The sequence below is a fragment of the Hafnia alvei genome, from assembly GCF_964063325.1.
GTDB lineage: Bacteria > Pseudomonadota > Gammaproteobacteria > Enterobacterales > Enterobacteriaceae > Hafnia > Hafnia alvei_B.
In genome coordinates this window covers 1,378,408-1,436,078 of the sequence record NZ_OZ061315.1, presented here as the reverse complement: position 1 = coordinate 1,436,078, position 57,671 = coordinate 1,378,408, and the positions used below count along the sequence as shown (strand labels likewise).

Below are 57,671 nucleotides of genomic sequence, written 5' to 3'. Positions count from 1 at the left end.
ATTGCTGCCGCCGATGGGCAATCTGCGTTTCGTGAGGATAACTGGCAGCGCGAGGCCGGTGGTGGCGGACGCAGCCGGGTACTGACTCAGGGTGCCGTATTTGAGCAGGCCGGCGTCAATTTCTCCCACGTTACCGGCGGGCAACTCCCGGCCTCAGCCACCGCACACCGTCCTGAATTAGCCGGACGCAGTTTCGAAGCGATGGGCGTATCGTTAGTGATCCATCCGCTCAATCCTTATGTGCCCACCAGCCATGCTAACGTGCGTTTTTTTATCGCTGAAAAAGAGGGCGAAGAGCCCGTATGGTGGTTTGGCGGCGGTTTCGATCTCACCCCGTTTTATCCTTTCAAAGAAGACGTACTGCATTGGCACCGCACCGCACGCAATCTGTGTCAGCCGTTTGGCGAAGAGGTTTATCCGCGCTATAAAAAGTGGTGCGATGAATATTTCTTTATCAAACATCGTCAAGAATCACGCGGCGTGGGTGGCCTGTTCTTTGACGATTTAAATACCCCTGATTTCGATCGCTGCTTTGATTTCATGCAGGCCGTGGGAAACGGTTTTAACGCCGCCTATCTGCCTATTGTGGCCAAACGCAAAGACACCCCCTTCGATGAACGCGAACGTCAATTCCAGCTGTATCGTCGTGGCCGCTATGTTGAATTCAATTTGGTATGGGATCGCGGTACGCTGTTTGGCCTGCAAACTGGGGGAAGAACCGAGTCTATTTTAATGTCGATGCCGCCGCTGGTTCGCTGGGAATATGATTTCCACCCTGAGCCAAATTCACCAGAGGCCGCGCTTGAGCGTGATTTTTTGCCGGTTCAAGACTGGCTAAAGGAAGAGTAATGTCAGAAGCAAAACAAATTTGGGTCGATGCCGATGCCTGCCCAAACGTGATCAAAGAGGTATTGTTTCGCGCCGCCGATCGCGTCGGGATTTTTGTCACGCTGGTCGCAAACCAAACCATCCGCACCCCGCCATCGCGCTTTATTCGCAGCCTGCGCGTTGAAGCCGGTTTTGACGTTGCGGATAACGAAATTGTGCGCCGCGTCAATCCCGGTGACCTAGTCATCACCGCAGATATTCCTTTGGCAGCCGAAGTGTTGGAAAAAGGCGGCGTGGCGTTAAATCCTCGCGGCGAGCTTTATACCGAAGCCAACATCAAAGAACGCCTAAACATGCGTGATTTTATGGATACCATGCGCGCCAGCGGTGTACAAACCGGCGGCCCTGCCACGCTGCATCAGCGCGATAGACAAGAATTCGCTAACCAGCTCGATCGCTGGCTGCAAAAACGCTAAGTTCGCAAAAGATATTACAGCCGCGTCACGCCTAGCGCGGCTGCCCGCAGTTTCATATCGGTACAACGCTGATATTCATGCAGGGATATTGGGCTAAAGCCGCTAATCAATAAACGCGATCGCACCGCCGCCATCGACGGATCTTCCACCATTTTTTTCAGCGCACGGCGCAAACGCAGCAAACGCGTTTCATTTCCCGCCGCGGTAATTAACGGCAAACCGGGTGCCGGTGGCGTTTCGCCAATAATCTTCAAACCACTCATACATTGCGGCTCTGCTTTTTGCAGCAGCGCCAGCGTCACGCAGTCAATGGCGGCAATATCGGCGTCGCCCTGTTTAATCGCCAACAGAGAGGCACGGTGCGATCCGGTCTGTAACGTGCTGGCAAAAAAGCGTCCATGATGCGCCAAGGGTGCAATCACCGAGCGCAACGCATTGTAGCCGGACTGGGAATCCTCGCTGTTATACGCCGCTTTACGGCCTAAAAACGAACCAATATCGGCACCGGCGTCCTGTTTTCTCGCCACTAAAAAACTACGATAATCGTTACCTTCACACCCTGGGGCGCGATAGCGGAAAACGCCCACCACATCGACTTTTGCACTCAATGTTTCCTGTAGCGGATAGCCGCAGGTTTGGCTGAGCAATAAATCAGGCTGCTGCCAATGCGCATAGAGATCGTCCGGCCAGCACAAATGGGGCGGCAAATCATCTTCGCCCTCCTGCGCCAACCAGCGAGAAAGCCCCTGCCAGAGCAGCTCTACATCATCGCGATTGATTCCATACATCGGCAACGAAACCCGCATGTTTATCATCCCTCTGTCGACGGTGGCACCTGTCGCCAACGTGTTAAATAATTTACCCAGCGCTCGAACGCCGCGTCGGTAATCATCGCCAATAGCGCCACCAGCAATGCGCCCTGAATAACGTAAGCGGTGTTAAAACCACTTAGCCCAATAATAATAGGCGAACCTAGCGTTTTTACCCCAACCGTTGAAGCAATGGCTGCCGTACCGATATTGATAATGACGGAGGTGCGCACACCGGCCAAAATCACCGGCGCGGCTAAGGGAATTTCCGCTCGCCACAGGATCTGCCAAGGATTCATTCCCGCCCCTCGGGCCGTCTCTCGTACCGCGGCGGGCACCGATTCAATCCCGCTAATGGTTCCCTGCAAAATAGGCAACAAACCATACAGCACCAAGGCAATCACCGCAGGCTCTGGGCTGAAGCCCATCAGCGGCACCGCCACCGCCAGCACCGCCACAGGCGGAAATGTTTGCCCCACCGCCGTAATAGTTTCCACCATTGAGCGAAACTCGCGTCCGCCACGGTGAGTAACCAGTAAGCCCGCACTCACGCCAATCGCTACGGCAATCAAACTGGAAATCGCCACTAACGAAACATGTGCCAGCGTGAGCGACCAAAAGCTGTCTTGCTGATAAACCGGCCGTGAAAGCTCCGGAAATAAGGCACTAAATAACTGCCCCATATGCGCCATTCCGCTATTGAGCCCAATGAGCAGCACGATCCCCCACAGCAAAGGATCGAAGTACCAGCGCCGGGCTATCGAATGATATTGCCCCTGCATCATGCCTCCGTTTTCTTTACCAAATCGGCAAAATAGAGCACACCAACCGGCTGCCCTGCTTCATCAATAACGGGTAAACGGTCAACCTGACGGTAAATAAAGACCGACATCGCATCACGTAAATTAAGATCGCAACGAATTGGCTCACCGTAAAGAAGCTCGCCGCGACGCACGCGGGAGGCCACCACGTCTAATCCCAACAGCTTGATCCCAACGTCGCTATGGCCAAAGAATTGACGCACAAAATCATTCACCGGCTGATTCAGCAACGCCTGCGGTGTTCCCTGCTGAACCACTTTTCCTGCGTCCATCAGCACAATACGGTCGGCAAGGCTCAGCGCCTCATCAATATCGTGTGTCACCAAAACAATGGTGCGGCCGAGCAAGGTATGAATGCGGGCGATTTCCTGCTGCAAGGTGGTGCGAGTAACGGGATCGAGCGCGCCAAATGGCTCATCCATCAACAAAACTTCCGGATCGGCAGCCAAGGCTCGCGCCACACCAACGCGCTGCTGTTGCCCGCCAGAAAGCTGATGCGGATAACGATGGCGAAACTCGGCCACATCCAAACTCAGCATTTCCATCAGCTCCGTCACACGCTGGCGAATACGCGCTGCGGGCCACTTTAACAGCTGTGGCACGGTGGCAATGTTTTGCTCCACCGTCCAGTGTGGAAATAATCCAATCGATTGAATGGCATATCCCATACGCCGGCGTAAAGCCTCAGGCTTAAAATGACTGATATCCTGTCCAGCGAAGGTCAGTTCACCGCTGTCATGATCGATTAAGCGATTGATCATTTTCAGCGTGGTCGATTTCCCCGAGCCAGAGGTGCCAATCAGCACGGTAAATTCCCCCTCGGCAATATGCAAAGAGAGGTCTTCTACCGCCGGACGTCCGGCAAAAAATTTATTAACATGCTTGAAATGAATCATTGTCGCGTCGCTTCAATTCGAGAAACTAAAAATTTAAACAAGGTATCCACGGTAACCGCCATCACAACCACCGGAATAACCCCCAACAATACCAAGTCCAACGCGCTGCTGAGTAAGCCTTGGAAAACGATGGCACCAAATCCTCCCGCGCCAATCAGCGCGGCGATGACCGCCATTCCCACGGTTTGAACCGCCACAATTCGCACACCGCTGAGCACAACGGGCAGCGCCAGAGGCAATTCAACCTTACGTAGGATCTGACCCGGCGTCATACCCACGCCGCGCGCGGCCTCAATCACGGGCTGCGGAACCTGTTCAATGCCGGCCACCACGCTACGCACCAGCGGTAGCAGCGCATACAGCACCAAGGCAATCAGCGCCGGCGCAGCACCAATTCCGCTAATCCCCAGCTTTCCCAACCATGGCCATGCCTGAGCCAAACCCGCAAGGGGCGCGATCAACAAGCCAAATAACGCAATTGAGGGAATAGTCTGAATAATATTCAGCGCTGAAAACATCGGTTTGCGCAGTCCTTCACAGCGCGCAGCAACAATGCCGAGCGGCACACCGATAAGTAACGCCATCGCGAGCGTGCTAAACAGCAACGTGAGATGTTGCCCCAGCGCCTGATTAAAAACATCGTCGCGGTTGGCGTATTCTTTCATCAGCGAAAGGGTATCCAGCGCACCGCTGAGTAATAAGATCGGTATCGGAGCCAAAATCAGCAGCGCTGCCAAAATGCGTATTCCACTGCGTTGGGTTAAGCGGCTCACGGCGTCGGCACCGCTCAGCAAACTTAACGCGCCGATAAACCAAAATCCGCCACCTAAAGAAACCCGCACTAGGCTATCTTCATCGCCGGCTAGCCGATGTGCTTGCCATGCAATCAAGAGCAGCAAACCCGCAAACAATGCGCCGCTGACGAGATAAATCAGCCATAGCGAAAAGCGGTTTTGTGGGCAGAAGCAGAGGATAAGCAAGACAGGAAACGGCAGGATCAAAATCCATGCAAAGCCATGAATAATGTCCCTTAGCGGCATACCAGTACCAGACACCAAGCGGTTTGCCGCCTGCGTCAGCAGCGGCATTTGCCAGAGCGCTAACATCATCAGCAGCCAGAGTGTGAGCACGACTCTGTTTTTTACCAAAATTTCTGTCCCTTATAATAGTTTTGATGTGTTACGAACGCCTATCGCATCCTCTATACATTCAATTCCCTGCTGGCGTTCATGTCAGGGGGCTCACCGCCGCCCCCTGACAACCCGGCTCGGCACCGTTATCCAGCCCGCAAAGCGGGTCCCCTCAATCAAAACTCTGTGTTTTAACGCACCACCGTAGAGGTGCTCCAAGCACCCTACGGTTCTCGCCGTTTTTCCTTCGGCTGGAAAACAACGTGCCATCAATATGTGTCTGCAACTCTAGGCAAACACTTTAGCCTTTCACAAATCCCTTATCTTTCAGGTATTTTGCTGCGACTTTCTTCGCGTCTTGCCCATCAACGGCAATTTTGGCGTTCAGTTTTTGCAGCGTTGGGCCATCAAGAGATTCAAATACCGGTTTCAGCACGGTCGCAATTTCGGGATGCGCTTTCAGCGTAGCCTCGCGCACGATTGGCGTTGGTGCATAGATTGGCTGCACGCCTTTAGGATCGCTGAGCGTTTTCAAACCTAATGCGGCAACGGGGCCATCAGTGCCGTAGGCCATCGCGCCGTTAACGCCTGAAGTTTGTTCCGCAGCGGCTTTAATCGTTACCGCGGTATCTCCACCGGCTAATGACAGCAGCTGATCTTGGTCCAATTTGAAGCCATAGGCCGTTTCAAAGGCCGGTAACGCATCAGGACGCTCAATAAACTCAGCCGACGCTGCCAGCTTAAATTTACCGCCCTGCTTCAGCCACTTACCTAAATCTTCTAACGATTCCAGATGGTTTTGCTGCGCGACGTCGTTGCGCACCGCGATACTCCAAGTATTGTTAGCCGGCGCTGGCGTCAGCCAAACAATCTGATTTTTGGCTAAATCTAGCTGCTTCACTTTTTCATAGCCTTGCTGGGCATTTTTCCATGCGGGATCTTTTTCATCAGCGAAGAAGAAAGCCCCGTTGCCGGTATATTCTGGGTAAATATCAATTTCTCCCGCAGCGATCGCACCACGTAAAACTTTGGTGGTGCCAAGCTGGGTTTTGTTCACCGTTTTGATGCCGTTTGCATCCAAAGTTTGCACAATGAGATTGCCCAACAGTGAACCTTCGGTATCAATTTTGGAACCCACCGTAACTGCATCGGCTGCCTGCGCGGTGCACATGGCAGCCCCCATTAACGCCAAAGATGCCAGAATCTTACGTCCCACAAATACATGTCCTGCCATAACGGTTCCTCATCATTGTTATTGTGTTTATTAGTACCTGAAAACTCGGTTAACTCCTGCGCCTCTCGCCCCATTAGGGGATGCTGAGTCACTTCAACAGAGCGCCACGCATAATTTCTCCACCACTGCGAATAGCCTTGCACCACAAATCCGTGATTGCGCAGCTGATACTCGATGCGGTCTGCCAGATAGGCTTTACGTAATCCATACCAAGGTAGCCCAGGCAAATCATGATGAACAAGGTGATAGTTCAAATTCAGAAAAAGCAGCCGCCAAGGCCATGCGGCTTCATTAATAATAGAACGGGCTGAGGGTTCGTCCACCGCTCGGTGCTCGTAAAACGAGCGAACCATGGCCAGTCCTAAGGCCGGATAGCTCACCGCCAGCAGATACCACCACGCTGAAATCCCCGCGAGTTGGGCGATCCAGAGCACTAACGCCAGCAACGAAAGATGAATCAACCACATAGCAACTTTTTTACCATTGCCGCGAATTATTTCCGTTAACTCATTTTTGAGCAGCGCGCCAATGCCCAGCGCAGGGCCCAGCAAAACTCTCCCCCAAAAGGTATTTCGACACGCAATGACGCCACGCCACAGCGCCGATGAGTGCAGCCAACGTGACTCGGCAAAGTAGTAAGACTCGGGATCTTCCAGCGGATGCGTTAAAGAGTCATCGTTGTGATGGGCTAAATGAGAGTCTCGATAAATTCCATAGGGATACCAGACCGCCAGCGGCAGCAGGCCAAGCAGCTGATTCACACGCGGCCAGCGCGTTGGATGCCCATGGATAAGCTCATGCTGTAATGACATATACCAGCACACGATAAGTATCAGCAGAGGCGTTGCCACCGCTTTGCCAAGCGTCTGCCAGTGGTAAACCACCAGCGCCCATCCGCCATACACGGCGATCAGCACGCACCACGTTGGAAGTTCACTGCGCCACAGCCATTGACGCTGCCATAAACGAATACGGTTTTTCTGCTCGGCATGCAGATAGTGCGATGTTCGCGTTTTGCTGGTCGCTGATGTCATCTATAAACCACTCCATAAATCCAATGTGGCTCAGTATTCCTGAAACCTTAAATTCCACTAAATACTAAAAAATTAGTTTTTATTACAATAATGAATATATGAGTCATCAGAAAAGTGACTTGAATGTTACAAAATGGTTAGAGGCAAAGGCTGCTGCGGGGTATAATCGGCGCAATTGTATTTAGGAGAATAATCATGCTGAAAAAAGCAATCATCGCAGGAATGGCACTGTTAACACTGGGCGGCGTTGGCGGAGTGATTCTGGCCGGAATTATTATCTACGTTCGCTCATAATTTCTGCCAAAGATTGGCCTGAGCCGCGACTTCGCCTACTATAGGGAAATATCCCTCAGTCTTGTTAAGGTTTGTCCCCGATGGCCATTATCCCTAAGAACTACGCCCGTTTAGAAACTGGCTACCGTGAAAAAGCGCTTAAAATCTATCCGTGGGTGTGCGGTCGCTGCTCGCGCGAATTTGTGTACTCCAATCTGCGTGAATTAACGGTGCATCATATCGATCACGATCACACCAATAACCCAGAAGACGGCAGCAACTGGGAACTTCTGTGTTTATATTGCCACGATCACGAACACTCAAAATACACCGAAGCCGATCAATACGGTTCAACCGTGATTGCGGGCGAAGATGCGCAAAAAGACGTGGGTGAAGCCACCTATAATCCGTTTGCCGATCTTAAAGCGATGCTGAATAAGAAATAAGCGGCTGCGCTCTATTTTCCTTAATCGTTTAAATCGCCGTTCTGCGGCTTGAAATATGATCAGGAAAAAGAAAAGGCGCTGAAGATAAACTTCAGCGCCTGCTAGGTGGATATTAACAAAACAATTTTCACTTCTACTGCGTTGAACACCGCAGGGCTAGAAAATATGCGAACCATAGCCCCACATGATAACGGTAATCCCTAATAACAGCTCGAGTACCAAAACGCCTATTGCAAAGGTGGAGCCAGAAAATATAAACCCCTGACCTTCAGTGATACCGAGGAAATTCGGAATACCGCGATACAACAAATACCCGCTATAACATACACCAACAATAACAGCGAGCATGCACAGCCATACCATCGGATATATTGATACGATACTGCTAATAAACATGGGCGTACCGACATAGCCCGCAAACACAATACATTGATTTAAACTCGGGCAGTTTTCATATTCCCGAGCCATCCAGCGAATGACCATACCAACAAAACCAACCGCGGCGAGCATTAAGCCGTAAAACACAACTGCAATGGCTAACGCCGTCATCGGCATTACTTTAAAAACGCGGTCTCCGCCGAAATCCCAGCCAAACTGGGTGGTGCCGATAAAAGAGCAGATGACAGGAATAGCAGCCATCAGCAGCACATGGTGAGTATAGATATGCGATACCGACTCATTTTCCTGCCGTATTTGCCGGAACTCCTGTGCCGGATGCGATAACAGTCCCCAAACATGGTTACTCATGACACACCCCCTGACGCCTATCGAGGGAATAACTATCACTCACATTTTCCCCTCACTTTCAGTATAGAACCCCCTCACAAAAATACAGAAAAAAATAGGAATTTTTTTATCTCTATAAGCCCCGCCCTCATTGGGCTCAGCCTAAATTTACTTTAATTTTTCTAACCTGTCTTTTTGCCAAACATAAATTCCTTATTTTGCTAAAGTATTCCCTAATATTAGTATGATTGTTATGCGGCGGAATCATGATTGACAGCGAAATAACTCTGCGAAAATTAGAAATCTTTTTAGCCTTCATGGAAAAAGAAAATATCACCCGCGCGGCAGAATCCCTAGGGTTAAGCAGTGTGAGCGTGCATAGGGCGTTACACACGCTGGAAGAAGGATTTCGCTGCCCGTTATTTGTGCATAAAGGCCGTAATTTACTGCCGCTTCCCGCCGCGCACACGCTGGCTGAATATGCCCGCGATCTGGTGGAACTTGCCCAGAAAGGCATTGAAGAAACCCGCATCGCCGCTGGGTTTGGTCAGCAGCGGATGAAAATTGGCACCATGTATTCGCTGACGCTGGAAACCATTCCTAAGCTCATCATGGGCGTTAAACTGCGCCGCCCTGAAGTGGAAATCAGCCTCACCATGGGCTCGAATCAGGATTTATTACAGCAGCTAGAAAATCAGCAGCTCGACGCCATTCTGATTTCTATTTCCGATAGCCAAGTGAACGAACAGTTATTCGAAACCGTGCCGCTGTTTCAAGATGATATTTTTCTCGCGGCACCCGCTTCATCGGCGCTGATAAAACCGGGCTTGGCGGATTTACGTGATTATCGTGACGAGAAATTTGTTGCGCTTGCGGAAGGATTTGCCACTTATCATGGCTTTAGCGAGGCATTTCAAATTGCCGGTTTCGAGCCTGACATCGTTACCCGAGTCAACGATATTTTCTCGATGCTCAGTCTGGTTCAGGCTGGCGTGGGCTATACGCTGATACCAGGTAGAATGAAAAACGTGTATGAAAGCAGCGTGAAACTGCTACCGCTGTGCAGTGAATATCAGATGCGACAGACCATTGCCTTGGTATTTGCACGCAGCCGAGAACAAGACCCTAACCTGCTCGCACTCACCGCAGAAGGACGCATGTACGCACGCGCCCATCGCGCACTCAATTAAGCCTGTTTCTGATAGTGAGCCACTATATCAGTGACCGATTTCAAACCAAGCTGACAGCGTGAAAGCGCTTCCCCTTGCTCCATCACTTTTCGGGTTAACCCCGTGAGTACGGCACCGGGCGGCATTTCAATCGCCAAACGAACTTCTCGCTCATAGGCCGCAACCATGGCTTCATGCCAGCACACGGTGCGCGACATATTGAATGCCAAATCGTCGGCAATACGTTCAGGCTGCCATAACACCCGCCCCGTGCTGCCGCTGAGATAGGCAATATTTGGTCGTTGCACTGCCACGTTTTGCATCGCCTGCGCCAGCTGATGTGCAGGCTCCAGCAACAGCGCGCAGTGTGAAGGAACGCTGACCGCCAGACGCTGGGTTTTATGTGCGCCTTTGGCCCGCGCCAGCGTCATAACCTTCTGCATGGCGGCTTCGCTACCGGCAATCACAAACTGTTCTTCCGCGTTGATGTTGGCTAAATAAACCGGCAAATCCGGTGAATTGACCTCGGCAATCAACGGCTCTAGCTGATTTAAATTCAGGCCGACAATAGCAGAAAGACCGAAACCATCGGGATAGGCATTTTCCATCAGTTCGCCGCGCAGGGCGACTAAACGCACGGCGTCCGAAAAGTCTAACGCCCCTGCGACCACCGCAGCGGGGAAAGCACCAATAGACAGACCGCTCACAAAATCAGCCTGAACGCCTGCCGTCTGAAGCTCTCTGGCATAGGCAACGCCCGCGATCAGTAAACATAGCTGAACTGCACGCGTTCTTTGCAACGCTGAGGCGCTATCTAGCGCCAACACGTCTTCGTTTAACGCGGTATTGGCCTGTTCAATCAGCGAACGTGAAATAGCATTATCAGGCAAATCGTGCAGCATTGCGGGACGCTGCGGCCCTTGACCGGGAAAAGTAAATAAGACTTTCATTATGCCTCCTCTGACGGCGACCACGGATCGCGGGTTAGCACCGGTCCGGTTGCCGTTTTCAGCATGACGCGCTTATCGCGTAGCCATTCTGTCAGAGCAAAAGCCCCGAGTGGGGTTTCAACCTGAACGTCGGTTCGGCACGGGAGCTGAACCTGAGCAATGCGCTCGGCAAAGTCTGCCAGCTCTTCCGCGCTAATTTTTTGCGGACAGCGCACCACTAAATCGAGATCGCTATCGGTGTGCATCACCGGAATATCCGTCGCTAAAGCGTAACCGCAGCTTCCTGTTACTCCCCATACCCACGGCCACGGCGTTTGCATCAGCATAATCAGCACCTGAACCGGCGGTAGGGAAACAAAAGAAGATTGCAGCAACGCGATAGGATCGGCGATTAACGATTCCGGCGTGACGCATCGCACCACGCTTTGTTCATCGACCCAAGCCGCCGCGCGCTGGCTGCGCTTCATGCCACGGATCCCGACTGGAATACGCCCGCCGTCTTGAACATCGCGTCGCACCACTAATGGCAATGACGTGCGCCACTGCTGTGCCACCCACTCCGGCATGGTGTCTTGCGTGGTGAGTGAGGTTACGTTGTTAATCCAGATCAAGTCATGCGGGCGTAACATACTGATTCCTTACTTAAATTCCTGCGGTCAGCGTAATAAACAGCGGCAGCGTGATGATACACAGCACGGAGCTTATCAGCAGCGTAGCTTCAGCATCAGGAGACTGCACGCCGAAACGGTTGCCGAATACGATACCGAAGAAGCCCGCAGAAAGCGCGATCATCAGAATTGCCGTGACGGCAACATCACCATGCAAGCCCATCGCCAACACGATACCCCACGCAATGAAGGGCTGAATCAGCAGCTTGGTGACGCTCGACAGCACCACGCAGGTATTGATTTTCAGTTTACGCGCAGACAGGATCACACCGGTCAGGAACAGCGCCGAAGCCGTAGCAGACAGGCCCAACGGTTTGATCGAAGCCAGTACCATTTCAGGCATGTGAATACCGATGGCTGACAATACAACCCCCAGCAACGGCCCCCACACGATAGGTTTTTTCACCGAGCGCCACATTAGAACCGGCAGCATCGTGAGAGTTGAGCCCTGAATCGCACCCGACTCACGCGCTTTTTCACGTTCGAGGATCAGCAGGCAGAACGGCGTCATCAGCACAGAACCACAGGCGATAGCCACCGCAACCGACAGCGACGTAGAAGAGCTTTCGCCCAGCACGCTGCCTAAGATCGGTAAACCCAGCGCGGCGTAGTTAGGTAACGCTACGGTTAGCGTCAGAACCGCTGCATCCTGTGGCGTTTTCTTGAAGACTTTGGTGCAGATAAAGTAAATCGCGGCATAGGTTACCCACATGCCTAATACCAGCACCACAATCAGCGGAGACTGCTGAACAATGCCGCTCCATGGGGTTTGCACCGTGGCGCTAAACAACGCGGCTGGCAGGGCAAAGTCCATCACGAAGATATTGAGCAGAGAAACATTCTTGTTATCGACCATCTTGGCTTTACCGGCATAAAAGCCGAGCAGCATGATGACGAAGATCGGTGCGAGGGCGTGAATAATTACATATGTCATAAATCACCTTGTATAAAAACAAAAAGCGTTACAGAAAAATTCAGTTAAAACGTTATTTTCTTTTTATAAAACAGTCGTTAGCGGGCAGGTGAGGACTCGCTGGGTGCGATACATTTACATCGTTCCCAGCGTTATAATTAAAACTAACGGTCGGTCTTAGTGTGTTTAAAGCATTACCACTCGGCGCGCATACGGGTGCGAACCAGAGAAGAACTTTGGCGATTGTGCGCGCCTAAGCGGTTGCTGAGATCAACACCCTGCTGGCGAGCATCCACAACGGCTTCACGCAATACGGTGGTCACGCGGGCCAGATCGTCTGCGCTGGCATTAAGCGGATCGTTGATGTCCAGCAGTTGGTCTAATAAGCCCAGCGTGCTGTAATTTTTAATGTCATAGGCCATCGGCGGTATGGTCGCGGCTAATTTCTCCAGCGACTCGACGGAGCGCAGCGTGATGCGCGCCGCAGACTCTTTCCCCATCGCATGAATCATTACGCCCGCGTCATTAAACGCAATCAGACGGTTAGCCTGATAGCCGTGCGCTAAGAAAGCACCCGACATCGCTTTACCCACGATTAAGCCAATCACCGGGTGACCCGCCAAACGCGCGTTAGCGTAAGCACCCGCAGCACCGGCTAACGCCTGATGAATACCAAACGCCTCTTCACGACGGCCATAGGCCTGACTTGGCACATCGATCACGGCCACGATGGCGCGTTTCTGGGATTTGTTTTTGTCTGCTTCGACGACTTCGCTCACCAACTGTGCCAGCGTCCAGCCTTCAAGCAGACCGACTTCGCCGTTGACCGCGCGCGGATAGTGATTATTTGCATCTGGAACCACCGCGATAAAACGTGCGGCCTGTCCATCGATTTCACCATCGGCGGCTTTAACCGATTCGCATTGCCCTTGACGCTGAGTCGCGCCCTGAGTCAGTAAGGAAAACCAATAACGGCCACGGCTGGCGGTTTGTGCTGTTGAGGTGCTCATGCGCGATCCTCCTGTGAACGGTTTTTAGCAGAGAGATGATTCTGAGAGAAAAGTTCGGCAGCCAGGTCCGCCGTTACCTGTTGGCGGGTATCAAACCCATTGAGCGCGGTGAGATACTGGGCGAATTTATCTGAACGATGCTGCGCAGGAACGCCACGAGCAATACACTGATTCATCGCCTGTTTTACCGCGTTCAAGCCATCAGGGACTTCGGCATCAACAAAACCATTGCGATAACGAACGTCGCCACCGGTCATGCTCCAGATGAATGGGCGGTCGCGTGAGTCATACTCTTCAATCCCCGCTTCCTGCTCAATCACCTGCGGGCCGTTGAGGCCTAAGCGCGCTTCACGGGTTACGATCAAATAGCTGCACAGCGCGGCCGCAATCGACATACCACCGAAGCAGCCAACGGTACCGGCAACAATGCCTACTACCGGCGTATAGCGACGCAAATCGACAATCGCAGCATGAATATCCGCAATGGCCGCTAAACCAAGATTGGCCTCTTGCAAGCGCACGCCGCCGGTCTCTAGCAGCAAAACAGCCTGCGTTGGGATACCGTTGCGGTTATCCTCCGCGGCCAGCTCTAACGCTGAGGCCATTTTGGCGCCGGACACTTCGCCCATGCTGCCGCCTTGGAAAGCGCCCTCAACCGCAACCACGACCGCGGGTTTACCCTCGATGGTGCCTTTAGCCACCACCATGCCGTCGTCGGCCTGCGTCACAATGCCCTGAGGTTCTAACCACGGCGATGTGATGTGCTCGAAGGGGCCTAATAATTCACGAAAAGTACCGGCATCCAGTAAACGACGCGCGCGTTCACGGGCGCTAAGTTCGATAAAGCTGAGATCGTTACGCATGAGTTGCCTCCTCAAAGACTTGTTCGATACGTAGGCGAGCCACACCCGGCGTTGCACCGAAATCATTAATCTCTAAACGCCCCGCGGGCAAAGTACGTAGGCTAGCCAAGCGCTCAAACAGGTGTTGCCAACGCAGACCACTGCCGTCCACCGACGTTTTAATCACCACGGACAGCGTGCCTGCGCTCTGTTCAGGCGCAAACAGAACTTCCATATCGCCGGAACCGACGACGCCGCTTAATGCTTTGTTCGGCAGCGTTTCGCTTGCCGGATAGCTCAGTTCAATACGTTCCATAACGTCCTCTTTATTCGTTGTCTAACAGCCGACGCGCATCTTTACGCCCCGCCTAATGGCGGCAGGTTCTATCTAAAAACAGCGCGGCTGCCAGTAAATCTGCGGCTCCACCGGGAGAAACATGGTCGGCCAACATGCGGACTTCCAAATTAGCCAGCGCTAAGCGACCTGCTGGCGTTTGATATCCACCGTTAGCCAGCACCTCGGCGGCACCCTGTTGCATCGCGGTCAATGCTGATAAGCCGCCGCGAGAAAGTACGCAGGTATCGCTAAGCGAAGTCATGATGGCCATCAGCGCATCAATCCGGGCTTCTTGTTCCGTTGCCCCTTGCTGACGGCTGTGCCACAGCTGCGGTAAAGCCAGCGTTATCACGTGCGGGAAGCCTTGCTGTGCCTCTTCACGTGCGCCGGGAACCTGATAACGTTGAGTCGCTCGCAGCCCTTTACTGAATACTTTTGGGCTTGCGTGGTCGGGCAAACGTGCGACCTGCGCGGCCAGAGTGAGCGTTGAGTGCACGTCGCCCTTCGCCCCTTGCATGGCGACGGCGCTCACCAATAACCCCAGCGCCCAAATAGCACCACGGTGGGTATTCACGCCCTGCGTCGCCAGCATCATGCAGCGCTCACCGTCCCGCCCTATTCTTCCAATCTCCTGACGCAGCGCGCTGTCTACCGGACGCTGCCAACTTGCGATGGCGAGCTGCTGAAATGCCGGCGTTAAGCTGTGTGCCGAGCGTTCCATCAAATCCAGCGTTAAATCCTGATGCGCGCCAGAACCACGGCTATCAACCAAGCCAGGTTTAGGAGACAGACGAGCTTCGTCCAGCAGCGCTTGCGTAGCCTGTTTCGCGAGTAAACTTGCCGCATCATCGGCGTCAGAATGGAGTGAATAGGGTTGGATTTTCATTACCAGCTCCGGAATTTAGCGGGTGGGTTGTATAAACCGTCAGACCACTCAACCAGATCGGATACGCTACCCGCCGCCAGCAACGAGCGCGTTGCATCGGTACGGCGGATCCCCATATCTTCAGGGAAGACCACTTTGCCTTCACGACGCAGATCGGCCACGCGTTTAGCGTCAACGCCCAAACCGATATCGGTGATCCCCGCAACCGCCGCGACCATGGCACGACGCTCTTCTAACGAGCGAGCGCGGTAGAGATAGGCAATCCCTTCTTCAGTCAGTACGTGGGTCACGTCATCGCCATAAATCATGACCGGAGCCAGCGGCATGCCGGACTCTTTCGCCACGTCAATCGCATCCAGTTTTTCAACGAAGGTTGGCTTCGCGCCGGCTTGGAAGGTTTCAACCATCTGTACTACCAGCTTGCGACCCCGCGCTAACGGATCCGGCTCTTCGATCATATCGAGCCAGGCTGGCGTCGCGTGACGGCGGCCGTGCGGATCGTGTCCCATATTTGGCGCGCCGCCGAAACCAGACAGGCGACCACGGGTGACCGTTGAAGAGTGCGCCATGCCGTCAATTTGCAGGGTGGAACCGATAAACATATCCACCGCGTACTGCCCTGCCATCTGGCAGAAAGCACGGTTTGAACGCATAGAGCCGTCATTGCCGGTGAAGAAAATATCTGGGCGTGCCGCGATGTAATCTTCCATCCCCAGTTCGCCGCCGAAGCAGTGAACAGTTTCAACCCAGCCGCTTTCAATGGCAGGGATCAGCGTTGGATGCGGATTCAGTGTCCAGTGCTTACAGATTTTGCCCTTCAGTCCTAATTGCTCACCGTAGGTTGGCAGCAGCAATTCAATCGCAGCAGTATTGAAACCAATCCCGTGGTTGAGGGACTGCACCTGATGCTTGGCATAAATACCTTTAATCGCCATCATACCCATCAGAACATGTACGGGTTTAATCAAACGAGGATCGCGGGTAAATAGAGGTTCAATAAAGAATGGCTTATCGGCCACCACCACGAAGTCAATCCAAGAACCCGGAATATCAACGCGTGGCAGGTCGGTTTCATCATCGACCAGCTCATTAACCTGTGCGATGACTAAACCATTTTTAAACGCCGCAGCTTCAACCAGCGCTGGCGTATCTTCGGTGCTTGGGCCGGTATACAAATTGCCGTGACGGTCCGCTTTAAAACCGGCGACCAGCGCCACGTTAGGCACCAGATCCACATAAAGGCGTGAATACAGTTCGATGTAGGTATGGATGGCGCCAATTTCTAGCTGACCATCTTCAAGCAGCTGTGAAATGCGCAGGCTCTGGGTGCCGGAGAAAGCGAAGTCCAGCTTGCGAGCAATCCCTTTTTCAAAGATATCCAGATGTTCTGCACGACCTACGCTTGGCATGATCATATGCAAATCGTGGACTTTAGCCGGATCAACCTCGGCCAAACTGCGCGATAAGAAATCAGCCTGCTTTTGGTTGTTACCTTCCATAACAACGCGGTCGCCAGAGACAATCAGTTTTTCGAGAATTGCGGTTAAATCATCGGTCGGAATCACTTTTCCGTTTATAAGCCCCTGCACGCTTTCGACGCGACGTCTTTTTTCCTGACGGCGGGTATCCCATACGCGAGTGGGTGTTTGATGAAGCGACATACCTAAACCTCCCCGGTTTAATTCATTAGCGCATCATGCGAGTAAGAATTTTTGCAGTGAGGCCAGCATAAAATTCCTAAAGTCGTCTATCAATTAACCAACTCACGTAATCGTTAGCCAAAGAGTAATGATTGAGGCGGCTTATAAAACAGGCATTTACTTTGTTAAGTGGGCCGTATAGGCAGCATGATGAAAAATAATCAGCATACAAACGCAGGTGAAAAAGCGATGCTGAAAAGACGTCAAAATAACCTTTCGGCAGAAGCGTTAACGTCGGCAAAAGCCATCAAGCGGAAGGTTTAGAAAAGCGATTAATATTGGCGTTGCACCTTTCTCACCCCATTGAAAAACATAAGGACGGTACTCATGAAATCTGCGTTTAACGCAACGCTATTCGTTGCGCTATTTAGCACTGCTGCATTGCTCTCTGGTTGTGATCAAAAAAGCGATCAGGCTCATCATATAAAAGTGGGCGTGATTAACGGGGCTGAACAGGATGTGGCTGAAGTGGCTCAGAAAGTAGCAAAAGAAAAATATGGCCTCGACGTGGAGCTGGTTGGATTTAGTGGTTCACTGCTGCCTAACGACGCCACCGATAAAGGCGAACTCGATGCTAACGTTTTCCAACATCGCCCTTATCTCGCCGAACAAAATCAGGCGCACGGCTATAAATTAGTCGCCGTAGGCAACACCTTTGTTTTTCCGATGGCGGGCTACTCAGACAAAATCAAGACTGTCTCCGAGCTGAAAAAGGGAGATACCATCGCGATTCCAAACGATCCTACCAACTTGGGACGCGCATTATTGCTGCTGCAAAAAGAGAAGCTGATTACGGTTAAACAGGATAAAGGCCTGTTGCCAACGTCGATTGATATTACCGCCAACCCGCTCAATTTAAATATTATGGAGCTTGAAGGCGCGCAGCTTCCGCACGTGTTAAAAGATCCTAAAGTCACCGTGGCGATTATCAGCACCACCTATCTACAACAGACTGGGTTATCGCCGGTCAAAGACAGCGTATTTATTGAAGATAAAGAGTCGCCTTACGTCAATATCATCGTCACCCTCGAAGATAATAAAGACGCCGCGAATGTCCGAGACTTCGTGAAATCTTATCAATCGCCGGAGGTTGCCGCCGCGGCTCAGAAAATATTCAACGGCGGCGCCGTGCAAGGATGGTAGACCCCAATATCCTAAGCATTTGCTTTTCTTAATCTATACTCAATATGACTAACGCCCATTTAGGGCGTTTTTTTCAGCGACTAAAAATAGATAAGGAGCAGCAAATGAAAATTCTCTTATGGGTTATTGCGATTATCTTTATTGTGGGGCTGTTGACGATTACGGGCGTATTTAAGTTGATTTTTTAGGGGGGAAAACCAGAGGGTTAAGATGCCTCCGTTTGTGATGCCTTGGTGTAGGTTTTCTTTCGCCTATCAATAACCGCCTTCACATGTAACGAAGCCGAAGGCGTACGATGAGGGGCGCAGTTCATAGCGCGCGCCCCTTCAATTCTCGCGCTTTTCTCCGAGAATTCAGATGCTAGCTGGCGTTCGAAATCTTAAGCCCTATCCAGAATGCTCGGGCTATGATTAGTCTTACCCCTTCCTCGGGATCAGCTTCCCTACGCCACTTACTACCAGCAATACAATGGCCCCTGCGATAACTCCAAACACCAAATTCAGCAGCGTAGGGCCAAGGCCTGCAATCACGGTACCTACGGTGGGTAGGTCGGCTCCGCTTTCTGCTAAATGCTCAAAGTAGTGATGCACCCACGGCAAACCGTGAACGATAATCCCACCGCCGACCATAAACATTGCCGCCGTACCTACCACAGAGAGGATTTTCATCAGATACGGCGCGGCATCAACGATCCATCCGCCCAGTTTTTTTGCCAGCGCCGAGCTTTTTTTGCTCATCCACAGGCCTAAATCATCAAGCTTCACAATGCCTGCAACGATACCGTAAACACCCAGCGTCATCACAATAGCAATACCACTGAGCACGATTACCTGCTGGATGAAAGGGGCACCGGCCACCGTGCCGAGCGTAATCGCCACAATTTCGGCAGAGAGAATAAAATCGGTGCGTATGGCCCCTTTTATTTTGGCCTTTTCGTAGGCGCGTAGATCATCAGGCACCTTCTCTTCGGCTTTTGGCTGATGTTTTTCCTCTTTGCCGTGCAACATTTTATGCGCCAGTTTCTCAAAACCTTCGTAGCACAAGAATGCCCCACCTAGCATCAGCAAAGGGGTTATCGCCCACGCGGCAAAAGCGCTGATCAGCAAGGCCAGCGGCACTAAAATGACTTTGTTGAGCAGAGATCCCTTTGCCACTGCCCACACCACCGGCAGTTCTCGTTCAGCCGAAACGCCGGTGACCTGCTCTGCGTTCAGGGCTAAATCATCGCCTAAAACCCCGGCGGTTTTACGAGCGGCCATTTTGCTCATCAGCGCAACGTCGTCTAACACTGAAGCAATATCATCTAATAACGTTAGTAAGCTACCACCAGCCACATTGAAATCCTTAAGCTTTAATCACTGAGATAATGATAGGGGCTAGGGGTAAAAATGTCGCGTTAATCTCAAAATCACCTTTATGCATAAAAAAACGGCAGAGGTTTTAGCCTCTGCCGTGCTTATCGTGTGCAGGAAAACTATCAGCACCGATTAATGCTCAAAACGATTTATTTTTGAGAGCTATTTATTATCAGCCACCTGTACGCTACCGTGCAGGCCTTTCTGTTTTTTATAGCTCAGCGCAGCCGCAGGAACCGGCGATGCTTTACCGGTTAACATCCAATCTCGCAGGCGGTTAGCATCGGCAAAATGGGTATATTTTCCGAAAGCATCCAGCACCACCAGCGCCACCTGACGACCACCGATAGTGGTACGCATCGCCAAGCAATGACCGGCCTGATTCGTAAAGCCGGTCTTAGTCAGTTGGATTGCCCATTTATCATTACGAACCAAATGGTTGGTATTGTTAAATGTTTCGGTATAAACCGGGTTTGAGAAAGTCACCGACTTCGTTTCTGTGGTGCTCAGCTCGCTAATTAACGGGTAGTTTTTGCTCGCCGTCAGCAGCTTGGTTAAATCCCTCGCCGTTGACACGTTGTTCACAGAAAGCCCGGTGGGCTCAACGTAACGCGTATGAGTCATGCCCAGCGAACGCGCTTTAGCATTCATCGCTTTAATAAAGGCGTTATAGCCGCCCGGATAATGATGGGCCAGACTCGCCGCCGCACGGTTTTCAGACGACATGAGCGCCATTAACATCATTTGACGACGGCTGACCTCACTTCCCACGCGCACCCGAGAGAAAACGCCTTTCAGCTCTTTGGTATTGTGGATATCCACCGAAATCACTTCATCCATCGCCGGCTTAGCATCTAACGCTACCATTGCTGTCATCAGTTTAGTGATTGAAGCAATAGGCACCTGCACGTCTGGGTTACTCGAATAAATGACGCTATGGGTTTTTAAATCCACCACCATTGCACTGCCTGACGCTAATACCAAAGAAGAAGCATTATGCGTTGTTGGCGCGTTCTCACTTGCAAGCACGTTTGGAACGCAGGCCACGCTGCTGCCTAAAAGCAACAGGCTTAATAAGGAATATCGGAGTTTTACAGGCATGATCACGTATCAATCAAATGTTCGATAACACCGAGGGCAGCATAAAATAGTGTGCTTAAATCCTCGGAACGCTGCTTGCCGCGCCACACAAGGGATACAGGCCGACAAGCTGGCGATAATCATACTCTTAACGTGAATGTTTCAGCTACGAGAAGATGTAATAATTATGTTTCTGGTTGTGAGTTCAATATTCAGATCGTCATCCAGTTTTTGACTAACAATAATGAATACTATCTCCCCCCCAGCATGGCTATATCGCCCCGTTCTCCACATTGCGCGCCACAATAAACAGGCGAGGAAATGCCAATAACACCTTTCCATCGGCACGTGGTGTATAGACTTGCTCGAGCTCGAATAAATAACGACGAAGAAACTCTGGTCGCTGACTCTCGTTGAGTTTATCGAGGAAGGGACGCAATCCGGTGGAACTTAACCAATCAATGATTGCAGAGGCCGATGGCATAACGTGGTAATAGGTGGTGCGCCAAATATCGACGTTACACCCCTGTAGCGCCAGCAGATCGTAATACTCCTCGGTAGTCAGCAGTTTCTTACGTACCGATTCAGCCTCACCATTCAGACTTTCCCATGGCCCTTCCGCCGCCACCTTTCGCATCAGTGCATGAGAAGGCTGGTTGAGATTGTCTGGCATTTGAATGGCCAGAACCCCATTATCCGCCAGCTGCGCGACCAAATGAGGCAACAGGGTTTCATGATCCAACACCCACTGCAAAGCCGCGTTGGCATAGATCACGTCCTGCGCTTCTTCGGGCTGCCAATGGCTAATATCCGATTGTACAAACGTACACTGCGGTAATCGTTCTTGCGCTTTTTTGAGCATATTGAGCGAGGTATCTACGCCGGTCACCTGCGCCGTTGACCACGCCTGCGCTAAGAGCGCCGTGCTGTTACCTGGCCCGCAGCCTAAATCGCTAACCCGCGTAGCGTGAGGATGATTAATTCTGGCAAGCAGTTCACGCGCTGGACGCGTTCTTTCCGCCTCAAAGCGTAAATACAGTTCGGGATCCCAATCGCTCATGACGTTTTCCTTTAAGCAGAATCTTCTGTTGGATAGTCAAATTTATGGTTTGCCACGCGTCTAAGCAGGCTAACAGCGCCGCCTTTCTCTTTATTCGGAACATATCCCGTTCACGGGTATCTCGCCTTGATGACTTTAGCTATAGTTTCGCATCCAAGCCAGTAAGAAAACGCAAAAAAGCGCGCCCTTTCAAGGAGTCATAATGTCCATTAAAGATATGTTATTAGCCCTGTGTGTCGTCGTTATCTGGGGGGTAAACTTTGTGGTCATCAAGGTGGGCTTGCACGGCATGCCACCTTTGCTCCTCGGCGCACTGCGTTTTATTCTGGTTGTGTTTCCGGCGATATTCTTTGTACCACGGCCAAAAATCCCATTGAAAGGGATTGTTATTTATGGGCTTACCATCAGCTTCGCACAGTTTGCCTTTTTGTTCTGCGCCATCAATCTAGGTATGCCGTCTGGTATTGCCTCCGTCGTATTGCAATCGCAGGTGTTCTTTAGCGTTTTGCTTGGCGCATTGATTCTTGGTGAGAAAATCAAACGCAGTCAGGTCGTCGGCATTCTTATGGCTGCGGTAGGCATGCTGGTACTCGCTAAAGGTGGTATGACGGGAAGCTTAACCAACATTCCCTTAATCGCCCTGCTCTTTACGCTGGCGGCGGGATTCTCATGGGCATGCGGCAACATTACCAACCGTTCTATCATGCAAAATGCGGGCAAGACCAGCATTATGTCTTTGGTGGTGTGGAGCGCTTTGGTGCCCATTTTACCTTTTTTACTGTGTTCGTGGCTGTTCGAAGGACAAACCGTTATTGAAAGCAGCGTGCTGAATATTGGCATTCCGACCGTTCTGGCCCTGTGCTATATCGCGTTTCTTTCCACTCATGTTGGCTATGGACTATGGGGAAGCTTGCTGACCCGTTATGAAACGTGGCGCGTAACGCCGTTCGCTTTGCTGGTACCCGTGGTTGGATTAACCAGCGGCGCACTCATTTTAGGCGAGCGAATTTCGACTCTACAGATCTATGGCTTGCTGCTCATCATGCTGGGATTATTGGTGAATGTTTTTGGCGGAAAACTGATGGCTAAGCGGACACGCTGCCCAGCCATTGAGAAAGAGTAGTTAGCGAAAGAGTAGTTAGCGCTATAGACGCTCTATTGTGCGGGCAATATCTGCTGAGGTTTTCAGCGCACGGATTTCACTGAAGACCTCTGAAGCTTCAGCATATTCTTTACGCAAATACCCCAGCCACTGCTTAATGCGAGCGACATGATATAGCCCGGTGTCGCCCTGCTTCTCAAGCCGCACATATTTTTTGAGTAGCTGCATCACCTCAGACCACGGCATTTTAGGTGCATTTTGTTTAATGACACGGCTCAGATTCGGCACGTTTAGCGCTCCACGGCCAATCATCACTGAATCGCAGCCGGTGGCCGCCATGCAATCTTGCGCGCTTTGCCAATCCCAAATTTCACCGTTCGCGATCACGGGAATACTCAGACGTTGACGAATTTCGCCAATCGCTGCCCAATTAATTTTATCGGCCTTATAACCATCTTCTTTGGTACGTCCATGCACGGTAATTTCGGTTGCACCCGCTTGCTGTACCGCATCGGCAATTTCAAACTGACGCGCGCCCGAATCCCAGCCAAGACGCACCTTCACCGTGACGGGTAAATGTGACGGTACCGCTTCACGCATCGCTTTGGCGCCGAGATAAATCATCTCAGGATCTTTGAGTAACGTCGCGCCGCCGCCGCTGCCGTTGACCATTTTCGAGGGGCAGCCACAGTTCAAATCCACGCCCCACGACCCAAGCTCAACGGCACGCGCCGCATTTTCCCCCAACCACTGAGGATGCTGTCCCAATAACTGCACGCGCACTGGGGTTCCTGAAGGCGTTAGGCTTTGATTCGCCAGTTCGGGGCAAAGACGATAATAGACTTTTTCAGGCAGCAGGCTGTCCACCACGCGCACAAATTCGGTGATGCAGAGATCGTAATCATTCACTTCGGTCAGCAGTTCACGCACCAAAGAGTCGAGAACCCCTTCCATCGGCGCTAAGAGCACCCGTTTTACTGTCTGCATAAATCAGCCTGCATAATCATCGTTATTATTAGCGCCTAAATTTGAGGCGCAAATGGTACTGAGTTCAGCGCTCACTCGCAACGGGAGAACAACGCGCCAGCACATTCAACAATAATTCCACCCATTGCCGTGCCATTGCTTCGCTCTCAACGTTGGTAAATCCTAATATTAGTCCGTGAGAAGAATTTTCAGCGCCATGATACCAAACGCTGAGTGCCTCCAACGCAAGCCCCTGTACCCGCGCCTCTCTTTCAACCAAAGCATCATCGAAACATTCGGGTAACCGCACCAGCAAATGCATACCGCCAGCCTGAAGCTCGGTGGTTAGCCGATAACGCGTCTGTCGTTGTAATGCCTGCACCAGCCAAATTCGGCGTTGAGCATACAAACTTCGCATTTTTTTTAGATGACGATAAAACTGCCCAGAATAAATAAACTGCGCGGTAGTAGCCTGCATGAGCGTGGGACACACACAGGGATACGTTCGCATAGTCTGATGAAATTGAGGTAGTAGAGATTCCGGCACCACCACATAAGCAATACGCAACCCCGGAAATAGCACCTTGCTAAAAGTGCCGACGTACAGCACGCGCTCCAGCTGATCTAAGCTTTTCAGCGCCGGTAGCGGATGCCCTTGGTAGTGAAATTCGCCGTCATAGTCATCTTCAATGATCCAGCTTTGCTGGCGTTGCGCCCACGCTAAAAGCTGCATGCGTCGTGGCAGGCTAAGTCCTAAACCAAGCGGGCTTTGATGTGCTGGCGTCACCAGCGCTGCGCGTGCCTGTGGATGATCGCGCACGCCTTTTTCCACGCACAACCCCTGTTCATCAACCGGAATAGGCACGGTACTAACACCAAAATCTTGCAACACATGCCACGGGAACGGAAAACAGGGTTCTTCTAACCAAACTTCATCCCCGCGTTTTAATAAGGCATTTGCAATCAGTGACAGTACAGAACGATATCCTGCCGCGATAAATATCTGATGCGCTGCGCAGCGAATACCGCGCGAGATGTGCAAATATCCGGCTAACGCCTCCCGCAGCGCAAGAAAACCTTGAGGTGCAGGATGAGAGAGCTCTTCCCGCCGGGTCTGGCGCGCGCACTGACTTAATAGACGGTTCCATTGTCCTAAAGGAAATGCATCCAAAGCAGGTGCGCCAAGTTGAAACGGCAACAGCTGTGAAGAAGGCAAAGGCATACCGGCATGGCGAGGTGTTTCTAATATCGGTTTAGGTATCTCAATGTTTTTCGCTATATTTAGCCGCCGAGAAACCCGCGTTCCGCCCTGTTGGCTATTTTCGATATATCCTTCACCGCTCAGCAATCCATAAGCGGCCTCAACGGTGCCACGGGCAACGTTTAAATCGCTGGCCAAACCACGCAGTGAAGGCAACCGCTCACCTGGAGCCAGTACCCCATCGGCAATCGCCATCTTAATACGTTGATAAATTTGGCGATAAATTGGCTCTTTTGCTGAATGGTCTACGACGAGGAAAGGATGAGGTGCCGCCATAACATGGCCTATAAAAATAGTAATAATATGGCTCTATATACTAGGCCATATTGAGCGTAAAGTCGCTTTATCAAACCATGACAGCGATGCTCTTTGGTGCTGTTCAAATGTATTTTACGGAGAATAAACATGTCACATCTGCGTCTCGCCTACGGCAAACTTTCCCCTGAGGCCTACAACGGCTTAATTCAAACCAGCATGGCATTAAGCAAAAGCTCATTAGGCCATCTGGTTGAACTTGTTTACCTGCGCATTTCCCAGATCAACGGCTGCGCATTTTGCTTGGATATGCACAGCACGGCGCTGCGTAAAGCCGGTTACAGCCAACATAAAATGGATGTTTTATCTGGTTGGCGTATGGCAGAAGCGTTCGACGCGCGTGAACGTGCGGCGTTAGATTGGGCTGAAGCTGTTACGCATATTTCATACTGCGGAACATCGGATGAATTATTTGCGACGTTGAAAGAACACTTTAACGATACTGAAATTGCTGACTTAACTTTTGCCATTAGCCTCATGAACGCCTTCAACCGTATGGCAATCAGCATGCGTCAGTAACGCCTACTTTCACGCAGGGAAATGGGTTAACACAAAGTCAACCCACGCTCTGACCCTTGGCGGCAAATCCGCCGAGGGATACCAGATATGCATGGAACGCGCTTGCGGCCAAAAAGGCTCCAGAATCGGTATTAAACGCCCACTGTGAAAGTGTTCCTCAAGATACCAATCCGCCAAACACACAATACCCATATGACTTAGCGCTGCATCCACCAAACAGTCTGGCGATGTGGCAATAAATGACGCTTGCTGCTCGTTCACGCTGCCTTCGTGATCCCACCACGTCATCAGCTTTCCGCTACCTGAATTTCGATGTATCAGGCGGCAATGCGAGAGGAGATCGCCTAGCGTTTGTGGCGTGCCAAAACGCGCTAAATACTCAGGAGATGCCGCCATTTTGCTGTAGGCCATACACATTTCACGCCCCACCAATCGGCTGTCGGTGGCGGTGCGTTGGCCAATCGCCACATCTATATTCTCACCGATAAGATTCACTAAACGCGGCTCCATCTCGAGATCGATGGTCACCTTAGGAAAGCGTTGACTGAATAGAGGGAGTAGTGGCATCAGTCGATGGCGACCAAAACCGGGGATTACGCTCACGCGAACTAACCCTGAGGGTTCTTCACTCAGCTTTCGATCGTCTAATTCCTGATTTAAAGCCTGCCATAATGGCGTTATCCGACGGCGAAAATCCGTCCCCTCTTCAGTCAGCATGACAAAATGCGTGTTGCGCGCAAATAAGCGAATATTTAAACGCATTTCTAATGCCCGAACATTCTTACTCACCGCCGCTGCGCTAATGCCCAATTGACGCGCCGCGGCGGAAAAGCTTTGCGCCTCTGCCGAGGCCAAAAAAGCGGGGATTAATCGATACACGTCTACAGGCAATGCCATGCTTTTAACCTTAGGTTGAAACAGATTTACTGTTTTACAGGCTACACCACCGCGCAAAGAAATGAAAAAATACCCACATCGCGAACGTTATCATCTCGCTATCATTGAAATCACAAGAGAAAATCTATGAAAAAAGTGCTGGTATTAGCTGCGCATCGTTTTCCCGATCAATCACGCATCAGCCATGCTGCGATTGATGCATTGAAAACTCAGAAAAACGTCACGGTGAATGAGCTTATGCGTCACTATCCTGATTACAACATCGACGTAGAACGCGAACAAAAATTGCTCGTTGAGCACGATATTGTGGTGATGCTCTTCCCCTTCTATTGGTATAGCTCTCCGGCGATTTTAAAAGAGTGGCAAGATGCCGTATTAACTTATGGTTTTGCCTATGGCAGCCAAGGCAACGCATTACATGGCAAATCGCTGATGATCGCGACCTCTACAGGAGGTAATGCGCAGGCGTACACCGCCGAGGGGTACAACCGCTACCCTGTTGAAAGCCTTTTATTACCGTTTAACAACATAAGTCATTTGGTTGGCATGCATTGGCTAGATCCGTATTTGATTCAGGGTGCCAACGATATTACCGATCAATTAATTGATACTGGTGTGAATGGATTACTGAGCAGAATCCATGAATTACAAAACGCCGACTGATTTTTAAAGCTGTCATCCTCTGCGCTGGAGGATGACAGACCAAACTCGTCTTATTCAAAATAAGCGGTTTTAAGAGGGTTTCTTCTCTTCCCATTTACCCCAAGGATTTGGCTCCGAGACTTGGGCCTCTTGGCTGGCAGCAGGAGTGTCCGCCAGTGAATCAATATACAGCTCTTCCACTTTTTGCCGAGCCCATGGGGTGCGACGCAAAAACTTCAGGCTAGATTTAATGCTGGGATCGCTTTTGAAGCAGTTAATGCTGATAATCTTCGCCAACTCAGCCCAGCCATAACGCTCCACCAGTGATGTCAGCAAAGCTTCCAGCGTGATGCCATGCAAAGGGTCTTTAGAAGTTTGGGCGTTCATGAAAATTCCTGTCGGCAATGGACTCTTTACGAGTTTAAAAAATTTTCGCACACCATACTGACTGCGGCCTGAGAGTGCAAGCCGCTGACATATTGAAGTGCCCAGCGGCTTTATGGGTATTAAGACATCGCAATGAACTGATCGCGCAACGCCTGAATATCGTCCCTCAGGCTCGCCGCCTCTTCAAACTCAAGGTTCTGAGCATGTTTATACATCTGTGCTTCCAGATCGCGAATTTTCTGCTCGATCTGTTTTGGCGAAAGCGCTTGATAGGCCGCAGAAGACTCAGCGGCTTTACTGCTTCGCCCATGCTTCCCTTTGCCGCGTGACGATGCTTCACCCAGTTGGAGAATATCGGAAACTTTCTTATTCAGCGCCTGTGGTGTGATGCCATGCTCAAGGTTATACGCTTCCTGTTTTGCACGACGACGCTCCGTTTCACCAATCGCTTTCTCCATGGAGTTGGTGATGCGATCGCCATAAAGAATCGCTTTACCATTCAGGTTACGTGCCGCACGGCCAATCGTCTGAATCAGCGAACGCTCTGAGCGCAGGAAGCCTTCTTTGTCTGCATCTAAAATCGCGACCAGAGAGACCTCTGGCATATCGAGCCCCTCACGAAGAAGGTTGATACCGACCAGAACATCAAACTCACCGAGACGGAGATCGCGGATGATCTCCACACGTTCAACGGTATCGATATCCGAATGCAGATAGCGAACCCGTACGCCGTGTTCGTCGAGATATTCGGTTAAGTCCTCCGCCATTCGCTTGGTCAACGTAGTGACCAGCACACGCTCATTAATTGCCTCACGAATACGAATTTCAGAGAGCAAATCGTCAACCTGTGTGGCAACCGGGCGCACCTCAATTAATGGATCAAGCAAACCGGTCGGGCGCACAACCTGATCGACAATATCGCTACCCGATTTTTCGAGCTCATAATTACCCGGCGTTGCAGACACATAGATGGTTTGCGGTGCCAAGGCCTCAAACTCTTCAAAACGCATTGGGCGGTTATCAAGCGCCGAGGGGAGGCGGAATCCATACTCCACCAGCGTCTCTTTACGTGCTCGGTCGCCGCGGTACATACCGCCAATTTGAGGAATGGTTACGTGGGATTCATCAATCACCAACAGTCCATCAGCAGGAAGATAATCAAACAACGTTGGCGGAGCTTCACCCGGCTTACGCCCAGAGAGATAGCGAGAATAGTTTTCAATGCCCGAGCAGTAGCCTAATTCGTTCATCATTTCGAGATCGAACTGCGTACGCTGCGTCAATCGCTGCTCTTCCAGCAGCTTGTTGTTGGCCAACAGCACCTTACGTCGCTCCGCCAAATCCACCTTAATATCTTCCATCGCCTGCAGGATGCGTTCACGCGGCGTTACGTAATGCGTTTTTGGGTACACGGTAAAACGCTGAACTTCTTGGATTAGCTGGCCTGTTAATGGGTCGAACAGCGATAAGCGTTCCACTTCCTCATCAAACAGCTCAACGCGTAGGGCTTCATCCTCAGATTCAGCGGGGAAAATATCAATCACTTCACCGCGAACTCGGAAGGTACCGCGCTGAAAGGCCTGATCGTTGCGCGCGTATTGTAGCTCGGATAAACGACGTAAGATGGCTCGCTGATCGATGATCATACCGCGCGTTAAATGCAGCATCATTTTCAGATAGGCATCAGGATCGCCCAAACCGTAAATAGCTGAAACCGAAGCGACAACAATGACATCTTTGCGCTCAAGTAGTGCTTTAGTCGCTGAAAGCCGCATTTGTTCAATATGTTCGTTTACCGAGGAGTCTTTCTCGATAAAGGTATCCGAGCTCGGTACATAGGCCTCAGGCTGGTAATAGTCGTAATAGGAGACAAAATATTCCACGGCATTTTCTGGGAAAAACTGCTTCATTTCGCCATAAAGCTGTGCCGCCAACGTTTTGTTTGGTGCCATGACCATGGTTGGACGGTTGAGATCGGCAATCACATTGGCAATCGTAAACGTCTTACCTGAACCCGTTACGCCCAGCAGCGTTTGATGTGCCAAACCATTTTCTAAACCTGCCTCTAAACGACGAATCGCCTCAGGCTGGTCGCCGTCTGGCTTGAATGCAGAATGCAATTTGAACGTTTTACTCATGAATCAATACCTTGCTTAAATGCATTTGTCTTTTAGAAGGGCCATGGCATTTTCGAATGCTTAATCGTCCGACATTGATTATGGAAGGCCTACCCAATTTTTCCACTGACTCTGTATATCCCTTGCTAGGGATTTCTTCACACAATCAGAAAATCATGTTCACCGTACTGCGAGAAGAGGAAAGCTATGATACTGGATATAAAACCAGCTTTAAACCTTATCTGCACCGTTTTGTATATTTCCCCACGCTATGTCACCGCCTTAAACAACTGCCAAAAACCTAAAATTACATCCGTTTTACAATTTTCACCTACCGGTGACATTTATCCCCAACGCGGCTCGCGAATTAACTTTTTTAGCCTGCACTTGTCAAGGCCGTTTTGTTGCGCAACGCGATTCTTTATCTAGTGCTTGATTTTAAATAACCCATTGAATAAAAACAGTTTTAAAATATAGTTATCATATCAACCAAAGCGTGCGAAAGCCGCTCTGGCTCTGGACTTTGAGGAGTTCTCTAAACCTAATGCACAAGGTTATCCACAGGAATAGTGGATAACTTGCACCACTCCGCTTGGCGCTTGAGTTACGGAAAAATGACAATCTGTCAGTAAATCGATGCCGGAGTCCTTTTTTTAGTTAATTTTTTAGCTATTTTTTCTTTTTGATATACTTATTCGCACTAACAAAAGTGCTTGCTAGGGTAACTTATTTCGTCATCCGAGGATTCAGCGCTTGATCTTTTATTCCCTTAATGAACTATGCTTGCACCGCTGTGTTTTTTTTGAGCACCTCCATAGTGCGGAATTTATCAGCATTTTTTTGCTCTCTTTTTAGGGTTTCATTCGCTCTTATTAAGATTGACCAACAGCGATTCAAACAATGAATCCATTCATGCTTTTGTTGTTAATGTTTTGTACGGGAAATGACTTTTTGGTTGCAGTGTTCTCAACCGCTATTTTCTTAGCCAGCCAGAAATCTCTCGCTGAAAACCGCTATCAGCTTCGTTGATGGCACGATGTAAATTGCACTGCATATTGACCGCTGCCAGCTCTAATAACCGGGGGTCTATAGTGTAGTTTTTAACATCTCTTAACCATGTCAGAACGCTAGCAAGATGCCAAATGGACGTTTTCCCCTGATGCAGAGGGGCAGGGAAACTAATCCCTCCTTGCTCCATTAATTTACGCATATTTTGGCGAGAAAAACCCAAACGCTCGGCAATATCCGTTAGGCCAACAAAATCAGGCGCAGCCTCACACAGTACGGCATGTGGCATTACGCTCAACACATCTTGAATAGCCGTCGATATCGCCTCATTGGCATCCTCGGCCGTGCGACAAAAGTTCATGGCAATACGACCAGCAACCCCTACACCGATGGTGGCATCGGTGCAACCTGCCGCGCCTAATACCTCAAGATAGTTTGCTGGTTCATCATTCTGATCTGGCAAAGAAAAAATGAGTGTAAATTCATAATCCTTCATGTTCTATCCTCAGTTATTGCTTGGCGTGATGAGCGCAATGCTCAACGATTTTTTTTAACTGGCGCGCATGGTTTTCCACATTCTTTGGCGTAGACCAAATGCACGTAATGCAAAACTCACCGCAACGGCACTTCTCCTGCGGATAGGGGCAATACATTTTCCCCCACGCATGACTGCCGCCCACTTCAATGCGCCAGCCGTTCAACTCAACAAAATTAAGCGCCTGTTCAATTTCCTTTTTAGGATGTGCCGCTCTGCTCATTTTCTGCTCCAAGCTTAAAAAAACACCATTAAGTTGTCAAGTGACAACCTTCATTTAAGTCAGAGCAAAATACACGACATAAAAACAGACCAACAGAGGGAGTTAAGAAGACTGGAATCCGCTACGCAAAATAGTTTTGCGTAGCGTTGTATTACATTAATTCAGGGAAGGGAGATCCAAATATGCCGCGAGCGCTTTCGCATCGGCGTGCGGGATATGGGGGATTTCACCCAAGCATGGCGCGGGTAATAATCGCTTGAGCGTTGCCATATATTCAGCGTGGCGTTTTCCTGGCTCTACCACACAGTTAGCCACCCACCCGCCCAACCTTAAACCAGATTGCGCAACTGCCTGTGCCGTAAGCAAAGCGTGATTAATACAGCCAAGTTTTACGCCCACAACGAGGATCACCGGAAGCTGTTCTCGAATCACCCATTGCGCAAAAGACGTGGTCTCACTGAGCGGCGTGAACCACCCTCCTGCGCCCTCTACCAGCGTCCAATTCGACTTTTTGCGCAACGCCATCAGCCCCTTTGACATCACATCAAATTCGATCGGTCGATTTTCATCAGCGCTAATAATGTGTGGCGACGTTGGCTCTTCAAAAGTATACGGATTCACTTCTTCATAGCTGACAGATATTGAAGAGGCCGCTTGTAAAGCAAGCGCATCGGTGTTTCGCAGTTTTCCCTCATGCCATTCACTGCCAGAAGCTACGGGTTTATATCCAACCGTGCCTTTTCCTTGCAGAGTCGCGGCTTCCAATAGCGCGCTACTGACGACCGTTTTTCCCACTTCAGTGTCAGTTCCGGTAACAAACCATGCCTCGTTTAAGCAAGGCAGGTCATATGTCTTTTCATTCACAATGCAAAACTCCGATGACCAACTGATAACTCAAAGGCAGACCTTCGGCCTGTTGAGGATAAACACGGGCAAGGTGCGCAAAACGCCCACGGCTAGTTAGCCCTGAGTCTCGACCTTGGTGTAAATGCGTAGCACCAATGCCTTTGAGTGACTTCATTAAGGTAATCACATCAGGATAAAATTCAGTCTCATGGATTAACTGTAAATCATGTGGAAATGGCTCGCAGGCCAGTTTAATGGCGTCAAATGCTAAAAACTGGTTAACATGGGTTTGGCCATCCACTTGCCGCCAAGCTTGAGCTAACTCCGTGAGGGAACCTTGGGCCAACGTTGAGAACACCACTTTTCCCCCAGGCTTAACGACGCGGCACATCTCAGTCAATGCAGAACCTAAAGAACCACACCACTGAATAGCCAGATTGCTAAAACAGAGATCGACACTGTTATCCGATAACGGAATGTGTTCAATATCAGCAAGGAGATATTCATCCGCGCTATCTAAAGCTCGCGATTTCTCAAGCATACCCTCAGCTAAATCGAGAGAGATAACCTGTGAACCTGCGCGGCGGAACTCACGGCTAAAAACGCCGGTACCGCAGCCCGCATCCAGCACTTTCAGGCCTGAGAGGTTATCGAGCTGAGCTAAAAGCAATTCTCCGCACCGCCGCTGAAAACCGGCAACGGCGTCGTAGCTGTCTGCTGCGCGGCTAAATGCCGCCGCCACCGCAGATTTATTGACGCTATATGCGTGCAGTGACATGCAGCGCCTCCAATAAACGGTTTATATCCTGCGTGCTATGCGCTGCGCTGAGGGTAATTCGCAGCCGTGCGGTTCCGGGTGGAACCGTTGGCGGACGAATAGCGCTGACCCAAATCCCCTGCTCACGCAGTTGCTGAGCTAAATTCAGCGCAGCCTGATTCTCACCGACAATCACGGGCTGAATCGCTGAGCTGGAATCCATCAACGTTAAGCCTAAATCGTTTAATCCCTGACGAAGCTGCGCTACGTTATGATTTAGTTGGCTGCGTAGCTCATCACCGTCACGCACACGACGCAGCGCAGCCGTGAGCGCACAGGCCTGAGCGGGAGGCATGCTGGTGCTGTATATCAAGTGGCGCGCAAACTGGATGAAATACTCAGCAACGGCATCAGAACACAAAACGGCGGCGCCGCTGAGCCCGAAGGCTTTGCCAAATGTCACCACCAGCAATTCCGGTTTCACCTTCTGTGCATCGCAGGTGCCGCGCCCCTGCTCACCGCACACGCCAATACCGTGTGCATCATCCACCAGCAGCCACGCCCCTGCGCGTTGACTTTGTTGATGCAGAGCCGCCAACGGCGCACTATCGCCACCCATGCTGAACACGCCTTCAGTCACCACCAGCGCTCGTCCTTCCCTATCGCTGTTCAGCAGTTTGTTGAGGGAATCTGGTTGGTTATGTTGAAAACGTCGCAGCGTTGCTGGGGATTGGATGGAAGCTTCCATCAGCGACGCATGGCTGAGCTTATCAGCAAAGATGCCGTCGCCTTTTTGCATCAGCGCGGCGATAACGGCCTGATTGGCCGCATACCCCGAGATAAACAGCAAGGCACGCGGATAATCTAACCATGCGGCGAGCTGTTGTTCTAATTCCGCATGCGCAGTGGTGAAACCCGTGACATGTCCAGAACCCGCACTGCCTACGCCATAGCGCTCAGCGCCTTGTTGCCACGCGTTGATAACCGATTTATCGCGGCTAAGGCCAAGATAGTCGTTAGATGAGAAATTGAGATACGATCGCCCATTCACATGGATTTCACGCCCGCTGCCCGTTTCACTCACGATCCGCGAACGATAGGCTCCGGCTAAGTGACGCTCAGCCAGCGCATTCTCGATATGCTGTTGAAAATTCATCATGATTACACGGCGGCGTTATAAAACTGATCCGTATCGGCATGCAGCAATTGTTCGGTGAGGTGCTGCTGTTGCTGATTGTCGCCGTGTTCAGTTTCGGTCAACTGAGGATTCAGCCCCAGTTTGCGGAATAGCTGAACATCTTTATCTTCACCCGGATTCGGCGTGGTAAGCAGCTTGCAGCCGTAGAAAATGGAGTTGGCTCCCGCCATAAAACACATGGCCTGAGTTTGCTCATTCATTTGCTCACGACCAGCTGAAAGACGCACGTAAGACGTTGGCATCATGATGCGCGCGACGGCAATGGTACGAATGAAATCAAAGGCATCCACATCGTCGTTATCCGCTAACGGCGTTCCTTTGACCTTAACCAACATATTAATCGGCACACTTTCCGGCGCTTTAGGCAAATTCGCTAGCTGTGTAAGCAGGCCGGCTCTATCACGTACGGTTTCACCGAGTCCAACAATGCCACCTGAACAGACTTTAATACCGGCATCGCGCACTTTTCCCAGCGTATCCAAACGCTCCTGATAGCTGCGGGTCGTGATAATGCTGCCGTAAAATTCCGGCGAGGTGTCGAGGTTGTGATTGTAATAATCCAACCCCGCATCGGCTAAGCGGTTAGCTTGTTGGTCGGATAGCGTTCCGAGCGTCATGCAGGTCTCCATCCCCATTTCTTTGACGCCCTGCACCATTTGCTCAAGGTATGGCATATCGCGATCGTGCGGGTTTTTCCATGCCGCGCCCATGCAGAATCGCGTGGAACCGGCTGCTTTAGCCTGTCGCGCAGAATCAAGAACCTGCTGCACTTCCATCAGTTTTTCGGTTTCCAATCCCGTTTTATAGCGCGAGCTTTGTGGGCAGTATTTGCAATCTTCAGGGCAAGCACCGGTTTTAATCGAAAGCAGCGTGCTTACCTGCACCTGACGCGGGTCAAAATGTTGGCGGTGAACCTGCTGAGCCTCAAACATTAACTCGAGGAACGGCTTTGCAAACAGAGCTTGGGCTTGCTCTAATGTCCAGTGATGACGATCTGCCATGATGGCAACTCCCTATTCAATTTGAGGGGAAAAAGTGTCGTCAGTTTAGAAAAAAGCGGTACACTGTCAACCAAATGATCACAATTTTAGTTTACCAATACTTATTATGACCCCATCTGATATCGAGTTCGACCGCCGCCATATCTGGCATCCGTACACGTCAATGACCCAACCGTTACCCTGTTATCCCGTGACTTCGGCACACGGCTGTGAACTGCATTTGGAGGATGGACGTCAGTTGGTCGACGGCATGTCTTCGTGGTGGGCCGCGATTCACGGGTATAATCATCCCGCGCTAAACCACGCCGTGACTCAGCAACTTTCATCCATGTCACATGTGATGTTTGGCGGGATCACCCACCCTTCCGCCGTTGCGCTATGTCAGCGCTTGGTGAATATCACACCTGAAGCACTGGAGTGCGTTTTCCTCGCAGATTCCGGTTCCGTCGCCGTGGAAGTGGCGATGAAAATGGCATTGCAGTACTGGCACGCCCGAGGAGAGAAACGTCAGCGGTTTTTAACCCTGAGCAACGGTTATCACGGTGACACTTTCGGTGCCATGTCGATATGCGATCCGAAAAATTCCATGCACAGTTTGTATCAGGGATACCTTCCAGAGCACCTGTTTGCGCCGGCTCCACAGTGTGCATTTGGCGATGAGTGGAATGAAATGGACTTTGTGCCTTTCGCCCGCTTGCTGTCGGCACATCACCAAGATATTGCGGCGGTTATTCTGGAGCCTATTGTTCAAGGCGCCGGAGGGATGCGTTTCTATCATCCGCGTTATCTTAAGCTCGTTCGAGCCGCCTGCGAGCGTCATGGGATTTTGCTCATTGCCGATGAAATTGCGACGGGATTTGGCCGTACCGGCAAGCTTTTTGCCTGCGAGCACGCGGGGATCACGCCAGATATTTTATGTTTAGGCAAAGCCATAACCGGTGGCTATATGACCTTATCTGCCACTATCACCACGCGAAACGTGGCAGAAACGATTAGCAACGGCGAAGCGGGATGTTTCATGCATGGTCCAACGTTTATGGGTAATCCACTCGCCTGCGCAACGGCGGTGGCCAGCTTGGATATTCTTGCTAGCGGAGAGTGGAAAACGCAGGTCGCGGCGATAGAGCAACAGCTACAGCAAGAGCTCTTGCCGCTTAATGAACATCCTCAGGTAAAACAGGCTCGCGTCTTAGGGGCTATCGGCGTCATTGAAACCCATAAATCGGTGAATATGGCTAACTTACAGCGCTATTTCGTCGAACAAGGGGTTTGGGTACGTCCTTTCGGTAAATTAATTTATCTGATGCCGCCTTATATTATTTCTGCCGAACAGCTCACCAAGCTCACTCAGGCTGTATCCACCGCCTTAGATCAAGCCGAACACTTTCTGGAATAGCGTAATAAAAAAAACCTAGCAGTAACCCTGAAATTTCAGAGTCTCTAATTCCTGTCTACGCTTATTAGCGAGATCACTTTTTGATGATCTAATTTTTGTTTAAATAATAAGCGACATAACGATAACTCACACCTATGAGTGTGAATACGCACTAATAATCGAATTAGACAGGAGTTATAGATGAAGAAATGGCCACTCGCGCTGATGGCTTCAGCGCTTTCTCTCGCACTATTACAGGGCGCTAACGCCGCATCCATGCCCGCCGTTGAGGCCAAAAACGGCATGGTTGTTAGCTCTCAACATCTGGCATCTCAGGTTGGGGTTGATATCCTCAAGCTGGGAGGTAATGCCATTGATGCGGCTGTTGCCGTCGGCTACGCCCAAGCGGTGGTTAACCCTTGCTGCGGTAATATCGGCGGTGGTGGTTTTATGACCATACATTTGGCCAACGGCGAAGACACTTTCATTAACTTCCGCGAAACGGCACCGGCAGCCGCCAGTGCGAATATGTATCTCGATGAGAAAGGAAACGTGAAGAAAGGCGCTAGCCTCTATGGTTACCTCGCCGCAGGCGTTCCTGGAACAGTTTTAGGGCTCGACACCGCACAGCGTAAATATGGCAAACTCACACGCCAACAGGTGATGGAGCCGGCAATCAAACTGGCTCGCGAAGGTTTTATTCTCAATCGTGGCGATACCGATATTTTGGATACCACCATTGCTAAGTTTCGTGACGATCCCGAAGCCGCACGCATCTTTTTACGCCAAGACGGTGAACCCCTTCAGCCCGGCGATCGGCTTATTCAAACCGATCTGGCCAACACTCTAGAATCTATCGCACAGCACGGTCCCGATGCTTTCTATCAGGGAAAAATTCCTGAGATCGTTGAAGCTGCGGCGAAAAAAGGGGGCGGGATCCTGACAGCGAAAGACTTTGCCAATTATCGTATTGCTGAAACAGCGCCCATCACTTGCTCTTATCGCGGCTATGAATTTGTGTCAGCACCACCGCCAAGCTCAGGCGGAGTAACACTTTGCGAGATCCTCAACGTTTTGGAAGGGTACGACCTCAAAGCAACTGGCTTTAATTCGGCCCAAACCATTCATACCATGACGGAAGCGATGCGCCATGCCTATATGGATCGTAATACGTTTTTAGGCGATCCAGCATTTGTGAAGAACCCGACGGAAAAGCTGCTCAGCAAAGAGTACGCCACCGAAATTCGTAAACAGATCCAGCCTGAGATCGCTACGCCTTCGAGCCGCGTTCAACCGGGTATGGAACCCCATGAAAAACCGGAAACAACACACTACTCGATCGTCGATCATAGCGGTAATGCGGTTTCGACGACCTATACCATTAACGGGCGTTTTGGCTCCGTCGTGATTGCTCCCGGCACCGGATTTTTCCTCAACGATGAGATGGATGATTTCACCGTCAAAGTGGGTGAACAAAATATGTATGGCTTAGTGCAGGGTGCAACCAACGCTATCGCACCGGGCAAACGCCCTCTGTCATCCATGACGCCAACGCTAGTAACCAAAGACGGTAAAGTCTTTATGGTTGTCGGTTCTCCGGGTGGATCGCGAATCATTACCATCACATTGCAAACCGTGTTGAACATTATCGACCACGGTATGGCACCACAAGAAGCCGTCGATGCCCCTCGAATTCATCACCAATGGCTACCGGATGAAGTCTATTTCGAACAACGCGGCCTCTCGCCAGACACCCAAAAATTGCTACAGGAACGTGGCTATAAACTGGTTGAGCAAACACCTTGGGGGGCTGCTGAATTGATTATGGTCGGTCTACCCGGCGCTGCCGGTGTTAGCTCAGAGAGCTCGGGGAATGACTCAGCGGTATCAGGGAAAGTGCGCGAAGGATTTATCTACGGCGCTAATGATGCTCGACGCCCTTCGGGTTCTGCCGTTGGATACTGATTAGCAAATCGAGCCTACTTCCGCCCCTAGCGATTAGGGGCATCCCCCTTTGTGGCCGTTTATCTGTTAGAATACCCTTTCTTTTTTTCACGCGGATGCGCGCAGCTGCATCATTGGGTGAAAACTTCTCAACGTCTATGTGCTGTCATTTTCCTTTCAAACGATGAAGAAGAGATCAAGATAATGCCGTCAGTTTCCTATGACCGAACTCAGGTTGCTCATTGGTTAGGTCATGCGACCTTAGCCAAGGCGCGAGATTACTCGCGAGCCGTTTCGCAACTCCACTGGCAGGGCAATATGCTCACCGCCAAGGTACAGGGAACCGAAAAACGCCCCTACGCGGTGGTTATCTACTTCCACGATAAACAAAATCAGTTACGCATTGAGGGCGAGTGCTCGTGCCCCGTGGGTTTTAACTGTAAACACGTTGCTGCCGTTCTTTTAGCGGGCCTCGAAGAGCAAGAGCCCACTGCCTCCGGTGCACGACCTGAGCTGCTACGTTGGCTAGAGGCTTTTCGCGCTCAACAGACATCTTCTGTTGTCGCTAAAAAACCCACTCAGACCTTAGTCTACGTATTAGCTTGGTCAGAACACCGACAACATCATGAAATTCGGCTCTTCAAGGCAAAGTTAGATAAAGACGGTGCCGTACGCAGCATCGATCAGCAGTGGCACAATATTGAGCCCGCGCTGGTTAAGCCACCTAAATTCGTTACACCTGAAGATTTTCAAATCCTGCGTGAACTGTGGATTGAACGACCGCGTAACGGCATGGCGGCGTTTGAGCTGCAGGGAACCAACGGCGCAGAACTCATTCGCAAAATGATGGCCACTAACCGTTTCTTTGTGATTGATTCCAGCGAGCCTTTATATTTAGGCGAACAACGACCCGGTGAAGTTCAGTGGCAGCGTCTGCCCGATCATCGTTTACGTCCAATACTGCAGGTTCAGCCTCAGGCATCATGGGTATTACCGACCACGCCGCCGTGGTACATCGATACTCAAAGCGGTGAAGCGGGTACCGTCGAGCTCACTCAGCCCTTCGCTCAGTTGGATGAATTCTTGTCCATGCCCCCTATTTCACTGAGTGAAGCACCGTTAGTGGCTGCGGTGCTGGGCGAAATCGCCCCTGAACTCCCGCTGCCGCCTAGCATGAGTTCTTCAGAACTTCGCGTTATTGACGTCGAGCCCGTTCCCGTTTTGCAGCTTGATACCCAAAACGTCTACATGGGCGGTTTCGGCAACTATGGCTATCGTAATTGGCCACTCGACTTTGCAACATTTACCTTTGATTACGATGGGATTAGCGTTGATCCTAAACAGGACACCACCCTATTCCCCGCAGACAACGGCAACGTTATCCAAATTCAACGACGTAGCGAGATTGAAAAACAGCGCGCCAAAGAGCTCAAAAATTGCGGCCTAGAACTCATCACGCTAAGCGATAAAACTCGGCCTCCTGCATTACCTGACACTATTTATGGCCTGCCAAACCCTGAAAGTTGGCCTTCGTTTGTCAGCCATACGCTTCCTACTTTGGAAAACAAAGGCTGGCGTATCGTGATGACCCATGATTCCAACTTTAATATTATTGAAATCAATGACATTAGCGGCAGCATCCAGTCAGCTGATGAAGGGTGGTTTGACGTTGAAATGGGCATTTTAGTCGGCGATCGTACCGTTCGGCTCGAACCATTACTGGCTGACCTGTTTCGTCGCGATCGCCGCTGGTTAGACGGCGAACTCGAAACTATCGACGATGATGAAGGCATTATTCTTAGCACCGAGCAAGGCGAGCGTTTACGCATAGCCGCCAATCGCCTCAAACCGGTCGTTCGCGTGCTTGTCGACCTATTCGCGCAGTTAGGTCATGGCAAAGCAGCGCTGAAGATTTCCGCGCTTGATGCAGGCCGTTTAGCCGCCCTAAGCGATACAGGGCGCTGGCAGTTCCACGGAGAAACCTCAATTCAGGCTTTGGCTCAGCGTTTACAAGATGGGCCGGGGTTGCAGCTAGTGCCGGTCCCGCTAGGCCTTCAGGCGACGCTGCGTGGCTATCAGCATCAAGGCCTAAGCTGGATGCAGTTTTTACGCGAACAAAACATATCAGGCGTGCTGGCCGACGATATGGGATTAGGCAAAACGGTGCAAACGCTGGCGCATATCCTGCTGGAAAAAGAGTCAGGCAGGCTCGATCGCCCGGCGCTTATCGTGGTGCCAACAACCTTGGTGCATAACTGGCGTGAAGAGGCCGCACGATTTACTCCCGATCTTAATGTCCTCGTTCTCAGCGGACCGCAACGAAAAGATCACTTTGATCGCATTGAGCAGTGCGACCTGATTTTGACCACCTATTCTCTGCTGTGGCGAGATCAGAAGGTCCTCACTCAGCATGATTACCATCTGTTGATCCTTGATGAGGCACAGTACGTTAAAAATGCGACGACGCGAGCAGCCACCGCATTACGTGACCTCAATGCGCGCCACCGTTTATGTTTAACCGGCACACCGCTGGAAAATCATCTGGGTGAAATTTGGTCACTTTTCGACTTTTTACTCCCTGGTTTCCTCGGCAGTCAAAAAGAGTTTAACCAGCGCTGGCGCGTACCTATCGAAAGAGACGGAGACGCCGTGCGTCGTGACTTATTGGTGCGACGCATCCGCCCATTCATGCTGCGCCGCCGTAAAGATGACGTTGCTACCGAACTGCCACCAAAAACTACGCTACTACGCACCGTTGAACTAAAGGGCTCACAGCGCGATTTGTATGAAACGGTACGTACCGCGATGCAGGAAAAAGTTCGCACCGCGATTGATTCTCAAGGCATGGCGCGCAGCCACATTATCGTTTTGGACGCATTGCTTAAACTACGCCAAGTTTGTTGCGATCCTCGTTTGGTCAATTTGGAAAAAGCGGCATTGGTTAAGGAGTCAGCCAAGCTCGAACTGCTGCTCGAACTCCTGCCTGAGATGATCGACGAAGGTCGCCGTATCCTATTGTTCTCCCAGTTCACCGGTATGCTGGATTTAATCTCACAGGCATTGGATAAGGCAGGCATAGCCTACGTGACGCTGACCGGTTCAACGGCAGATCGTCATGCGCCAGTACAGCGTTTCCAGCGGGGCGAAGTTCCCCTGTTTTTAATCAGCTTAAAAGCCGGTGGCGTTGGGCTAAATCTGACTGCGGCTGACACGGTGATCCATTACGACCCGTGGTGGAATCCCGCGGCTGAAAATCAGGCTACCGACCGCGCCCACAGAATGGGGCAAGACAAACCGGTGTTCGTTTACAAACTGATTGCTGCTGGCAGCATTGAAGAAAAAATCGTGGCACTACAGGATAAAAAAGCCGCGCTGGCTGACAGTATTTTGTCTGAGGACACCAGCGGTTCCACGAAGTTTTCGGCTGACGATCTTAGTGCGCTGTTTGAGCCGATAACTTGAACCAGCACGGTGAACCACACGAACAGTTTTTCATTTTTCAAATCAGCGCTGAGGTGTAACATTTGCCCTTAATGAGAGCACGCTGATTGTAAATAGATTTATTATTCAATTTATTATCAAAAAACTTATTATTACCTAATAAAGGAATGCTTATGAGCTACCGCATGATTGCGCTTGATCTGGACGGCACCCTGCTAACCAGTCGTAAACAGATACTGCCTGAGTCGCTGGCTGCGCTGGATTTAGCACGCAAAGCAGGTTTAGAAGTGATGATCGTTACCGGTCGCCATCATATTGCCATTCATCCCTTCTATCAGGCGCTTAACCTCAACACCCCGGCGATTTGCTGCAATGGCACCTATCTGTATGACTATCAGGCGCGCAGCGTTCTGGCATCAAACCCGCTGACCGCGGCTCAAGCTCATCAGGTTTTAGAGCGCCTAAACGATGCTGATATTCACGGCCTGATGTACGTCGATGACGCCATGCTGTATCAGCAAACCAGCGGCCATGTCATTCGTTCTCATGCTTGGGCGGAATCTTTACCTGAAAACCAGCGTCCAACCCTTCTTCAGGTTGAAAGCCTCCAGCAAGCCGCTAACGATGTTAAAGCGATCTGGAAGTTCGCCACCTCCGATACCGATATTGCCAAATTGCGCGCTTTTGCCAACGGCATCGAAACCGATCTGGGACTCGCCTGCGAATGGTCTTGGCACGATCAGGTCGACGTTGCGCAAACAGGCAACAGCAAAGGTAACCGATTAGCCGAATACGTCGCCTCACGCGGCATTGATATGTCTGAGGTGATTGCCTTTGGCGATAACTTTAACGACATCAGCATGCTCGAAAGCGTCGGGCTCGGTGTTGCTATGGGCAACAGCGCCGACGAAGTAAAAGCGCGTGCTAAAGCCGTTATCGGCGGAAATGAAGAAACATCTATTGCCGATTTTCTGACGCAAAAAGTTCTGTAGTTTCATTCAGCCGTCTCAGCAAGATATCTATTCGAGCCAACCGTATTCGAGTCAACCGATGTTAAAGAGTGAGGGAGGTGTATTCCCTCACACCTTAGCTACGTTTTAGTTTGCTGCTTTTAAATATCATTGAACAGCAGTCTAATCAGCCGCATCGCTGCGACAACGAACTCTAAACGCTGATAATAGACTCATCCGTTTGCTCCCTGCATCAGGAGCATGACGCCTGCATGACTTACCTTTACATTGCCTGTCGCCACGCTGGGATCACATGTTAGGGCGATCGTGCCATACTCCAAGCCAAGACACTGGCCAGCACCACCTGTTCCAGCTAGGACTTAAGAAATCTTTTCCATCCGCATTGGCCCCCCTAACAATACTGATTATATATACAGTTATTAACCTCTGTATATTTCGACAAACTTACAACTATCTTAAGTTATTCACGTATTGCAGATGGCCTGAACCTGTCGCTATACTCTTCTCGTTAGGGTGATCGTGTCGTACATTTTTCGCCTTCGGCAACCAACCGTTAGGCGCATAAACAAAAAACTCCGCACAAGGCGGAGTTTTTTGTTTTATTTACCTGCGGATATTAACGACTGATCGACACACTTTTAATCTGCGCATACAGCTTTTGGCCTACATGAATATCGAGGTCATCACGTGCCCACGGAGTGATTCGCGCCCATAAAATCGCCTCTCCCACCGATAGCTTTACTTCCACTTGCTCGTCGACATCCAAACACTCGGCAACCGTTGCGGTCAAAATATTACGAATGCTCGTCGACGCAGGAGGTTCTAAAACTAACGATACATCCGCAGCATTAATACGGATACGCAGTTGGCTATGCGGCGCAACATCGAGTTTCCCAACCCAAATATGCTGCTCACCCAGCGATAATGCCGTCATGGCATAGTGCTCATGATGCTTTAATACGCTGACATTGAGCACGCTGCTCTGCTCTTCCTTTTGCAGCCAAGGACGTAACGCACTGCTCGCCCAAACCTCTTCAAGTTCGCCAAACGCGCGGACTTGGCCTTGGTCAAGCAACAGCACATATTCTGCCAAGCGCAAAATTTCATCCATGCTATGGCTAACATAAAGGATGGGGATATTCACGTCTTGCGCCAAGCGCTCTAGATACGGTAGAAGCTCACGTTTACGCGGTACATCTAGCGAAGCCAGAGGCTCGTCCATCAGCAAAACTTCGGGAGCCGTTAACAATGCTCGCCCGATTGCTACGCGTTGCTTTTCACCACCCGACAAGCTAAACGGAAAGCGGTCTAGCAACGCTTCAATACCCAGCAGTTGAACAATGCTATCAAACTGTGAACGCATCGACGCAGCCATGCCGTATTCCAGATTTCCACGCACGCGATAATGGGGAAATAAGCGCGCATCCTGAAAAACATAGCCAATGCGGCGCTTTTCCGGCGGTAAACAAATACGACGCGCAGTGTCGACTAATGCCCTGCCATTGAGCACAACAGACCCTTTTTGCGGACGAGTCAGCCCACCAATCACATTAATAAGCGATGTTTTTCCCGCGCCGGATAATCCAAAAATAGCCGTAATACCCTTTGAGGGTAGCGTTGCTTTAACGTCAAGATTCAAATCGCCAAGGCGCTGATGTATATCAAGTTCTAGCATGCGTCTTAGCCTCCTAACCGCTTCTGGCTCCATCGTGCCAGCCATTCAGACAGCAGCAATGAAACCAAAGATAAAACAATCGCAATGGCACACAGGCGAGCAGCATCCGCTTCTGCGCCCGGCGTTTCAATTAGGGTATACATCGCCAGAGGAATCGTTCGGGTTTCGCCAGGAATATTCGACACAAAGGTGATCGTTGCGCCAAATTCCCCCAGAGAACGAGCAAATGCCAGCACGGTTCCGGCGAGAATGCCAGGGAACGAAAGCGGTAGAGTAATGGTGAAAAACACCTTCCATGGGTTAGCGCCTAACGTGCGTGCAGCCTGTTCTAGCTTAGAATCAACCGCAGCCAAAGCGAGACGAATCGCACGCACCATCAGTGGAAAAGCCACCACCGCCGAGGCTAATGCCGCACCATGCCAGCTAAAACTGAAGCTAAAACCGAACCAGTCATAAAGCCACGCACCAATCACGCCCTTACGACCCATGCCGATTAATAATAAATAGCCAATAACGACCGGAGGTAAAACCAACGGCAGGTGAATAATGCTATCAAGCAGGGATTTGCCGGGGAAATTGCAGCGCACCAGCACCCAAGCAGTGAAAATACCGACGGGAAGACTAAAGATAACGGCCGTTCCTGCAACCTGTAGGCTCAGGACGACCGCTTCCCACTCATATGCACTCAGAAACATTAGCGCGGGGTAAATCCATAACGGGTGAAGATAGCCGCGGCTTCCGGCGTGCGCAGATAGTCATAAAATGCCTTCACCGCAGGCGTTTGTTTGTCTTTCACAATGGCCATTGGGTATTCAACAGGCTTATGCGAATCCGCTGGGAAAATACCAACAACCTTCACTTTTTTGCTCGCAACGGCATCAGAACCGTAAACGATACCTAAAGGTGCTTCATCGCGTTCAACCAGAGCCAGCGCCGCGCGCACATCGTTAGCACGCGCCATGAGTGGAGACAGTTCATCCCACGCGCCCAGTTTCTGTAATGCTTCTTTCGCATAGATGCCTGCAGGCACGTGATCAGGATCGCCCACCGCCAAACGACCACCGTTCAGCAATGCTTTCCAATCAGTTTTTTTGTCGATATTTACTTTGTCGATTTTGCTATCTTTCGCAGCGACCAACACCAATTCGTTGCCCAACAGCGTGATACGGGTATCGGCAACCATCGCTTTTTTATCAATCGCGAAATCCATCCACTGTTGGTCTGCAGAGATGAAGAGGTCTGCTGGAGCGCCTTGGTCAATTTGGCGTGCAAGCGTGGAAGAAGAAGCAAAGGAAGAAACAACTTTTACGTCTTTTCCTTTTTCATACTGTGCCGCAATATCCTGCAATGCGTTAGTTAAGGACGCCGCCGCAAATACGGTAACTTTTTCTTGCGCGATAGCAACCTGACTTACGCCAACGGCCAGAACGGTACCTACAACCAACTTATTCCATGCTTTCATCAGTGACCCCATTAAAATGATGTGATGCCCATACGTTATGTATTTGATTATATGACGCAGGCAACGCCAGTGTCACTGACAATATCAGCACGATAGCGGTAAACATGAAGTGGGTTTGATTTATCGAAAAAGTTTGCAGCGTCTCAAACAAAAACGCCCAGCAATCATCGCTGGGCGTTTAATAAAAAATATCACGTTTTAGTGATTAGAACGTTTTTCATCAGAATGACCAACGCCGGAGACAATGTTAAACACTTCTCCCAAGCCATAAATCAAGCCAAGAATGGCAGCCATAACCACGGGAACCATGATTGCAGCAAAAACCAGACTCTTTAATAATTCCAACATAACAGCCTCACTCAGTGTTGGTTGCAGCAATTCAGCCACACTATCTCATACTGACTCATAATACAGAATCTCGCCGCATATATTAAACAGCTTAGCGCAAATTGTACGCCCTAAATGTGCGGTCTGAAGTTATTCACACATGCGGTTTGCGTCTTAGGGCCGTTATCAGCGAAAATGAAAGCATAACCTGTGAAGGATGAACCCTATGCAAGCCGAAATTTTACTGACGCTAAAACTCCAGCAACGCCTGTTTGCCGATCCGCGTCGGATTGAATTACTCAAACAGGTCCGCCATACCGGTTCAATCAGTCAAGGCGCAAAGCTCGCTGGGATCAGTTATAAAAGCGCTTGGGATGCCGTGAATGAGATGAACCAGCTTTCCGAAGAATCGTTGGTCGATCGCGCAACCGGCGGTAAAGGCGGCGGCGGTGCCAAAATCACCCGCTATGGCGAACGTCTCATTGCTCTTTACGACCTGCTTGGGCAGATCCAACAAAAAGCGTTCGACGTGCTAAACAAAGACGATCTTCCATTGGATAGCCTACTGGCTGCTATCGCGCGTTTCTCCTTACAAACCAGCGCCCGTAATCAGTTTTTTGGTACCGTCACCGAACGCGACCACCAGCAGGTACAGCAGCACATCAGCGTACTGCTCGCCGATGGGAAAACCTTACTGCACGCCGCCATCACGGAACAAAGCGCCGAACGTTTAGCGTTATCACCCGGTAAAGAAGTGTTGGTGTTAATCAAAGCCCCTTGGGTGAAACTAACCACCGATGCCGCACTCGCCCATGCTGCCGATAACAATTTAACCGGCAAAGTGAGCCATATTCAGTCGGGCTCTGAAAACAGCGAAGTGCTGGTACAGCTAGACGGCGGTGTTACGCTCTGTTCTACCGTTGATAATCAAACTATGGCCCATCTAAAACTGAGCTTAGGTAAAACGGTAACGGCTCAGTTCAACGCCGATCAGGTGATTTTGGCCACCTTAGCTTAAACGCCGATACCGATAAAATAGCGCTCCCTCTTTAATCGGAGGGATATCGCACCGTTATAGTTCTTTCGTCTGAAATCTCCCGCTGCTAGCCTTGACACCCTACGACGCACTCATTATCCCTAATAGCTGAAAACTTTTTAGGGAGCCGCATGCCGTATGACCTCATTAAGCTTTAGCCAAGCCCGTTTTCGCCTCGGCGATACTCGGACGCTTTTTTTACCTGAACTCACCCTTCATTCTGGCGAAAGCTGGGCGTTTGTGGGCGCAAACGGCAGTGGAAAATCAGCGCTGGCGCGAGCCCTTACGCAGGACTTACCACAGCTTAATGGCGAAGCAACGTCGTCATTTTCCCACCCTATCCGGCTCTCTTTCGAGCAGCTTCAAAAACTGCTCAGCGACGAATGGCAGCGTAATAACACCGACATGCTCAGCGAAGGCGAAGATGATACTGGTCGTACTGCCGCCGAAATTATTCAGTCTGAAGTTAAAGATTCAAAACGCTGCCAACAATTAGCCGCACAGTTTGGCATTGAACCATTGCTAGACCGCCGCTTTAAATATCTTTCAACAGGTGAAACCCGCAAAGCTTTGCTGTGCCAAACGCTGATGAGTCAGCCTGATTTACTGGTGTTGGACGAGCCCTTTGATGGATTAGACGTTAACTCACGTGCGCAATTAGCACAGATATTACAAACGCTAAACGTACAGGGAGTAACAACAGTTTTAATACTCAACCGGTTTGATGATATCCCCGATTTTGTTGAGCACGTTGGCGTGCTGGCTGAATGCGAGCTCACCCTCGTCGGTAACCGCTTAGATGTCTTATCACAAACGTTAGTCGCGCAGTTAGCTCACAGCGAAAGCCTTGCAGATATGCAATTACCTGAAACCGAAGATCCTCGTCAACCAGATCGATTACCTCTCGATCAGCCGCGTATCATGCTTAAAAATGGCTGCGTTCACTATAACGATCGCCCCATTCTCAACCATCTTGATTGGCAGGTTGATCCTCAACAGCATTGGCAGATCGTCGGCCCCAACGGCGCAGGTAAATCTACGTTGCTCAGCCTGATCACCGGCGATCACCCACAGGGATATAGCAACGATCTCACGTTGTTTGGCCGTCGTCGCGGCAGCGGTGAAACCATTTGGGATATCAAAAAACACATTGGCTACGTGAGCAGCAACCTGCATCTGGAATATCGCGTTAGCATCAGCTTGCGTAACGTCATTTTGTCTGGCTTTTTAGATTCCATTGGTATTTATCAGGCCACGTCTGACAGGCAGGAAAAACTAACCGATCAGTGGCTAGAGATGCTAGGCATGCAGGCGCTGAGTCATCATCCTTTCCACGATCTCTCATGGGGTCAACAACGTTTGGCGCTGATCGCCCGGGCGTTAGTGAAACATCCGGCACTGCTGATTTTAGATGAACCACTACAAGGGCTTGATCCCATTAACCGCCAACTGGTTAAACACTGGATTGATATTCTGATGACCGATGGCAATAGCCAGCTGCTGTTTGTTTCTCATCATGCAGAAGATGCCCCCGAGTGTATAACCCACCGTCTGACGTTTGTCGCTGAAGGCGATACCTATCGCTACCAAACCGATCGTTTATAACGCCCTGCTCATCCGCTTTGCCTCTCTCTACAGGGCTTTACTTATCTTAAAGCCCGCTTCTCAGAGCAGTTAACTAATTTCTCTGTGTTATCATTCGAGCTTAAATATAAAACATAAGGGAATATCTATGTGGGGTGCTCTAGCCGCTTCCTTAGCCGTGCTTTCGTTTCAACGACAGCTATCCGCTTTTTTACTTCTTTCTGCTACAGCGCTGGCGTTCAGCCAAGGCATTCTTAATTTTAATGCTTTAGCCTTTATGGCGGTTGTCATTCTTGCTGGGCTAGCCCGCTATCGTTGGGAACATCAGCAAAAAGGCGGATTCAACAGCGAAATCTTATTGGTGTTAGCCGCAATCGTGCTGTTTCTGCACATGGTGCCCGGCTTCAATAATCCTAAAATTCTCGACAAAGTGATTGCCGGTCCACACAGCGCGCCATTTTCGATGTACTACAACTTCGACAAAGCGCTGGTTCCTTTTATTCTCTTACTTGCGCTGCCGACGTTATTCCGCACGCCGATCGCCGCCTCACGCCCAGTTTGCCAGTGGGTAGTGCTTGGCATTAGCGTTCCAGTTTTATTACTTATTGCCGTGGCGCTTGGCGGCTTGCGGATTGAACTTCACCAGCCCGCGTGGCTATGGCAATTTGCACTGGCTAATCTGTTCTTCGTCTCTTTGGCAGAAGAAGCGCTCTTTCGCGGCTATCTACAGCAACGTCTCAGCGGCTGGTTAGGCCATCTTCCCGCGCTGTTGATTACGGCGGTTATTTTCGGCTTAGCGCATTTTGCCGGCGGCTGGCTGATGGTGATTTTTGCCGGATTAGCAGGCGTGATTTATGGTCTGGCGTGGATGTGGAGCGGTCGGCTATGGGTAGCGACTCTTTTCCACTTTGCGCTGAACATCATTCACCTCTTGTTCTTTACCTATCCGATGTATCACGCATAATTATTAAATTAATCTGCCTCACGGGTCTTCGCCAGAAGGCCCTATTTTAATCACTCAAATTTTGCATTCTCCGCAGTGTAACCGCTACCACACATTCTCGATTTATCTGAACTTGCAGACAGCCTTGTCACGCCGCACAATAGACCCTTATCGGAATCTGAGCCGTTTGCATTGTTGTGTAAACGATTCCATTTATTTAGCATAGATCACCTTTTTCACGGTTTTCTCATGCTACCTTTACTGTATTGAATGTTCCAAAGGAGCGAATCATGATTGTTTTAGTTACTGGTGGTAGCGGTTACATTGGCAGCCATACCTGCGTACAGTTAATCGCCGCTGGGCATACGCCGATCATCTTAGACAATCTTTGCAACAGCAAAGCCAGCGTTTTGGAACGCATCCACACCCTGACAGGCAACACGCCAACCCTTTATCAAGGCGACATTCGCGACCGTTTGTTACTTGACCGTATATTCGCTGAAAACCAGATTGACTCGGTGATCCACTTTGCAGGGCTAAAAGCCGTGGGTGAGTCAGTGCAAAAACCGCTGGAATACTACGATAACAACGTGAGCGGTACGCTAACTCTGCTGGAAGCAATGCGTGAAGCGAATGTCAAAAATATGATTTTTAGCTCTTCCGCCACCGTGTATGGCGATCAGCCCAAAATCCCTTACGTTGAAGATTTCCCTACCGGAACCCCATCAAGCCCGTATGGCCGCAGCAAATTAATGGTTGAACAGATCCTCGAAGATCTGCACCGTGCCGACCCTGAATGGAGCGTTAGCCTGCTGCGCTATTTCAATCCGGTTGGCGCTCATCCATCTGGATTAATGGGTGAAGATCCACAAGGCATTCCTAATAACCTGATGCCGTATATCGCTCAGGTTGCCGTTGGTCGTCGTGATTCTCTGGCTATTTTCGGCAATGACTATCCAACCGAAGATGGCACCGGTGTGCGTGATTACATCCATGTGGTCGATTTAGCCGACGGTCATTTGGCCGCACTCAACGTCATGACAAACAAACCTGGCGTGCATATTTACAACCTCGGCGCAGGCGTTGGTTATAGCGTGCTGCAAGTAGTAAACGCCTTCAGCAAAGCCTGCGGAAAACCGGTGAATTACCACTTTGCACCGCGCCGCGCAGGCGATCTTGCCGCGTACTGGGCTGATTCAACCCGAGCCGACAAAGACCTCAACTGGCGCGTCACTCGCACTCTGGACGATATGGCACAAGACACCTGGCGCTGGCAGTCACAGAATCCGCAGGGCTATCCCGAATAAGTACCTGAATAATATTTAAAGGAGCACCGATAATGACCACGTTTAATCCGGTCGATCACCCTCATCGCCGTTATAACCCATTGACAGATCAGTGGGTGTTGGTCTCTCCGCACCGTGCCAAACGCCCGTGGCAGGGTGCACAGGAAACGCCGTCGATTCAAACGCTGCCACAGCATGATCCCGACTGTTTTCTGTGTGCGGGCAATACGCGTGTTACCGGTGATACAAATCCCGATTACACCGGCACCTATGTTTTTACTAACGATTTTGCAGCGCTGATGCCGGATACACCGGATGCGCCGCAAAACGACGATCCATTGATGCGCTGTGAAAGCGCGCGCGGCACCAGCCGCGTCATCTGTTTCTCACCCGATCACAGTAAGACGTTACCTGAACTTTCTTTACCTGCCCTTGAAGAGATCGTTAAGACATGGCAAACGCAAAGTGCAGATCTTGGGAAGACCTATCCGTGGGTGCAGGTATTTGAAAATAAAGGCGCCGCAATGGGATGCTCTAACCCGCATCCGCACGGGCAGATTTGGGCTAACAGCTTCCTACCCAATGAAGCTGCGCGCGAAGATCGCCTACAGCAAGCCTATTTCGCACAGAATAAAACGCCGATGCTGCTGGACTATGCCAAACGCGAAATAGTCGACGGTAGCCGTACCGTGGTGGAAACCGAACATTGGATCGCCGTCGTTCCGTACTGGGCTGCATGGCCTTTTGAAACGCTGTTGTTGCCGAAAACACACATCTTGCGCATTACCGATCTCAACGCAGAGCAGCGTGCTGATTTAGCCATTGCATTGAAAAAACTCACCAGCCGCTACGATAACCTGTTCCAGTGCTCTTTCCCTTATTCCATGGGCTGGCACGGTGCACCGTTCCATGAGGTTGACTGTGTACACTGGCAGTTGCACGCACATTTCTATCCACCACTGTTGCGCTCTGCAACCGTGCGTAAATTTATGGTCGGCTACGAAATGCTGGCCGAAACTCAGCGCGATTTAACGCCTGAGCAAGCCGCTGAACGTCTACGCGCAGTAAGTGACGTCCATTACCGTGAAGCCAACGCCAAATAAGGAAACGAAAATGAGTCTGCAACAACTTACTACCGTGACACAGGATATTTTTAATCGTTATTTTGGCTATGCTCCGGCAATGACGGTACAAGCTCCCGGCCGCGTTAATTTGATTGGCGAGCATACGGATTACAACGATGGCTTTGTGTTGCCCTGCGCTATCGATTATCAAACCGTGATTAGCTGCGCTAAGCGAGACGATCGCATAGTGCGCGTAATCGCGGCCGACTACGATAATCAACAAGATGAATTCTCTCTTGATGCCGCATTTGAGTCCCATCCCACCATGATGTGGAGCAACTATGTCCGCGGCGTGCTGAAATATCTGCAAATCCGTAATCCTAATTTCGGCGGCGCAGACTTAGTTATCAGCGGCAACGTACCACAAGGTGCAGGGCTGAGCTCGTCAGCATCGCTTGAGGTTGCCGTCGGCCAAGCCTTCCAAGCATTGTACGATCTGCCTTTAGATGGCGTTCAGTTGGCGCTAAATGGTCAAGAAGCGGAAAACAAGTTTGTTGGCTGCAACTGCGGCATCATGGATCAGCTGATTTCCGCGCTGGGCGAAGAAAAACACGCGCTGCTGATTGACTGCCGCTCACTGGCGACGCGCTCAGTTCCCATGCCAAAAGACGTCGCGATCGTGATTATCAATTCCAACGTTAAGCGTGGATTGGTCGATAGCGAATACAACACCCGCCGTCAGCAATGCGAAGCCGCTGCGCAGTATTTCAACGTAAAAGCCCTGCGTGATGTCACGCTGGCAGAATTCGAATCTAAACAAGCTGGGCTGGAATCGCTGACTGCGCGCCGTGCTCGTCACGTCATCACTGAAAACGACCGAACCGAAGCGGCTGCCAAAGCGCTTGCCGCAGGCGATCTCAAACTGATGGGCACATTGATGGCGGAATCCCATGCCTCAATGCGCGATGATTTTGAAATTACCGTTAAACCTATTGATACGCTGGTTGAAATTGTGAAAGAGGTCATCGGAGAGCGCGGCGGTGTTCGCATGACGGGCGGCGGCTTTGGCGGCTGTATCGTCGCCCTGATGCCATTAGACTTGGTTGAGGAAGTTCGCGCTACCGTTGAACGCGAATATCCGGCGCAAACCGGCCTGAAAGAAACCTTCTATGTCTGCTATCCATCACAAGGAGCCAGCGTATGCTAAATTTCGCTGATACCTCCCGAGCTCCAGATGGCGAGCCGTTTCAGTTCACCACGCTAACCAACGCCGCTGGCAGCATTGCCACATTCATGGATTGGGGCGCAACATGGCTTTCATGCCAGATCGCACTGAACGACGGCAGTTTGCGTGAGGTTTTGCTCGGCTGCCAAACGCCCGAGCAATTCACCGAACAGGGTGCTTTTTTGGGTGCCACGGTAGGTCGTTACGCCAACCGTATCGCTAAAGCACAGTATGTCTACCAAGGTGAAACCGTCGTTTTACATCCGAGCCAAGGCGAAAATCAGCTTCACGGCGGGCCAGAAGGATTCGACAAACGCCGTTGGAAACGTATTTCACACGATACCCAGCATGTGACCTATCAGTTGAACTCTGCCGATGGCGATCAGGGTTTCCCCGGAAACCTCATTGCGCAAGTGACTTACCGCCTCACGGAAGATAACCGCGTTGAGATTAGCTGGCAGGCAAAAGTTGATAAAACCTGCCCGGTGAATTTAACCAACCATGCCTACTTCAACTTAGACGGCGATGGTTGCACGACCGATGCGTTGGCGCAGAATCTGCAGCTCTTTGCCGATCACTATCTTCCGGTAGAAAGTGACGGGATCCCATGTGGCGATCTTACTCATGTCAGCGGCTCAGGCATGGATTTCCGCAAAGCAAAAACCTTGCAGCAGGACTTGTTAAAAGATCGCTGCCAGCAGTGCGTGAAAGGCTACGATCACGCCTATCTGCTGCACAGCACCTGCCATCATGCACAACACCCCGCGGCGATCCTCACCGCTGCTGATGCTAAACTGGAGATGCAGGTTTTTACCGATGCCCCTGCGCTCCAGCTTTACAGCGGTAACTTTCTAGCCGGAACGCCCGACCGTCGCGGAGCGCAATATGCGGCTTATGCCGGTGTGGCGTTAGAAAGTGAGTTTTTGCCTGATACTCCTAACCACCCTGAATGGCCACAGCCTGACTGCTTTATTAAACCGGGTGAAGTTTATCAAGCGGCAACGACGTATTGGTTTGTGGTGAAGGGATAGATTTGATTTATGAGATTTCAGGTACTGCCACGTTGTATGCAGCTAGAGTGAAAGCGTCCAAGTCAGGTTGTTAGGGGCGGCGATTGGCCCCTAACACGGACGCCTGCACAGTGAAAATGCAGAGCTCAACGTCCTAGGCGTATCTAATCTTGCACCTCAGTCAAATAAAATTGACGCGAATTTGTATCACTTCAGTAACCAAAAAGTTAAATCAACTCCCTGATTACCCGAAATATCTTCTCCTGACAGTTCTTTACCCATCATTCCTTGTGAGCGCACAATGCTAAACGCTACACTGAAAGCCGTTTCATTTAGGGTGACTGTCAATTTCCATGTTTATGAGCAGCAAGCTACAGCAACGAATGCATAATCTACGCGTGAAAAACGTGTGGGCGATTGTATTGGTTGCTTGTTGGACGCTGCTTAACGCACAGCTCGCCATCGCTGGACATCAATGCAACATGAACGTTGATGGCCCTGCGCCAATGGTGCAGCACATCACGCATATGCAAGGCGCGCCCGACGTTGTGGCGCATCACATGCAAGTGTCGGAAACCATGTGTGAAAAGCACTGCTCTCCTGACAGCATGAAACAAGACAATGGTGAAGCCCAGCTAACGCTGCACGCGATCCCAGTGAGTTCTGAACTTGCTGCTATTGATATAGCCGCTGTGGAACTACCTTGCGATACGGAATGGCGCCAGCCCCCTTCTATCGGCCCTCCAGCCGAAATACGCTTTTGCCGCTTTAGAGAGTAACTCCTGACGTAAAACCTTTATTCGATTTTGCTGCGTGGCTTCGCCTATGCGCAGCGGGTTTTCGTTATTTTTACAGGAGTTAATTTTATGTCTTACATCCAAAACATCCGTACCCTATTCGCTACCGCCGCTGTTCTTTCTGCCTTTGCTTTCGCTACGCCAACTATGGCCAACAGCGATCACGACATGAGCGCGATGCATAACGTGAGCGACATGCCGCATCATGAATCAACGGCAACGTCTTACCGCGCTACCGGCGTGGTAAAAAGCTGGAACCAAGCAAGCGGCGTCACATTAACGCACTCCCCGATCCCTGAACTGCATTGGCCTGCCATGACCATGACCTTTGCGCTGCCCTCTTCTTCTGTCATCAAGCCACTGGCGGTGGGCAGCAAGGTGAATTTCAGCTTTATCCAAACCGAATCCGGTTATCAATTAACTGAAATCACCCCAGCTCAGTAACGGAGAAACATCATGCAAAACCGAAAGCAGCGCCGCATTGCGGCGTGGCTGGCGGCGATGTTTTTCCTGCCTGCCGCCTCACAGGCGGCAAGCCTGAGTTTGGATGAAGCCCTGAACGCTGCACAGAAATATTCCGCAGCGCTCTCGGCAAACCAACATCAGGTTAATGCACTGGAAAACATGGCTGACTCTGCCACGCAACTTCCCGATCCAAAATTAAAATTTGGCATCGAAAACGTCCCCGTCGGCGGGGACAACGGTCGTCGTCTCACGCGTGAAGGGATGACCATGCAGCGTATAGGGATCATGCAGGACTACGTCAGCAGCGAAAAACGCGAACGTAAAGCAGACACCTTACGCGCTGAAGCCGCAAAAACGGCGGCCAATTCGCTCGCGATCCGCGCTCAGCTCCAGCGTGACACCGCGCAAGCGTGGCTCGATCTGGCCTTGGCGCAACGCAGCGAAGAGCAGGCGAAAAAATTGGTGAGTGAAGGCCAGCGTCAGGTTCCTTTGCAAAATGCCAGCGTGGCCAACGGCAGCGCGCCGAGCAGCGCGATTGATGCAAGACTCACGCTCGCCGCCATGCAGGATCTCGTCACCGATGCCAACCGCGATGTTCAGGTTGCTCAGGCGCGTCTGATGCAGTTGACCGGCGAAAACGATGTGCGAACCGCGGGCTCGCTGCCGCGTTATCAGCGCTTACCCGCCGAGCGCGATGTTTTAATTCAGGCTATCGATGAGCATCCTGAAGTCCTACAGGCCAAGCGTGAATCAGACGTTGCGCATGCTCGTTCCGAGCAAACCGCACTGGCTGCAATCCCGGACGTCGGCGTTGAGGTCTATTACGCCAAGCGCGGGGACGACTACGAAGATATGGCGGGCGTGATGTTTACCGTCGACCTCCCGCTGTTTAAATCTAAACGTCAGGATAAAGACTACGCCGCCGAAGTTTCCCGCAGCATGGAAGCAAACGACCAGCTTACATTACTCCAGCGCGATCACCGTGCTCAGTTAGATACGTTAATCGCTCAGTATCAGGCCGCCCAAAGCCGCTGGCAGCGCCAGCAGCAGGAAATCGTGCCGCTACAGCAACAAAAAATCCGTCTGCTAGAAGCACAGTATCGTTCCGGCAGCAGCTCCTTAGCCGAGGTAATGAGTGGTCGCCGCTCCCTGTTAGAAAGCGAGTTGGCATCCGTCGCGGCTGAACGTGAAATGGCCAAAATTTGGGCCTCGATCCGCTATCTCATCCCGCAGGAGTTTGCCCAATGAATAACAAATTTACCCTTAGCGCCATTGTCATTGCCTTACTTGCTGTGGGCTGGGGCGGATACAAATTAGGTTCACAATCCCAACAAACCCATGGTGCAGTCCCCACCAAACAGACCGCCGAAGCGGGACGCAAAGTGCTGTACTGGTACGATCCGATGGTGCCCGGCCAGCGATTTGATAAACCGGGTAAATCTCCGTTTATGGACATGGAGCTTGTACCACGCTATGCCAGCGAATCAGGACAGGAATCGGATACCG

Annotated in this window: 56 protein-coding genes (2 of these 56 only partly in view); 23 read left to right on the top strand and 33 right to left on the bottom strand. The window is 50.8% G+C overall.

Annotation, left to right across the window (positions count from 1 at the left end):
• Both hemF and AB3Y96_RS06810 read left to right on the top strand, forming a co-directional pair.
• On the top strand, positions 1 to 849 hold the 3' portion of the coding sequence (gene hemF, locus AB3Y96_RS06815) for an oxygen-dependent coproporphyrinogen oxidase (protein WP_367298803.1). It extends 69 nt beyond the left edge of the window; 849 of the gene's 918 nt are visible here — the last part of the coding sequence; its start codon lies off the left edge, out of view; it ends in the stop codon at positions 847 to 849.
• Positions 849 to 1,304, top strand: a complete 456-nt coding sequence (locus tag AB3Y96_RS06810; RefSeq protein WP_025800755.1) for a YaiI/YqxD family protein — start codon at positions 849 to 851, stop codon at positions 1,302 to 1,304. The genes hemF and AB3Y96_RS06810 overlap by 1 nt, the downstream gene beginning before the upstream one ends.
• A gap of 14 nt (positions 1,305 to 1,318) precedes the next feature.
• On the opposite strand, the gene AB3Y96_RS06805 is transcribed toward AB3Y96_RS06810, so the two are convergent.
• The 6 genes from AB3Y96_RS06805 to AB3Y96_RS06780 all read right to left on the bottom strand — a co-directional run bounded on the left by AB3Y96_RS06805 (position 1,319) and on the right by AB3Y96_RS06780 (position 7,228).
• Positions 1,319 to 2,110 carry a phosphate/phosphite/phosphonate ABC transporter substrate-binding protein gene (locus AB3Y96_RS06805; RefSeq protein WP_367298802.1) on the bottom strand — a complete coding sequence of 264 codons (792 nt, stop codon included), beginning with the start codon at positions 2,108 to 2,110 and terminating at the stop codon, positions 1,319 to 1,321.
• 5 nt (positions 2,111 to 2,115) lie between these two features.
• Complete coding sequence (locus tag AB3Y96_RS06800; RefSeq protein WP_367300285.1) at positions 2,116 to 2,895, bottom strand: ABC transporter permease; 780 nt, start codon at positions 2,893 to 2,895, stop codon at positions 2,116 to 2,118.
• Positions 2,895 to 3,830, bottom strand: a complete 936-nt coding sequence (locus tag AB3Y96_RS06795; protein WP_367298801.1) for an ABC transporter ATP-binding protein — start codon at positions 3,828 to 3,830, stop codon at positions 2,895 to 2,897. The genes AB3Y96_RS06800 and AB3Y96_RS06795 overlap by 1 nt, the downstream gene beginning before the upstream one ends.
• Positions 3,827 to 4,981: an ABC transporter permease gene (locus AB3Y96_RS06790; RefSeq protein WP_072308095.1), complete on the bottom strand. Its 1,155-nt coding sequence runs from the start codon at positions 4,979 to 4,981 to the stop codon at positions 3,827 to 3,829. Before AB3Y96_RS06790 ends, AB3Y96_RS06795 begins: the two co-directional genes overlap by 4 nt.
• Before the next feature lie 280 nt (positions 4,982 to 5,261).
• Positions 5,262 to 6,194, bottom strand: coding sequence for an ABC transporter substrate-binding protein (locus AB3Y96_RS06785; RefSeq protein ID WP_072308094.1), 933 nt, complete (start codon positions 6,192 to 6,194; stop codon positions 5,262 to 5,264).
• Entirely contained in the window at positions 6,143 to 7,228 is a 1,086-nt protein-coding gene (locus tag AB3Y96_RS06780) for a fatty acid desaturase (protein ID WP_367298800.1), read from the bottom strand. The genes AB3Y96_RS06785 and AB3Y96_RS06780 overlap by 52 nt, the downstream gene beginning before the upstream one ends.
• Before the next feature lie 374 nt (positions 7,229 to 7,602).
• On the opposite strand from AB3Y96_RS06780, the gene yajD reads away from it, so the two are divergent.
• On the top strand, positions 7,603 to 7,947 hold the full coding sequence (gene yajD, locus AB3Y96_RS06775) for an HNH nuclease YajD (protein ID WP_004096236.1): 345 nt from the start codon (positions 7,603 to 7,605) through the stop codon (positions 7,945 to 7,947).
• A gap of 156 nt (positions 7,948 to 8,103) precedes the next feature.
• On the opposite strand, the gene AB3Y96_RS06770 is transcribed toward yajD, so the two are convergent.
• Complete coding sequence (locus tag AB3Y96_RS06770) at positions 8,104 to 8,694, bottom strand: Yip1 family protein (RefSeq protein WP_043491956.1); 591 nt, start codon at positions 8,692 to 8,694, stop codon at positions 8,104 to 8,106.
• Positions 8,695 to 8,939: 245 nt separating this feature from the next.
• Here AB3Y96_RS06770 and AB3Y96_RS06765 point away from each other — a divergent pair, with 245 nt between their 5' ends.
• Positions 8,940 to 9,863, top strand: coding sequence for a LysR family transcriptional regulator (locus tag AB3Y96_RS06765; protein ID WP_072308092.1), 924 nt, complete (start codon positions 8,940 to 8,942; stop codon positions 9,861 to 9,863).
• Here AB3Y96_RS06765 and mdcH read toward each other — a convergent pair.
• From mdcH to mdcA, 8 genes are all read right to left on the bottom strand, one after another.
• The gene (mdcH, locus tag AB3Y96_RS06760; RefSeq protein WP_367298799.1) at positions 9,860 to 10,792 is read right to left on the bottom strand and encodes a malonate decarboxylase subunit epsilon; all 933 of its coding nucleotides are present in this window, start codon (positions 10,790 to 10,792) and stop codon (positions 9,860 to 9,862) included. The two genes, AB3Y96_RS06765 and mdcH, sit on opposite strands and share 4 nt — an antisense overlap.
• Positions 10,792 to 11,421: a malonate decarboxylase holo-ACP synthase gene (locus AB3Y96_RS06755; RefSeq protein WP_367298798.1), complete on the bottom strand. Its 630-nt coding sequence runs from the start codon at positions 11,419 to 11,421 to the stop codon at positions 10,792 to 10,794. The genes mdcH and AB3Y96_RS06755 overlap by 1 nt, the downstream gene beginning before the upstream one ends.
• A 13-nt stretch (positions 11,422 to 11,434) precedes the next feature.
• On the bottom strand, positions 11,435 to 12,394 hold the full coding sequence (locus AB3Y96_RS06750; protein ID WP_072308089.1) for an AEC family transporter: 960 nt from the start codon (positions 12,392 to 12,394) through the stop codon (positions 11,435 to 11,437).
• Positions 12,395 to 12,567: 173 nt separating this feature from the next.
• Positions 12,568 to 13,383 carry a biotin-independent malonate decarboxylase subunit gamma gene (mdcE, locus tag AB3Y96_RS06745; protein WP_367298797.1) on the bottom strand — a complete coding sequence of 272 codons (816 nt, stop codon included), beginning with the start codon at positions 13,381 to 13,383 and terminating at the stop codon, positions 12,568 to 12,570.
• On the bottom strand, positions 13,380 to 14,246 hold the full coding sequence (locus AB3Y96_RS06740; protein ID WP_367298796.1) for a biotin-independent malonate decarboxylase subunit beta: 867 nt from the start codon (positions 14,244 to 14,246) through the stop codon (positions 13,380 to 13,382). The genes mdcE and AB3Y96_RS06740 overlap by 4 nt, the downstream gene beginning before the upstream one ends.
• Complete coding sequence (mdcC, locus tag AB3Y96_RS06735; protein WP_025800740.1) at positions 14,239 to 14,541, bottom strand: malonate decarboxylase acyl carrier protein; 303 nt, start codon at positions 14,539 to 14,541, stop codon at positions 14,239 to 14,241. The genes AB3Y96_RS06740 and mdcC overlap by 8 nt, the downstream gene beginning before the upstream one ends.
• A 52-nt stretch (positions 14,542 to 14,593) precedes the next feature.
• On the bottom strand, positions 14,594 to 15,448 hold the full coding sequence (locus tag AB3Y96_RS06730) for a triphosphoribosyl-dephospho-CoA synthase (RefSeq protein ID WP_367298795.1): 855 nt from the start codon (positions 15,446 to 15,448) through the stop codon (positions 14,594 to 14,596).
• Positions 15,448 to 17,109: a malonate decarboxylase subunit alpha gene (mdcA, locus tag AB3Y96_RS06725; RefSeq protein WP_040045743.1), complete on the bottom strand. Its 1,662-nt coding sequence runs from the start codon at positions 17,107 to 17,109 to the stop codon at positions 15,448 to 15,450. Before mdcA ends, AB3Y96_RS06730 begins: the two co-directional genes overlap by 1 nt.
• A gap of 366 nt (positions 17,110 to 17,475) precedes the next feature.
• On the opposite strand from mdcA, the gene nlpA reads away from it, so the two are divergent.
• Positions 17,476 to 18,291, top strand: coding sequence for a lipoprotein NlpA (nlpA, locus tag AB3Y96_RS06720; RefSeq protein ID WP_367298794.1), 816 nt, complete (start codon positions 17,476 to 17,478; stop codon positions 18,289 to 18,291).
• Positions 18,292 to 18,707: 416 nt separating this feature from the next.
• Here nlpA and AB3Y96_RS06715 read toward each other — a convergent pair whose 3' ends face one another.
• From AB3Y96_RS06715 to tam, 3 genes are all read right to left on the bottom strand, one after another.
• Complete coding sequence (locus AB3Y96_RS06715; RefSeq protein WP_367298793.1) at positions 18,708 to 19,625, bottom strand: DUF808 domain-containing protein; 918 nt, start codon at positions 19,623 to 19,625, stop codon at positions 18,708 to 18,710.
• 183 nt (positions 19,626 to 19,808) lie between these two features.
• Complete coding sequence (pbpG, locus tag AB3Y96_RS06710; RefSeq protein WP_072308081.1) at positions 19,809 to 20,747, bottom strand: D-alanyl-D-alanine endopeptidase; 939 nt, start codon at positions 20,745 to 20,747, stop codon at positions 19,809 to 19,811.
• 250 nt (positions 20,748 to 20,997) lie between these two features.
• A complete protein-coding gene (gene tam / locus AB3Y96_RS06705; RefSeq protein ID WP_367298792.1) occupies positions 20,998 to 21,786 on the bottom strand; it encodes a trans-aconitate 2-methyltransferase in 789 nt (262 codons plus the stop codon).
• A 202-nt stretch (positions 21,787 to 21,988) separates the two neighbouring features.
• On the opposite strand from tam, the gene AB3Y96_RS06700 reads away from it, so the two are divergent.
• A complete protein-coding gene (locus AB3Y96_RS06700; RefSeq protein WP_367298791.1) occupies positions 21,989 to 22,909 on the top strand; it encodes an EamA family transporter in 921 nt (306 codons plus the stop codon).
• Positions 22,910 to 22,930: 21 nt separating this feature from the next.
• On the opposite strand, the gene dusC is transcribed toward AB3Y96_RS06700, so the two are convergent.
• Entirely contained in the window at positions 22,931 to 23,875 is a 945-nt protein-coding gene (gene dusC / locus AB3Y96_RS06695; RefSeq protein WP_072308079.1) for a tRNA dihydrouridine(16) synthase DusC, read from the bottom strand.
• Positions 23,876 to 23,939: 64 nt separating this feature from the next.
• Complete coding sequence (locus AB3Y96_RS06690; protein WP_367298790.1) at positions 23,940 to 25,391, bottom strand: PLP-dependent aminotransferase family protein; 1,452 nt, start codon at positions 25,389 to 25,391, stop codon at positions 23,940 to 23,942.
• Between the two features lie 129 nt (positions 25,392 to 25,520).
• Here AB3Y96_RS06690 and AB3Y96_RS06685 point away from each other — a divergent pair, with 129 nt between their 5' ends.
• Entirely contained in the window at positions 25,521 to 25,949 is a 429-nt protein-coding gene (locus AB3Y96_RS06685) for a carboxymuconolactone decarboxylase family protein (RefSeq protein WP_072308076.1), read from the top strand.
• A 9-nt stretch (positions 25,950 to 25,958) separates the two neighbouring features.
• On the opposite strand, the gene AB3Y96_RS06680 is transcribed toward AB3Y96_RS06685, so the two are convergent.
• Positions 25,959 to 26,846: a LysR substrate-binding domain-containing protein gene (locus AB3Y96_RS06680; protein WP_367298789.1), complete on the bottom strand. Its 888-nt coding sequence runs from the start codon at positions 26,844 to 26,846 to the stop codon at positions 25,959 to 25,961.
• Positions 26,847 to 26,972: 126 nt separating this feature from the next.
• On the opposite strand from AB3Y96_RS06680, the gene AB3Y96_RS06675 reads away from it, so the two are divergent.
• A complete protein-coding gene (locus AB3Y96_RS06675) occupies positions 26,973 to 27,509 on the top strand; it encodes an NAD(P)H-dependent oxidoreductase (protein ID WP_367298788.1) in 537 nt (178 codons plus the stop codon).
• A gap of 69 nt (positions 27,510 to 27,578) precedes the next feature.
• Here AB3Y96_RS06675 and AB3Y96_RS06670 read toward each other — a convergent pair whose 3' ends face one another.
• From AB3Y96_RS06670 to bioB, 8 genes are all read right to left on the bottom strand, one after another.
• Positions 27,579 to 27,875, bottom strand: coding sequence for a VF530 family DNA-binding protein (locus AB3Y96_RS06670; protein WP_072308073.1), 297 nt, complete (start codon positions 27,873 to 27,875; stop codon positions 27,579 to 27,581).
• A 119-nt stretch (positions 27,876 to 27,994) separates the two neighbouring features.
• The gene (gene uvrB, locus AB3Y96_RS06665; RefSeq protein WP_025797538.1) at positions 27,995 to 30,013 is read right to left on the bottom strand and encodes an excinuclease ABC subunit UvrB; all 2,019 of its coding nucleotides are present in this window, start codon (positions 30,011 to 30,013) and stop codon (positions 27,995 to 27,997) included.
• A gap of 952 nt (positions 30,014 to 30,965) precedes the next feature.
• A complete protein-coding gene (locus AB3Y96_RS06660) occupies positions 30,966 to 31,496 on the bottom strand; it encodes a helix-turn-helix transcriptional regulator (RefSeq protein WP_367298787.1) in 531 nt (176 codons plus the stop codon).
• Between the two features lie 13 nt (positions 31,497 to 31,509).
• Positions 31,510 to 31,758: a hypothetical protein gene (locus tag AB3Y96_RS06655; RefSeq protein WP_367298786.1), complete on the bottom strand. Its 249-nt coding sequence runs from the start codon at positions 31,756 to 31,758 to the stop codon at positions 31,510 to 31,512.
• Positions 31,759 to 31,914: 156 nt separating this feature from the next.
• On the bottom strand, positions 31,915 to 32,622 hold the full coding sequence (gene bioD / locus AB3Y96_RS06650) for a dethiobiotin synthase (RefSeq protein WP_367298785.1): 708 nt from the start codon (positions 32,620 to 32,622) through the stop codon (positions 31,915 to 31,917).
• Positions 32,615 to 33,382, bottom strand: coding sequence for a malonyl-ACP O-methyltransferase BioC (gene bioC, locus AB3Y96_RS06645; protein ID WP_367298784.1), 768 nt, complete (start codon positions 33,380 to 33,382; stop codon positions 32,615 to 32,617). The genes bioD and bioC overlap by 8 nt, the downstream gene beginning before the upstream one ends.
• The gene (gene bioF / locus AB3Y96_RS06640) at positions 33,363 to 34,517 is read right to left on the bottom strand and encodes an 8-amino-7-oxononanoate synthase (RefSeq protein WP_367300284.1); all 1,155 of its coding nucleotides are present in this window, start codon (positions 34,515 to 34,517) and stop codon (positions 33,363 to 33,365) included. Before bioF ends, bioC begins: the two co-directional genes overlap by 20 nt.
• A 5-nt stretch (positions 34,518 to 34,522) precedes the next feature.
• Entirely contained in the window at positions 34,523 to 35,560 is a 1,038-nt protein-coding gene (bioB, locus tag AB3Y96_RS06635; protein WP_367298783.1) for a biotin synthase BioB, read from the bottom strand.
• Between the two features lie 106 nt (positions 35,561 to 35,666).
• Here bioB and bioA point away from each other — a divergent pair, with 106 nt between their 5' ends.
• From bioA to AB3Y96_RS06615, 4 genes are all read left to right on the top strand, one after another.
• Positions 35,667 to 36,956: an adenosylmethionine--8-amino-7-oxononanoate transaminase gene (gene bioA / locus AB3Y96_RS06630; RefSeq protein WP_072308066.1), complete on the top strand. Its 1,290-nt coding sequence runs from the start codon at positions 35,667 to 35,669 to the stop codon at positions 36,954 to 36,956.
• 204 nt (positions 36,957 to 37,160) lie between these two features.
• The gene (gene ggt / locus AB3Y96_RS06625) at positions 37,161 to 38,900 is read left to right on the top strand and encodes a gamma-glutamyltransferase (RefSeq protein WP_367300283.1); all 1,740 of its coding nucleotides are present in this window, start codon (positions 37,161 to 37,163) and stop codon (positions 38,898 to 38,900) included.
• Between the two features lie 183 nt (positions 38,901 to 39,083).
• Positions 39,084 to 42,341, top strand: coding sequence for an SNF2-related protein (locus AB3Y96_RS06620; protein WP_367298782.1), 3,258 nt, complete (start codon positions 39,084 to 39,086; stop codon positions 42,339 to 42,341).
• 152 nt (positions 42,342 to 42,493) lie between these two features.
• Positions 42,494 to 43,312, top strand: a complete 819-nt coding sequence (locus tag AB3Y96_RS06615) for a pyridoxal phosphatase (protein ID WP_367298781.1) — start codon at positions 42,494 to 42,496, stop codon at positions 43,310 to 43,312.
• Between the two features lie 595 nt (positions 43,313 to 43,907).
• On the opposite strand, the gene modC is transcribed toward AB3Y96_RS06615, so the two are convergent.
• The 4 genes from modC to AB3Y96_RS06595 form a co-directional block, all read right to left on the bottom strand.
• Positions 43,908 to 44,966 (bottom strand): molybdenum ABC transporter ATP-binding protein ModC, encoded by a 1,059-nt coding sequence (gene modC / locus AB3Y96_RS06610; RefSeq protein WP_367298780.1) that lies wholly within the window; start codon positions 44,964 to 44,966, stop codon positions 43,908 to 43,910.
• A gap of 5 nt (positions 44,967 to 44,971) precedes the next feature.
• Positions 44,972 to 45,661 (bottom strand): molybdate ABC transporter permease subunit, encoded by a 690-nt coding sequence (modB, locus tag AB3Y96_RS06605; protein WP_072308062.1) that lies wholly within the window; start codon positions 45,659 to 45,661, stop codon positions 44,972 to 44,974.
• On the bottom strand, positions 45,661 to 46,431 hold the full coding sequence (modA, locus tag AB3Y96_RS06600) for a molybdate ABC transporter substrate-binding protein (protein WP_072308118.1): 771 nt from the start codon (positions 46,429 to 46,431) through the stop codon (positions 45,661 to 45,663). The genes modB and modA overlap by 1 nt, the downstream gene beginning before the upstream one ends.
• Before the next feature lie 195 nt (positions 46,432 to 46,626).
• Entirely contained in the window at positions 46,627 to 46,776 is a 150-nt protein-coding gene (locus AB3Y96_RS06595; protein WP_040045565.1) for an AcrZ family multidrug efflux pump-associated protein, read from the bottom strand.
• A gap of 205 nt (positions 46,777 to 46,981) precedes the next feature.
• Here AB3Y96_RS06595 and modE point away from each other — a divergent pair, with 205 nt between their 5' ends.
• From modE to AB3Y96_RS06540, 11 genes are all read left to right on the top strand, one after another.
• Positions 46,982 to 47,773, top strand: coding sequence for a molybdenum-dependent transcriptional regulator (modE, locus tag AB3Y96_RS06590; protein WP_367298779.1), 792 nt, complete (start codon positions 46,982 to 46,984; stop codon positions 47,771 to 47,773).
• Between the two features lie 156 nt (positions 47,774 to 47,929).
• Positions 47,930 to 49,396 (top strand): molybdate ABC transporter ATP-binding protein ModF, encoded by a 1,467-nt coding sequence (modF, locus tag AB3Y96_RS06585; RefSeq protein ID WP_367298778.1) that lies wholly within the window; start codon positions 47,930 to 47,932, stop codon positions 49,394 to 49,396.
• 127 nt (positions 49,397 to 49,523) lie between these two features.
• Positions 49,524 to 50,339, top strand: a complete 816-nt coding sequence (locus AB3Y96_RS06580; protein WP_367298777.1) for a lysostaphin resistance A-like protein — start codon at positions 49,524 to 49,526, stop codon at positions 50,337 to 50,339.
• Positions 50,340 to 50,608: 269 nt separating this feature from the next.
• Positions 50,609 to 51,625, top strand: a complete 1,017-nt coding sequence (galE, locus tag AB3Y96_RS06575) for a UDP-glucose 4-epimerase GalE (protein ID WP_367298776.1) — start codon at positions 50,609 to 50,611, stop codon at positions 51,623 to 51,625.
• A gap of 32 nt (positions 51,626 to 51,657) precedes the next feature.
• A complete protein-coding gene (gene galT, locus AB3Y96_RS06570; RefSeq protein ID WP_367298775.1) occupies positions 51,658 to 52,707 on the top strand; it encodes a galactose-1-phosphate uridylyltransferase in 1,050 nt (349 codons plus the stop codon).
• Positions 52,708 to 52,717: 10 nt separating this feature from the next.
• Positions 52,718 to 53,875 carry a galactokinase gene (galK, locus tag AB3Y96_RS06565; protein ID WP_367298774.1) on the top strand — a complete coding sequence of 386 codons (1,158 nt, stop codon included), beginning with the start codon at positions 52,718 to 52,720 and terminating at the stop codon, positions 53,873 to 53,875.
• Entirely contained in the window at positions 53,869 to 54,924 is a 1,056-nt protein-coding gene (gene galM, locus AB3Y96_RS06560; protein ID WP_367298773.1) for a galactose-1-epimerase, read from the top strand. Before galK ends, galM begins: the two co-directional genes overlap by 7 nt.
• Positions 54,925 to 55,256: 332 nt before the next feature.
• The gene (locus AB3Y96_RS06555) at positions 55,257 to 55,682 is read left to right on the top strand and encodes a hypothetical protein (protein WP_072308054.1); all 426 of its coding nucleotides are present in this window, start codon (positions 55,257 to 55,259) and stop codon (positions 55,680 to 55,682) included.
• Between the two features lie 87 nt (positions 55,683 to 55,769).
• Entirely contained in the window at positions 55,770 to 56,144 is a 375-nt protein-coding gene (locus AB3Y96_RS06550) for a copper-binding protein (protein ID WP_367298772.1), read from the top strand.
• A gap of 12 nt (positions 56,145 to 56,156) precedes the next feature.
• A complete protein-coding gene (locus AB3Y96_RS06545) occupies positions 56,157 to 57,413 on the top strand; it encodes a TolC family protein (protein ID WP_367298771.1) in 1,257 nt (418 codons plus the stop codon).
• Positions 57,410 to 57,671: the 5' end (the start) of an efflux RND transporter periplasmic adaptor subunit gene (locus tag AB3Y96_RS06540; protein WP_367298770.1), read on the top strand. The gene runs 1,256 nt beyond the window's last position; only the first 262 of its 1,518 coding nucleotides appear in the window; the start codon lies at positions 57,410 to 57,412; the stop codon falls past the right edge of the window. Before AB3Y96_RS06545 ends, AB3Y96_RS06540 begins: the two co-directional genes overlap by 4 nt.

Coding starts and splice junctions, on each gene's coding strand:
- AB3Y96_RS06620 (WP_367298782.1), top strand. CDS start 39,084: ATGCCGTCAGTTTCCTATGACCGAACTCAGGTTGCTCATTGGTTAGGT.
- AB3Y96_RS06670 (WP_072308073.1), bottom strand. CDS start 27,875: ATGAACGCCCAAACTTCTAAAGACCCTTTGCATGGCATCACGCTGGAA.
- galE (WP_367298776.1), top strand. CDS start 50,609: ATGATTGTTTTAGTTACTGGTGGTAGCGGTTACATTGGCAGCCATACC.
- AB3Y96_RS06740 (WP_367298796.1), bottom strand. CDS start 14,246: ATGCGTAACGATCTCAGCTTTATCGAACTTAGCGCCCGTGAACGCGCG.
- AB3Y96_RS06555 (WP_072308054.1), top strand. CDS start 55,257: ATGTTTATGAGCAGCAAGCTACAGCAACGAATGCATAATCTACGCGTG.
- AB3Y96_RS06580 (WP_367298777.1), top strand. CDS start 49,524: ATGTGGGGTGCTCTAGCCGCTTCCTTAGCCGTGCTTTCGTTTCAACGA.
- bioA (WP_072308066.1), top strand. CDS start 35,667: ATGACCCCATCTGATATCGAGTTCGACCGCCGCCATATCTGGCATCCG.
- galT (WP_367298775.1), top strand. CDS start 51,658: ATGACCACGTTTAATCCGGTCGATCACCCTCATCGCCGTTATAACCCA.
- nlpA (WP_367298794.1), top strand. CDS start 17,476: ATGAAATCTGCGTTTAACGCAACGCTATTCGTTGCGCTATTTAGCACT.
- AB3Y96_RS06780 (WP_367298800.1), bottom strand. CDS start 7,228: ATGACATCAGCGACCAGCAAAACGCGAACATCGCACTATCTGCATGCC.
- AB3Y96_RS06750 (WP_072308089.1), bottom strand. CDS start 12,394: ATGACATATGTAATTATTCACGCCCTCGCACCGATCTTCGTCATCATG.
- ggt (WP_367300283.1), top strand. CDS start 37,161: ATGGCTTCAGCGCTTTCTCTCGCACTATTACAGGGCGCTAACGCCGCA.
- mdcC (WP_025800740.1), bottom strand. CDS start 14,541: ATGGAACGTATTGAACTGAGCTATCCGGCAAGCGAAACGCTGCCGAAC.
- AB3Y96_RS06680 (WP_367298789.1), bottom strand. CDS start 26,846: ATGGCATTGCCTGTAGACGTGTATCGATTAATCCCCGCTTTTTTGGCC.
- bioB (WP_367298783.1), bottom strand. CDS start 35,560: ATGGCAGATCGTCATCACTGGACATTAGAGCAAGCCCAAGCTCTGTTT.
- modB (WP_072308062.1), bottom strand. CDS start 45,661: ATGTTTCTGAGTGCATATGAGTGGGAAGCGGTCGTCCTGAGCCTACAG.
- AB3Y96_RS06810 (WP_025800755.1), top strand. CDS start 849: ATGTCAGAAGCAAAACAAATTTGGGTCGATGCCGATGCCTGCCCAAAC.
- pbpG (WP_072308081.1), bottom strand. CDS start 20,747: ATGCCTGTAAAACTCCGATATTCCTTATTAAGCCTGTTGCTTTTAGGC.
- modE (WP_367298779.1), top strand. CDS start 46,982: ATGCAAGCCGAAATTTTACTGACGCTAAAACTCCAGCAACGCCTGTTT.
- yajD (WP_004096236.1), top strand. CDS start 7,603: ATGGCCATTATCCCTAAGAACTACGCCCGTTTAGAAACTGGCTACCGT.
- AB3Y96_RS06545 (WP_367298771.1), top strand. CDS start 56,157: ATGCAAAACCGAAAGCAGCGCCGCATTGCGGCGTGGCTGGCGGCGATG.
- AB3Y96_RS06785 (WP_072308094.1), bottom strand. CDS start 6,194: ATGGCAGGACATGTATTTGTGGGACGTAAGATTCTGGCATCTTTGGCG.
- galM (WP_367298773.1), top strand. CDS start 53,869: ATGCTAAATTTCGCTGATACCTCCCGAGCTCCAGATGGCGAGCCGTTT.
- uvrB (WP_025797538.1), bottom strand. CDS start 30,013: ATGAGTAAAACGTTCAAATTGCATTCTGCATTCAAGCCAGACGGCGAC.
- AB3Y96_RS06615 (WP_367298781.1), top strand. CDS start 42,494: ATGAGCTACCGCATGATTGCGCTTGATCTGGACGGCACCCTGCTAACC.
- bioC (WP_367298784.1), bottom strand. CDS start 33,382: ATGTCACTGCACGCATATAGCGTCAATAAATCTGCGGTGGCGGCGGCA.
- modF (WP_367298778.1), top strand. CDS start 47,930: ATGACCTCATTAAGCTTTAGCCAAGCCCGTTTTCGCCTCGGCGATACT.
- bioF (WP_367300284.1), bottom strand. CDS start 34,517: ATGAATTTTCAACAGCATATCGAGAATGCGCTGGCTGAGCGTCACTTA.
- AB3Y96_RS06730 (WP_367298795.1), bottom strand. CDS start 15,448: ATGAAAATCCAACCCTATTCACTCCATTCTGACGCCGATGATGCGGCA.
- AB3Y96_RS06700 (WP_367298791.1), top strand. CDS start 21,989: ATGTCCATTAAAGATATGTTATTAGCCCTGTGTGTCGTCGTTATCTGG.
- dusC (WP_072308079.1), bottom strand. CDS start 23,875: ATGCAGACAGTAAAACGGGTGCTCTTAGCGCCGATGGAAGGGGTTCTC.
- AB3Y96_RS06765 (WP_072308092.1), top strand. CDS start 8,940: ATGATTGACAGCGAAATAACTCTGCGAAAATTAGAAATCTTTTTAGCC.
- AB3Y96_RS06795 (WP_367298801.1), bottom strand. CDS start 3,830: ATGATTCATTTCAAGCATGTTAATAAATTTTTTGCCGGACGTCCGGCG.
- galK (WP_367298774.1), top strand. CDS start 52,718: ATGAGTCTGCAACAACTTACTACCGTGACACAGGATATTTTTAATCGT.
- AB3Y96_RS06655 (WP_367298786.1), bottom strand. CDS start 31,758: ATGAGCAGAGCGGCACATCCTAAAAAGGAAATTGAACAGGCGCTTAAT.
- AB3Y96_RS06755 (WP_367298798.1), bottom strand. CDS start 11,421: ATGTTACGCCCGCATGACTTGATCTGGATTAACAACGTAACCTCACTC.
- AB3Y96_RS06550 (WP_367298772.1), top strand. CDS start 55,770: ATGTCTTACATCCAAAACATCCGTACCCTATTCGCTACCGCCGCTGTT.
- AB3Y96_RS06805 (WP_367298802.1), bottom strand. CDS start 2,110: ATGCGGGTTTCGTTGCCGATGTATGGAATCAATCGCGATGATGTAGAG.
- mdcA (WP_040045743.1), bottom strand. CDS start 17,109: ATGTCGCTTCATCAAACACCCACTCGCGTATGGGATACCCGCCGTCAG.
- AB3Y96_RS06675 (WP_367298788.1), top strand. CDS start 26,973: ATGAAAAAAGTGCTGGTATTAGCTGCGCATCGTTTTCCCGATCAATCA.
- AB3Y96_RS06660 (WP_367298787.1), bottom strand. CDS start 31,496: ATGAAGGATTATGAATTTACACTCATTTTTTCTTTGCCAGATCAGAAT.
- AB3Y96_RS06690 (WP_367298790.1), bottom strand. CDS start 25,391: ATGGCGGCACCTCATCCTTTCCTCGTCGTAGACCATTCAGCAAAAGAG.
- AB3Y96_RS06800 (WP_367300285.1), bottom strand. CDS start 2,895: ATGCAGGGGCAATATCATTCGATAGCCCGGCGCTGGTACTTCGATCCT.
- AB3Y96_RS06770 (WP_043491956.1), bottom strand. CDS start 8,694: ATGAGTAACCATGTTTGGGGACTGTTATCGCATCCGGCACAGGAGTTC.
- mdcE (WP_367298797.1), bottom strand. CDS start 13,383: ATGAGCACCTCAACAGCACAAACCGCCAGCCGTGGCCGTTATTGGTTT.
- AB3Y96_RS06685 (WP_072308076.1), top strand. CDS start 25,521: ATGTCACATCTGCGTCTCGCCTACGGCAAACTTTCCCCTGAGGCCTAC.
- tam (WP_367298792.1), bottom strand. CDS start 21,786: ATGAGCGATTGGGATCCCGAACTGTATTTACGCTTTGAGGCGGAAAGA.
- modC (WP_367298780.1), bottom strand. CDS start 44,966: ATGCTAGAACTTGATATACATCAGCGCCTTGGCGATTTGAATCTTGAC.
- AB3Y96_RS06595 (WP_040045565.1), bottom strand. CDS start 46,776: ATGTTGGAATTATTAAAGAGTCTGGTTTTTGCTGCAATCATGGTTCCC.
- mdcH (WP_367298799.1), bottom strand. CDS start 10,792: ATGAAAGTCTTATTTACTTTTCCCGGTCAAGGGCCGCAGCGTCCCGCA.